The organism is Billgrantia kenyensis (assembly GCF_013697085.1).
GTDB classification, from domain to species: domain Bacteria; phylum Pseudomonadota; class Gammaproteobacteria; order Pseudomonadales; family Halomonadaceae; genus Halomonas; species Halomonas kenyensis.
In genome coordinates this window covers 1-55873 of the sequence record NZ_JACEFT010000023.1, presented here as the reverse complement: position 1 = coordinate 55873, position 55873 = coordinate 1, and the positions used below count along the sequence as shown (strand labels likewise).

Here is a 55873-nt window from a genome sequence, read left to right as displayed (position 1 = left end):
GCCGGTCGGGTTCGAAGGCGTGGCCAGCATGGCCAGGCGGGTGGCATCGCCCCAGTGCCGTTCGACCAGCTCGGCATCGAGCTGCCAGCCGCTCTCCGGGCCGACGGCAACGTTATCCACCTCGGCGCCGGCCAACGCCATGAAGTGGCGATTGCACGGGTAATTGGGATCGGCCATCAATACCCGGTCACCGGACCCGACCAGCAGCTGGCTTGCCAGCAGCAGTGCCCCGGAGGCGCCGGGGGTGACCAGAATGCGCCGGGGGTCCACCTCGGCACCGAAGTGCTCGGCGTAGTGCCCGGCGATCGCCTCGCGCAGCGCCGGCAACCCCGCCGCCGGGCTGTAGCGCGTGAGCCCTGCTGCCAGTGCCGCCTGCCCGGCCGTCACCACCGGCTCGGGGGTCGCAAAATCGGGCTCGCCGACCTCGAGGTGAATGACATCGTGGCCGGCCGCCTCGCGCGCCTGAGCGGCCTCGAGCAGACTCATCACCCGAAAGGGAGCGACGCGATCAACGCGCGAATTCCACGACATGCCGGACTCCTGAAAAGCAGTGATATGACCGATGGTGAGCACTTTTTCCACTCCAGCGGTCAAAAAACCATACCACCGATTTTGGTCCATGGCAGGTTTCGGCCTTAGTCGCGGGGTATTGCAAAAGTCTCGGAATTCCGATAAACAAGCATGCCTTTGGCGTGAGATACCTTGCACAGGTTGCATCGGGTATTGATCAGCAGTCACTCAAGTAATGAGGCAGTCCCATGCCAGTAGCAGACAAGAAAGCGGAAGCGCCCAAAAAATTCACCCCGTATGAGTCGGCAGCGGGTGAAGAGTACATGAACGAGCAGCAGCTTGAGCACTTCCGACAGATCCTGCTGGGCTGGAAACAGGAGCTCATGGAAGAAGTCGATCGCACGGTGCGTCACCTGCAGGAAGAGGCGAACAACTATGCCGACCCTGCGGACCGTGCCACCCAGGAAGAAGGGTTCAGCCTGGAGCTGCGCACCCGCGACCGGGAGCGGAAGCTGCTCAAGAAGATCAACGAGACGCTGGAGAAGATCGACGAAGAGGACTATGGCTTCTGCGAGGCCTGTGGCGTCGAGATCGGCATTCGCCGCCTGGAGGCTCGCCCCACCGCGACCCTGTGCGTCGACTGCAAGACCCTGGCCGAACTGAAGGAAAAGCAGCTCGGCGGCTGATGCCCACTGCGGTGAGCCTCACGCACCTTCGCAACGGGCACCCTGGGGTGCCCGTTTGCATGTCGGAACCCGCTGCCAGGAGCCACTCATGACCGGCTACCGAGGCCGCTTCGCCCCCACCCCTTCGGGCCCCCTGCACTTCGGCTCGCTGATCGCCGCCCTGGCCAGCTATCTCGATGCGCGCCGGGCCGAGGGCGTATGGCTGCTGCGCATCGAGGACATCGATCCACCGCGCTGCCCTCCAGGCGCAGCCGACACCATCCTGCGCCAGCTCGAGGCCTTCGGCCTGCACTGGGACGGGCCGGTATACTGGCAACATGATCGCGACTCTGCCTACGCTGCAGCGCTGGAGCGACTGACGGCGCTGGGCCTGGCCTATCCCTGCAGCTGCTCGCGCAAGCAGTGGCGCACCCACACCGTCTATCCTGGCTGGTGTCGCGAAGGGGTTCGCGAACCCGACAAGCCGCTAGCCTGGCGGCTGCGCAGCGACCTGGGCCTGCGCCCGGTGATTTGGCAAGACCGGCTGTTCGGCGAACAGCGCTTCGACCCGACCGAGCTCGGCGACGTGGTGCTCAAGCGCAAGGATGGCCTGTGGGCCTATCAGCTCGCAGTGGTCGTGGATGACGCCGAACAGGATATCAGCGACGTAGTCAGGGGCTTCGACCTGCTCGACAATACCCCCTGGCAACGTCAGCTGCAGTCTGCGCTGGGGCTGCCCGAGCCGCGCTACCTCCACCTGCCCTTGATCGTCAACCGCGAAGGCCAGAAGCTATCCAAGCAGAACCTGGCGCCGGCACTGCCACTGGAGGAGGGCGCGGCTCGCCCGCTGCTGCATCGTGCCCTGATGTTCCTCGACCAGCACCCACCCAGGGAGCTGAGCATGGCACCCGTGCAAGAGCAGCTGGCCTGGGCCAAATGCCACTGGGAGCCGGGCCACATTCGCCGTGATGTCCACCGCCAGGAGTGAGGAGCGTCCATGTACGTCTATCGCATCATGCTGTTCCTGGTCTTCGGCGGCTATCTGCTGTCGCCTCTACTGATGAGCGGCTGGTCGAGCCCCGGCGTCGCCTGGTATCGCCCCTTCGCCATCTGGGGCATCCTGATCGCCCTGACGCTGTGGCTCGAGCAGAAGAGGAAGCTCGATGAACGCTAGCCTCACCAGCGTGTTTGCGCTGGGCAGCAGCTTCCTGCTACTGATGTTTCTCTGCGCCGTGGCGGTCGAGCGAGGCTGGCTCAGTCGCAAGGTGACGCGCCACCCAGCTGTCTACACCCTGGCACTTGGCGTCTATGCCAGCGCCTGGGCCATTTATGGCAGCCTTGAGCTGGCTGCCACGTCCGGCTATGGCTACCTAGCCTACTATCTTGGCGTGGCGGGTGCCTTCCTGCTGGCGCCTGTGCTGCTGGTACCGATCCAGCGCATGACCCGCACCCATCAACTTGCCTCACTGGCCGACCTGTTCGCCTTCCGCTTCCGTTCACGCTGGGTCGGCACACTGGTTACCGTGATCAGCCTGTTGGCGGTGATGCCTCTGCTCGCCCTGCAGGTACAGACGATGGGTGACGCCATCTATCTCATGTCGGGCACCACCTCGCCGTCCCTGCTCGCCCTGTCCCTGTGTGCGCTGATCGCGCTGTTCGCCATGATCTTCGGCACCCGACACGACCAGAGCGCCACCCGGCACGACACCCTGCTGGCAGTAATTGCCCTGAGCTCGGTGGTCAAGCTCTTCGCCATGCTGGCACTGGGCGCCTTCGCCCTGTTCGTCATCTTCGACGGCCCCGCCGACCTCCAGGCCTGGCTGGACGGCCCCGGACAGGCTTACCAGGCCAGCGTGGTGCAGCCGGACGCCGCCCACTGGCGCACCCTGCTGCTGCTCTTCTTCGCCGCCGCCCTGCTGATGCCGCACATTTTCCACATCACCTTTGCCGAGACCCTGTCACGCCATACCCTGCTGCAGGCGAGCTGGTCGCTGCCGCTGTTCCTGCTGTTGATGGCGATACCGGTGCCGCTGATTCTCTGGGCGGGACAGCGCCTGGAGAGCCATGAAGCCATCGGAGCCGCCTACCTGGCGTTCGGCCTGTCCGACTCGTTGTGGATCCAGGGACTCGCTTTCATCGCCGGGCTGGCTGCCGCCAGCGGCACCATGGTGATCATTGCCATGGCACTCTCTGGAATGATCCTCAATCACGTGCTGCTGGTGGCCCACCCACCCGAAGCCCAGCCCAACCTCTACCGCTGGCTGCGCTGGCTGCGCCGGGGGTTGATGGCCGCCGTGATCCTCAGCGGCTGGCTGTTCTACCGTACCGTGGGAGTGCACCATGACCTGACCACGCTGGGACTGGCAGCCTTCGTCGGCATGACCCAGTGCCTGCCGGGGCTGCTGGCGCTGCTTTACTGGCCGGGCGCAAACCGCAAGGGCATGGTCTCGGGCCTGGTCGTCGGCGTCCTCATCTGGTTTGTCGGCCTATGGCTGCCGCTGCTCACCGGCCTGCCCAACCTGATCCTGATTCCGCCCGGCATGGAACTGCTTGCCGGCGAGCCCGACTGGTACGTGGTTACCCTGGTATCTCTGGCGTGCAATGCGCTTGTTTTCATCATCGTCTCGCTGGCCACACCCACCTCCGAGGGCGAGCGCGCCGCTGCCGAGGCCTGCTCGGTAGATGCCGTGATCCGTCCCAAGCGGCTACCACTGCTCGCCGCCACGGGGGAAGAGTTCAAGCAGCCGCTGGCCCAGGCGCTGGGCGAAACCGTGGCCCAGCGTGAAGTCGAGCGAGCGCTGACCGACCTCGGCATGTCACCCCTTGATGGCCGCCCCTACGCCCTGCGCCGGCTGCGCGACCGTATCCAGGCCAATCTCTCCGGCCTCATGGGCCCCTCGGTGGCCCAGGACATCGTCGACCGCTACCTGCCCTACCGCCGCGGGGGACAGGAGCCTACCGACGACATCCACTTCGTCGAGAGCCGGCTCGAGGCCTACCGGTCAAGGCTGACGGGACTGGCACGAGAGCTCGACGGCCTGCGTCGCTACCATCGGCGCATTCTGACTCGACTGCCGGTGGGCCTGTGCGCCTTCGGCGTCGACGACGAGCTGCTGATGTGGAACGACGCCCTGGCCGAGCTATCGGGCATCGACGGGGGGAGCGTGGTGGGGGCTCGCCGCGACGGCCTGCCAGCCCCTTGGGCCGAGCTCCTGGGCCGGGCCCTGGTCGAGCCCCAGGACCATCTCTACAAGCAGCCGGTCGAACTCAAGGGCGGTGTACGCTTCCTGACCTTCCATCGCGCCGAGCTGCAGGCCGACGACGACGTGCGCGGCGGAACCGTGATCCTGATCGAGGATCACAGCGAGATGAAGTGGCTCGAGGACGAACTGGTGCATGCGGCTCGACTGGCCTCCATCGGCCAGTTGGCCGCCGGCGTGGCTCACGAGATCGGCAATCCGGTGACCGGCATCTCGTCGCTGGCGCAGAACCTGCGCTACGACACCGATGACCCCGAGGTGCTGGAGACCGCTCAGCAGATCCAGCAGCTCACGGACCGCATTTCGCGTATCGTCAGCTCGCTGGTGGGCTTTGCCCACGGTGGCCGTCACCTCAACGGCAATCATATGGCACCGGTTCCCATCGCCGCCCTGGTCGATGAGGCGCTGCACTTGATCCAGCTGGCGCGCTCGGGCGAGGATGTCCGCTACCGTAACCAGTGTCTCGCCGAACTCAGGGTGCGCGGCGACGCCCAGCGACTGCAACAGGTCATGATCAACCTGCTGAGCAATGCACGCGACGCAAGCGCCCCCGGCGGCGAGGTGGTGATCGACGCCGTAGCGGACGGCGACATGCTCAAGGTTACCGTTACCGACGAAGGGCACGGACTCGACGACCGGGTTCGCGAACACCTTTTTGAACCCTTCACCACCACCAAGCCGCCAGGCGAAGGGACCGGGCTCGGCCTACCACTGGTCTACAGCATCATAGCCGAGCATCATGGCAGGATAGAGATCGAATCACCGCCCCAGGGGCTGGAGCGGGGCACTCGCATCTGCCTGTGGCTGCCCACCGAACGAGAGGATGGTGAACATACCGATGAGCCGGATTCTGATCGTTGAAGACGAAGCCATCATCCGCACTGCGCTGCGGCGACTGCTGGAGCGCCACGACTACCAGGTCAGCGAGGCCGGCTCGGTAGACGAAGCGCTGAGCCTGGAGCCTCGCAGCTTCGACCTGGTGATCAGCGACCTGCGACTGCCCGGCGAGCCGGGCACCGACCTGATCGAACAGGCCGCCCCGGCTCCCGTACTGATCATGACCAGCTACGCCAGCATGCGATCGGCCGTGGAATCGCTGAAGCAGGGTGCCGTCGACTACGTGGCCAAGCCCTTCGATCATGATGAGCTGCTGGAAACCGTGGCTCGCGTTCTTCACCAGCACACCTCGCATCGCTCCCCGCCGCCCGATATCACCGACGCCGGCGGCTCCCGACAGCCAATGATCGGCGAGTGCTCTGCGATGCAGGTTGTCTATACCCGCATCCGCAAGACAGCCCCGGCCGATGTCACCGTGCTGATCCAGGGGGAATCGGGCACCGGAAAGGAGTTGGTGGCACGTGCCATTCATCAGCAGAGCCAACGGCGCCATGCGCCACTCATCTGCGTCAACTGCGCCGCCATCCCCGAAACCCTGATCGAGTCGGAGCTGTTCGGCCACGAAAAGGGCGCCTTCACCGGTGCCAGCGCTGCCCGCACCGGCCTGGTGGAAGCTGCCGATGGTGGCACCCTGTTCCTCGACGAAATCGGCGAACTGCCCCTGGATGCCCAGGCTCGCCTGCTGCGGGTGCTGCAAGAGGGCGAGATTCGCCGCATCGGCTCGGTTGAGACGCGCCATGTCGACGTGCGCTTGATCGCTGCGACCCACCGCGACCTGCGCGCCCTGTCTAAGACCGGCGAATTCCGTCTCGACCTCTACTACCGGCTCAACGTGATGCAGATCGACCTGCCGCCGCTGCGCGAACGGGAAGATGACATCCTGTTGATTGCCGACGTTCTGCTGGACAAAGCCTGCCGACGTCATCATCGCGAGGGGCTGCGCCTGTCACGCGCGGCACGCCGCGAGATCCGCGACTATCCCTGGCCCGGCAACGTGCGCGAGCTGGAAAACGCACTCGAGCGCGGTGTGATCCTCGCCGAGGGCCACTTGATCCACCCCGACGACCTTGGCCTGCGCCCTACACTTCCGCCTGCATCACGTGCCGTGGCCGAACCAAAGGTCGCCGTGCCAAGCCAGGTCGACGAGGAGGCAGAGAGCAGCGAGGAGGATCTCTCGCTGGAGGACTATTTCCAGCACTTCGTACTGGAGCACCAAGACCATATGAGTGAAACCGAGCTGGCCCAGAAGCTTGGTATCAGCCGTAAGTGCCTGTGGGAGAGGCGCCAGCGCCTGGGCATCCCGCGCAAGAAGCAGGCCCGCCGCAGCAGCGCCTGACGCCCGATTAGACTAATGTCCAAGCGCCTCGACCAACTCGTCATAGGCGCTTTTTTTGTGCCCGACCCGGCTCGTCTGCACCAGGTGTTACCTTCCCACCCAGAACCTGCCCCGTCATGGCGCATCTGGGGTAACACATCAAAGGCGCCACTCGGACCCGCACGCAACGACAAATCACAAGTATTTGATTTAAAAAGCAGAAAAGCCAGCCTGGCACGTGCCGTGCAACATCCAGTGCAAGAAAAACAACATCCGGCTGCCACCGAGCCAACAACAAGAACAAGGTGACGGTAATGGCAGGGCCTGCGCCAACAACAACAAGGCAGGCTGTGAAGAGGATGCGGCCAGGGGCAACAAAAACAAGATGCCCCGGAAAGAGCCGCCCTTCGCTTCGAGTCAACAACAACAAGACAGAGCGAAGCACCGGATCCATCAGGACGCGATGCGCCAACCCCGGCCAACAACAAATACAACGGCCGCAAGCGCGCACCTTCGGCAACAACATCAACAAGCCGAAGGCAGGCATATCTCATGATGCCGTCGTGGTTGGATTATTGTTTTGAATACGAGGCGGTCGCAACCAGGAACGTCAACAATCACAACAATACTGTTGCCTGTGACTCTTGGTGACTGTGGTGCGTATTCAAGGCGATGCGCCATCACGAAGAAGAAACAGCCGCAAGGACGCAGCACCATTTAGCTTGTCAGAGGAGGCCTGGTGGCCTCCTCTTTTGCTATCGCGGCGCCGTGATCTCCTTGCAGTGAAATCGCACGCCGCTTTGCAAGGTGTCGGCGGTCCGCTACACTCTGTACTTTCGCACACTGCGAGTCGAAATCGCCGCATGTTCAAAGGATTTACCCGCTTTCTGCAAAGCCCAGGCACGCACTTCAGGACACTCTTCGGCCCTCAAGAGGCTTCCGGTGGCCGGATAGGCCCCCGTATCATCCCCCGTGACCAGCATCCCGTTTCGCGCCAGCATTTCAGCGAAGCAGCGCTGAAGGTGCTCTATCGCCTGCATAATGCCGGCTTTGAAGCCTATCTGGTCGGCGGCTGCATTCGCGACTCCCTGCTCGGCAAGATGCCCAAGGATTTCGACGTCGCCACCGATGCCACTCCGGAGCAGGTACGGGAGCTGTTTCGCAACTCACGCATCATCGGCCGGCGCTTTCGCATCGTGCATGTGCGCTTCGGTCGCGAGGTGATCGAAGTCACCACCTTCCGCGGCACCCACGGCGACGACCATGGCGATCACATTGCGCAGCAGTCGGAACACGGCCTGCTGCTGCGCGACAATGTCTGGGGCAACATTCAGGAAGACGCGATTCGGCGCGATTTCACCATCAATGCCATCTACTACAGCATCGCCGACTTCTCGATCCATGATTTCGCCGACGGCATGCACGACATCGAGACACGCACCCTTCGCCTGATCGGCGACCCGGCCGTGCGCTACCGCGAAGATCCCGTACGCATGCTGCGGGCGGTGCGCTTCGCGGTGAAGCTCGACTTTCATATTGCCCCCGAATCCGAGGAGCCGATCGCGGAGCTGGCATCGCTGCTGCTGCAGATTCCTCCGGCGCGGCTGTTCGACGAAGTCCTCAAGCTGTTCATGGCAGGCCACGGTGTCGAGACATTCCGCCTGCTGCGCCACTACGGCCTGTTCGCCATGCTCTTCCCCGAAACCGACGAGGCCATGGCAGAGCTGACCTGGGCCGAGCCGCTCATCGAGCATGCCCTGGCCAGTACCGACAAGCGAATCCATGAGGAGCGTCCGGTCACGCCGGCGTTCCTGTTCGCCGCCCTGCTGTGGGGGCCCGTCCAGCGCCGCCAGGCCGCGCTGGAGGACGAAGGCATGCCGCCCATCCCGGCACTGCAGCTCGCCTCGCAGCAGGTGCTGTCGCGCCAGCTGCAGCATATCTCGATTCCCAAGCGCTTCAGCATGCCGATGCGCGACATCTGGGATCTGCAGCAGCGCCTGCCACAACGCCGAGGCAAGCGCGCCCTTCAGACCCGTGATCACCCTCGCTTCCGTGCCGCCTATGACTTCCTGCTGCTGCGCGAAGCGGCTGGCGAGATCGAGCCCGGCCTGGGCGACTGGTGGACCGCCTACCAGGAGGGCGACGAGCATGAGCAGCGCCGTCTCCTGGATAAGGCAGGCGCCGATACCGGCCCTGGCAATTCCCGCCGTCGGCGCCCACGCAAGCGACGCCGCCGCAGCTCTTCCGGCCCTTCATGACGCCTCTTGTCGACGCTTTTGTCGGGCTGGGCAGCAACCTCGACAACCCTGTCGCCCAGGTACGTCGGGCACTCGAAGAACTGGGCAAGCTGCCGCTGACGCAGCGCATCGCCGCCTCGAGGCTGTACGCCAGCCGACCGGTGGGCCCCCAGGACCAACCAAGCTTCGTCAATGCCGTTGCCCTGCTGCGTACCCGCCTGTCTCCTCTTGCCCTGCTCGACCAGCTGCAGGCGCTGGAACAGCGACACCGCCGCGTCCGCCAGCGCCACTGGGGGCCCCGCACCCTTGATCTCGACCTGCTACTGTACGGGAATGACGTCCTGAGCCTGCCGCGACTCAAGGTGCCGCACCCCGAGATGACAAACCGCGCCTTCGTCATGATACCGCTGGCCGAGCTGTCGCCGGCAGCATGGCTTCCCGATGGACGCTCCGCCACCGCTCTGGCGGAAACCCTTGCGGCCGCTGGTGACGTCAAAGTGTTACCCGACACCCCTGACTGAGGCGCCAGGTGTTACCAGTCGACACGACTGTCGTATTCTGGTAACAATCACGCCCAGCACCGGTGACAGCGGCCTCAAGCCGCTCGCCCGAGACAAGATGAGAGCACGCCATGAAAACCGTCACGCTAAGCACACTGCAAGCCTACAAGCGCGCGGGCGAAACCTTCAGTTGCCTGACCGCCTATGACGCCTCCTTCGCTCGCACCGCCGCCGATGCGGGTATCGAGGTGCTGCTCGTCGGCGATTCCCTCGGCATGGTGTTGCAGGGGCACGACAGCACGTTGCCGGTGACCCTCGAGGACATCTGCTACCACACCCGCTGCGTGGCACGCGCCAAGGGCCGAAGCCTACTGATGGTCGACCTGCCGTTCATGAGCAATGCCACTACCGAGCGCATGCTCGATGACGCCGCCGAGCTGATGCGCGCCGGCGCCGAGCTGGTCAAGGTGGAAGGCGAAGCCTGGATGGCCGACGGCATTCGTGAGCTGACCCGTCGCGGCGTGCCGGTCTGCGCGCACCTGGGATTGACACCGCAGACCGTCTATCAGCTCGGCGGCTACAAGGTGCAAGGACGCGATGCCGAACGCGCCGCGCAGATCCTCGAGGACGCGCGCACTCTGGTCGAGGCCGGCGCCTCGGTGATCCTGCTGGAGTGCGTGCCGGCAAGCCTCGGCCGGGCCATCACCGAGGCCCTGGACGTGCCGGTGATAGGAATCGGCGCCGGTCCCGACACCGACGGCCAGATTCTGGTCATGCACGATGTGCTGGGCGTCACCCATGGGCGTACGCCGCGCTTCGTCAAGAACTACATGGCCGAGGCCGACGATATAGCCGGTGCATTCCGCCGCTACCATGAGGACGTCAAGGCGCGCCGCTTCCCGACCGAGGAGCATAGTTTCTAGTTCCGCCAGGAGGTCCGCTGATGCGTACTCTGCGAGATATCCCCGCGCTGCGTGAGACCCTGGGCGAACACCGTCGCCAGGGGCTGCGCATCGGGCTGGTGCCGACCATGGGCAACCTCCACGATGGCCACCTAGCGCTGGTGGAGACCGCCCGCCGACACGCCGACGTGGTCGTGGCGACCGTCTTCGTCAACCCGCTGCAGTTCGGGCCCAGCGAAGACCTCGATGCCTACCCCCGCACCCTGGAAGAGGACCAGGCCAAGCTCGAGGCCGCCGGCTGCGACCTGCTGTTCGCGCCAACCGTGGCCACCCTCTACCCGCGTGGGCTTGGCGAGCAGACCCGGGTATGCGTTCCCGCTGTCAGCGAGGGGCTGTGCGGCGGCTCCCGCCCCGGACACTTCGATGGTGTCTCCACCGTGGTGAGCATTCTGTTCAATCTGGTACAGCCCGACATCGCCTGCTTCGGCGAGAAGGATTACCAGCAGCTGGCCGTGATCCGCAAGATGGTGATAGATCTTCACCTCCCCATCGAGATCGTCGGCGTGCCGATCGTGCGCGCCGAGGATGGCCTGGCCCTGTCGTCACGCAATGGCTACCTCACCCCGGAGGAGCGCTCGGCAGCACCGGAACTGCAGCGCACACTCGCCTCACTGCGATACTCCCTCGAGGCCGGCGACCCGGTGGAGGCGACCCTCGAGTCGGGCCTGACCCGACTGCGTCAGGCCGGTTTCGAACCCGACTATCTGGAATTGCGTGCAGCGGACCTGGGGGCGGTGACCGACCTTACCCGAGAGGCCGTATTGCTCGCCGCCGCTCGGCTGGGCAATACGCGACTCATCGACAACCTGACCCTGACCCTGCCGCGCTGAGGCGGCGCTCATCGTAACCCGGAGGAAACACCCGCATGTTCACCGTCATGCTCAAGGCCAAGCTGCACATGGCCCGTGTCACTCATGCCGTGCTCAATTACGAAGGCTCTTGTGCCATCGACGGAGAACTGCTGGATATGTCCGGCATTCGAGAGAATGAACAGATCCAGATCTACAACGTCGAGAACGGCCAGCGCTTCACCACCTATGCCATTCGTGCCGAAGAAGGATCGCGCGTGATCTCGATCAACGGCGCTGCCGCTCACCTGGCCGGTCCCGGCGACCGGGTGATCATTTGCAGCTATGCTCATTACAGCGAGGCCGAACTGGAGAGTCATCAGCCAAGCCTCGTCTATCTGCAGGAAGGCAACGTCGTCAGCCATACCAGCAACGCCATTCCCGTCCAGCTCGCCTGATCGGCCACATGGCGACGAAACGCCGGCCTGCTGTTACCTCATGGGAGCATTGCCGCAGCGCACAATCGTCGCCTATGCTGACCCAGTTACCGTCAGTGAACGAATCAGGAGAGTTCCTATGCAAGACGTGGTGATCGTTGCCGCTCGCAGAACCGCCATCGGCGCCTTTGGTGGATCGCTGGCCGGCATTCCCGCCAGCGACCTCGGTGCGCTGGTGATCAAGGACATTCTGGCCTCTACCGGCGTCTCCGCCGATCAGGTCGATGAAGTGCTGCTCGGCCAGGTACTGACGGCCGGCGTAGGCCAGAACCCCGCGCGTCAGGCCTCTATCAAGGCCGGCCTGCCCGCCGTCGTGCCTGCCATGACCATCAACAAGGTGTGCGGCTCGGGCCTCAAGGCCCTGCACCTGGCTACCCAGGCGATTCGCTGCGGCGACGCCGAGCTGATCCTGGCCGGCGGCCAGGAAAACATGTCGGCCTCGCCTCACGTGCTGCCCAACTCACGCAACGGCCAGCGCATGGGTGACTGGAAGGCCGTCGACACCATGGTCCACGACGGCCTGTGGGACGCCTTCAACAACTATCACATGGGCATCACCGCCGAGAATCTGGCCGAGAAGTACAGCATTACTCGTGAGGCCATGGACGAGTTCGCCGCTGCCTCCCAGCAGAAAGCGGCTGCCGCCATCCGCGACGGCAAGTTCAAGGGACAGATCGTTCCGGTCGAAATTCCCCAGCGCAAGGGCGACCCGGTAGTCTTCGACACCGACGAGAACCCCCGCGAAGTGAGCGCCGACAAGCTCGCCGGCATGCGTCCTGCCTTCAAGAAGGACGGCACCATCACCGCCGGCAACGCCTCCTCGATCAACGACGGCGCCGCCGTGGTGATGATCTGCTCCGCCGACAAGGCCAAGCAGCTCGGCCTCGAGCCGCTGGCGCGTATCGCCGCCTACAGCAACGCTGGCGTCGATCCGGCGATCATGGGCATCGGCCCGGCTCCGGCTACCCGCCGCTGCCTGGAAAAGGCCGGCTGGAGCCTGGACGACCTCGACCTGATCGAGGCCAACGAGGCCTTCGCCGCCCAGGCGCTGTCGGTCAACAAGGAGCTCGGCTGGGACGTTTCCAAGGTCAACGTCAATGGCGGCGCCATCGCGCTTGGACACCCCATCGGTGCCTCCGGCTGTCGCGTACTGATCACCCTGCTGCACGAGATGATCGCCCGCGACGCCAAGAAAGGCCTGGCCACGCTGTGTATTGGCGGTGGCCAAGGCGTTGCCCTGGCAATCGAAAGGTAAAGCCGCGGCGCCAACAAAACCGCCCCCATGGCCAGCAGGCCATGGGGGCGGTTCGCGTTGCGGCGTCGAGTGAGGCTTACAGCGCGGTCTCGGCCTCGGCGGCCTCGAAGGCGGCCTTCTCCTCCGGCGTGATCTCCTTGATGGTGAGCTTCACGCGGTTGCGGTTGTCGATGTCGAGCACCTTGACCACCACCTCGTCACCCTCGTTGAGGAAGTCACGCACGTCGTTGACGCGCTCGGGCACGATCTGCGAGATGTGCACCAGACCGTCGGTGCCGGGCATGATGTTGACGAAGGCGCCGAAGTCGGCGATGCGCACCACCTTGCCACGATAGAGCTTGCCGATCTCGGCTTCGGCGGTGATCGCCAGCACGGTATCGATGGCCTTCTTGGCCGCCACCTTGTCCTCGGCATAGATGCGCACGGTGCCGTCGTCGTCGAGGTCGATGGAGGCGCCAGTGTCTTCGCAGATCTTGCGAATGGTGGCGCCACCCTTGCCGATGACGTCGCGGATCTTCTCCGGATCGATCTTGATGGTAGCCATGGAGGGGGCATTCTCGGAGATTTCCGCGCGGCTCTGGCTGATGACCGCATTCATCTGCTCGAGGATGTGCAGGCGGGCCTCGTTGGCCTGCTGCAGGGCGATCTCCATGATCTCCTCGTTGATGCCCTCGATCTTGATGTCCATCTGCAGGGCGGTAACGCCGGCAGCGCTGCCCGCCACCTTGAAGTCCATGTCGCCCAGGTGGTCCTCGTCGCCCAGGATATCGGTGAGCACGGCGAAGCCGTTTTCATCCTTGACCAGGCCCATGGCGATACCGGCCACCGGCGCCTTCATCGGCACACCGGCGTCCATCAGTGCCAGCGAGGCACCGCAGACGGAAGCCATGGAGCTCGAACCGTTGGACTCGGTGATCTCGGAGACCACGCGAATGGTGTAGGGGAAGTCCGCCTCGTCGGGCAGCATCGCCTCCACACCGCGGCGCGCCAGGCGACCGTGGCCGATTTCGCGGCGCTTGGGGCCGCCCATGAAGCCAGCCTCGCCCACGCTGTAGGGGGGAAAGTTGTAGTGCAGCAGGAAGCGGTCCTTGCGCTCGCCTTCCAGCGACTCGATCAGCTGAGCGTCGCGCAGGGTACCCAGGGTGGCGATGACGATGGACTGGGTCTCGCCGCGGGTGAAGATCGCCGAGCCGTGGGTCTTGGGCAGACCGCCAACCTCGATGGCCAGCGGGCGCACGGTCTTCTGGTCACGGCCGTCGATACGCGGCTCGCCCTTGACCACGCGGCCACGCACCACTCGCTTCTCGAGGCTGGCGAAGGCGCCCTTGACCTCGTCGGCGTCGAACTGGCCTTCCTCCTCGCCGGCCAGCTGCTCAACGGCCTGAGCCTTGAGGTCAGCCAGCGCATCCTGGCGGGCCATCTTGTCGGTGATGCGGTAGGCCTCGCCCACCTTGGCCTCGAAGGCGGCGGCAATCGCCTGCTTGAGCGCGGTATTCTCGGCCGGAGGCTGCCAGTCCCAGCGAGGCTTGCCGGCTTCGGCGACCAGCTCGTTGATCGCGCCGATAGCGGTCTGCATCTCCTGGTGACCGTAGAGCACGGCACCCAGCATCTCGTCCTCGAGCAGCTCCTGGGCCTCGGACTCCACCATCAGCACGGCTTTCTCGGTGCCGGCGACGACCATGTCCAGCTCGGAGCCGTTGAGCTCTTCCACGGTGGGGTTGAGGAAGTAGCCCTTCTCCTCGTTGAAGCCAACGCGGGCAGCGCCGATCGGCCCGTTGAACGGCACGCCGGAGATCGCCAGCGCCGCGGAGGTGCCGAGCATGGCGGCAATGTCCGGGTCATGGTTGCGATCGGTGGAGAGCACCGTACAGATGACCTGCACCTCGTTCATGAAGCCCTTGGGGAACAGCGGGCGGATGGGGCGATCGATCAGACGCGAGGTGAGGGTCTCCTTCTCGGTAGGACGCCCCTCACGCTTGAAGAAGCCACCGGGAATCTTACCGACCGCGTAGGTCTTCTCCTGATAATGCACGGAAAGCGGGAAGAACGGCTGGTTGGGGTTGGCCTCCTTCCGCGCCACCACGGTGCACAGCACCACGGTGTCGTCCATGGTGACCAAGACGGCACCGGTGGCCTGGCGGGCAATGCGCCCGGTTTCCAGGGTGACGGTGCTGCGACCGTACTGAAACGTTTTCTTTACCGGATTCACGGCGACTTCCTTCAACTTTTCTCTACATGTATGGGTCGTTTTGACTCGGCGACCATTTTAGGGGTTGACGCGCGCGAGAGCCACCTATACCACCGCTTTCGTTCTGAAAACGCAAAACGGGCAGCCCCTGAGGGGACTGCCCGTTGTCACGCCGTGAGCATAAGGAAAGGAGGAATTCGCGTTACGAATTACCCTTTTCTTAGCGACGCAGGCCGAGGCGCTGGATCAATGCCTGATAGCGCGACAGATCCTTGCGCTTCAGGTAGTCCAGCAGCTTGCGGCGCTGGTTGACCATGCGGATCAGGCCACGGCGGGAGTGGTGATCCTGCTTGTTGCTCTTGAAGTGATCCTGCAGGCCATCGATGTTGGCGCTCAGCAGGGCCACCTGAACTTCGGGGGAACCGGTGTCGTTGTCGCCACGGCCGAATTCCTTGACGATCTCGGCCTTCTGTTCAGCGGTAAGTGCCATCTGTTTCTCCAGTAAGCAATATGCCTGAAACGTGAATGTGTGAGACCACGCATATTTGCAGTCTCGGGCGTCTCTCCTTGCGGAAGCCGCGATGCATCGCGCTTCCTCAATCGGCTGCCGTATTGAGCAGCCGCTTGGGAGCCACTTCCTGTGGCCCCGTCACCGTGCCGAGACCGATGAAGATCTCTTTACAGTAGAGTCTTGTCAGCTCGCCGAGGTTCGCCTCGAGCCGCTCGACGCTAGCCGCCTGGCCATGCACCAGGCGCTGCCTTGCCGCCTCGCTGACGTCGAGTCGCGGCAGATGCGCCACCAGCACGTCGACCGGCAGCAGCGCCGCCTCTCGCTCATCCTGGCCCGACAACGCTTCCAGCGCCTCGATGGGCAGCATGCCCTCGCTGTCGAAGGGGCCGGTGGCGAGCCGCCTCAGGGCGGTGATATGTGCCCCGCAGCCCAGTGCTTTGCCGATATCCTCGGCCAGGGTGCGGATGTAGGTGCCCTTGCTGACGCGTACCTCGAGCTCGAAGGCGTCGCCTTCGAAGGCGAGCAGCCGCGCATCATACACCGTCACGCGGCGCACTGCACGCTCGACGCTCTTGCCCTCGCGGGCCAGTTCGTAGAGCTTGCGCCCCTGATGCTTGAGCGCCGAATACATCGGTGGCGTCTGCTCGATCTCGCCACGGAAGCCTTCCAGCACCCGCTCGACATCCTCGGCCGAAAGCGACGGCACTTCGCAGCGCTCGATCACCTCGCCTTCGGCGTCGCCGGTGGCAGTCACCGCGCCGAGCTGCACTCGGGTGCGATAGACCTTGTCGGCCTCGAGCAGGTGCGCCGAGAACTTGGTCGCCTCGCCCAGGCACACCGGCAGCAGCCCGGTTGCCATGGGATCCAGGGTGCCGGTATGGCCCGCCTTCTGCGCCTGCAGCAGGCGACGAGCCCGCTGCAGGGCGTGATTGCTCGAGGCACCCTTGGGCTTGTCGAGCAGCAGCACGCCATCGACCGGCAACCCCCGGCGGCGACGCGCCATCAGCCGCGCTCTCCCTCGCCGTCGTCATCCGCCCCTTCCTCGCCGTGACGTGCACGGTCGCTGGACACGGCCTCGTCGATCAGCGAAGAGAGGCGCTGGCCGCGCACCACGCTTTCATCGTAGTGGAAGCGCAGTTCCGGCACGTGGCGCAGCTTGATGCGTCGGGCGATCTGGCTGCGCAAGAAGCCCGCCGCCTGCTTGAGGACCTTGAGGTTCTCCTTGATGCGCTCGGGGCTGTCCTCGCCGAGCAGGGTCACGTAGACGTCGGCATAGCCGAGGTCACGGCTGACCGTGACCCCGCTGACGGTGACCATGCCCAGGCGCGGGTCCTTGACCTCGCGCTGGATCAACACGGCCAGCTCCTTCTGCAGCTGGTCGCCGACCCGGTCGGTTCGCTTGAACTCGCGCATGTACCACTCCCGCTGCGATTACAGCGTCCGCTCGACCTTGACCTGGTCGAAGACCTCGATCTTGTCGCCGACCTGGACGTCGTTGTAGTTCTTCACGCCGATGCCGCACTCCATGCCGCTGCGTACTTCCTGAACGTCGTCCTTGAAGCGGCGCAGCGATTCGAGCTCGCCCTCGTAGATGACCACGTTGTCGCGCAGCACGCGGATCTTCTTGTTACGGAAGACGGTACCCTCGACCACCATACAGCCGGCCACGGCGCCGATCTTGGGCGCGCGGAAGACGTCACGGACCTCGGCCACGCCGACGATCTCTTCCTTCCACTCCGGTGCCAGCATGCCGCTCATGGCCTGCTTGACCTCGTCGATCAGCTGGTAGATGACGCTGTAGTAGCGCAGGTCCAGCCCTTCACGCTCGATGATCTCACGGGCGGCGGCGTCGGCACGCACGTTGAAGCCGACCACGATGGCCTCGGAGGCCAGCGCCAGGTTGGCATCGGTCCCGGTGATGCCGCCCACGCCGGAGGAAACCACGGCCACCTGCACTTCGTCGGTGGAGAGTTCCTCGAGGGCGCCCTTGATCGCTTCCAGAGAACCCTGCACGTCGGCCTTGAGCACGATGTTGACCTTGGCCACCTCGTCCTGGCCCATCTGGCTGAACATGTTCTCCAACTTGGCCTTCTGCTGGCGGGCCAGGCGTACCTCGCGGTACTTGCCCTGACGGAAGTTGGCGACCTCGCGGGCCTTCTTCTCGTCAGCCACGACCATGAAGTCGTCACCGGCATCCGGAGTGCCGTCGAGGCCCTGGATCTCCACCGGCATGGCGGGACCAACCGATTCGACCTGCTGGCCGAGCTCATTGGTCAGCGCGCGCACACGGCCGTAGTGCAGGCCGGCAAGCACGATGTCACCACGCTTCAGCGTGCCGTTCTGCACCAGTACGGTAGCCACCGGGCCGCGACCCTTGTCGAGACGCGACTCGACCACCACGCCCTTGCCGGGCGCTTCCGGCACCGCCTTGAGCTCGAGCACCTCGGAGACCAGCTGGATCGCTTCCAGCAGATCCTCGATGCCTTCGCCGCTCTTGGCCGAGACGTGAACGAACTGAGTGTCGCCGCCCCACTCCTCGGAGATGACGCCGTGCTGGGACAGCTCGTTCTTGACCCGGTCCGGATCGGCCGCCGGCTTGTCGATCTTGTTGACCGCAACCACGATGGGCACTTCAGCCGCCTTGGAATGCTCGATCGCCTCGATGGTCTGGGGCATCACGCCGTCGTCGGCCGCCACGACCAGGATCACCACGTCGGTGGCCTTGGCACCGCGGGCACGCATGGCGGTAAACGCCGCGTGACCCGGGGTATCGAGGAAGGTCACGCCGCCGTGCTCATCCTCGACGTGGTAGGCGCCGATGTGCTGGGTGATACCGCCGGCTTCCCCGGTGGCCACCTTGGCCTTGCGGATGTAGTCGAGCAGCGAGGTCTTGCCGTGGTCGACGTGGCCCATCACGGTGACCACCGGCGAACGGGTGATCTCGTCGCCCTCGTAGGAGATACCCTCGAGCATTTCGGTCTCGAGCGCATCATCCTTGATCAGCTTGGGCTTGTGGCCCATCTCCTCGACCACGATGGCCGCGGTGTCCTGATCGATGGTCTGGTTGATGGTCACCGCCGCGCCCATGGTGAACATGGTCTTGATGACCTCGTTCGCCTTGATCGACATCTTGTCGGCCAGTTCGGCGACGCTGATCGATTCGGGAATCGACACCTCGCGCACGATCGGCTGGGTCGGTTTCTGGAAGCCGTGCTTGCCGCCACCGCTCTGGCCGGTACTGCGACGTCCGCCGCGACGCTCGGCGCGCTTGACCTTCTTGCCGCTGCCACGGCGGCGCTCTTCACGGTCGCCGCGATCGTCGTCGCGATCGTGCCGGCCCTTCTTGGCCGAGGCCTTCTTGGGCGGCGCGGTACGGCGGTCGGTGCGGCCTTCCTTGGGCGGCGCGGGTGGCTCGGGCTGGGCGACCGGTTCTTCCACCGGCACCTCCAGCTCGGGCACCGGAACTTCCGGCTCTGCGGCCTTGGCCGCTTCCGCCTTGGCTGCCTCTTCGCTGGCTGCCTGCTCGGCGGCGCGGCGCTCGGCTTGCTCTGCCTGCTCGGCCTCACGCTTGGCCTGGGAATCGGCCATGTCGCCAACCAGCTGACGCGGGCCGGCCTCTTCCGCCGGCTCCGGCTTGGGCGCCTCTTCCTCCTCGGCGCGCTTGACGTAGGTACGCTTCTTGCGTACCTGCACCTCGATGGTCTTGCCACGCTCGCCGGTCTTGATCTTGCTGCGGGTCTTGCGCGTCAGCGTGATGCGGTTGCGCGCACCGGCCCCGGTGCCGCCATGGCTCTTGGTCAGGTAGTCGAGCAGCTTGCGCTTGTCCTCCTCGGACACGGCGTCGCTCTCCGACTTGTGCTCGAGCCCGGCTTCTTTCATCTGTTCCAGCAGGCGGGGCACGTCGCGGCCCACCTTCGCTGCAAAATCTTTAACGGTCATTTCCGACATCTCGACCCTCCTCAGCCCGTGACCCGTTTACTGTTCGTTCTCGAACCAGGGCGCACGGGCAGTCATGATCAGTGCTGCAGCGCGCTCCTCGTCCATGTCCTCGATGTCCATCAGATCGTCGACGGACTGCTCGGCGAGGTCCTCCATGGTGACGATGCCCCGGCTGGCCAGGATGAAGGCCAGATGACGCTCCATGCCGTCCATTTCCAGCAAGTCGTCGGCCGGCTGAGCGCCATCCAGCTCCTCTTCGGAAGCAATGGCCAACGTCAACAGCTCATCCTTGGCCCTGGCTCGCAGCTCTTCCACGAGCTCTTCATCAAGCTCCTCGATCTCGAGCATCTCCTCGAGGGGCACGTAGGCGATTTCCTCCAGCGTGGTGAAACCTTCCTCCACCAGCAGCCGGGCGAGGTCATCCTCGATCTCCAGATGCTGGATGAAATTCTCGACCAGGCTGTCGATCTCCTGCTCGCGCTTGTCTTCGGCCTCGCCCTCGGTCATGACGTTGATGCGCCAGCCGGTTAGCTCGGACGCCAGGCGTACGTTCTGGCCGCTGCGGCCGATGGCCTGAGCCAGGTTGTCCTCGGCGACGGCTACGTCCATTGCGTGGGCATCCTCGTCGACCAGAATCGAGGCGACGTCCGCCGGTGCCATGGCGTTGATCACGAGCTGGGCGGGATTGTCGTCCCACAGGATGATATCGACACGCTCATTCTGCAGTTCGCCCGAGACGGCCTGGACACGGGAACCGCGCATGCCGACGCAGGCGCCGACCGGATCGATGCGGCGGTCGTTGGTCTTGACCGCGATCTTGGCCCGGGAGCCCGGGTCACGCGCCGCACCCTTGATCTCGATGAGCTGCTCGGCGATCTCCGGCACCTCGATCTTGAACAGCTCGATGATCAGCTCCGGGCAGGTGCGCGACAGGATCAGCTGAGCACCGCGCGCCTCCGGATCGACCTTGACCAGCAGCGCGCGAACCCGGTCGTTCATGCGGTAGCGCTCGCCGGGAATCATTTCGCTGCGCGGCAGGAATGCCTCGGCGTTGTCGCCCAGGTCGATGATCAGGCCGTCACGGGTGGTTTTCTTGACGATGCCGGCGACCAGATCGCCTTCGCGCTCGGCATACTGACGCACCACTTCGGCGCGCTCGGCCTCACGCACCTTCTGCACGATCACCTGCTTGGCGGTCTGGGCAGCGATGCGGCCAAAGGTAGCGTTCTCGATCTGCTCCTCGACGACGTCGCCCAGCTTGAGCGGCGTTTCGCGTCGAGCGGCGAAGGACTCCTTGATCTCGGCGTCGGGGTTCTCGAACTCGTCATCCTCAACCACTTCCCAGCGGCGGAAGGTCTCGTAGTCGCCCGTTTGACGATCGATGTGTACCCGCACGCTGACCTCGCGACCCTCGAAACGCTTGCGCGACGCACTGGCCAGCGCTGCCTCGACGGCCTCGAAGATCACTTCGCGGGGCACGCCCTTCTCGTTGGAGATCGCGTCGACGACCGTCAGAATTTCTTTACTCATGCCTTTGCCTCGCCAGAAAACCTGTTCTTGTGCACCGAACCTGGTTCTGCGCTCAGTCCTCGAACCGCGGGACTACCCGCGCCTGATCGATGCTTTCGATGGGAAAGCAGTATTCCTCGCCGTCGAGCCGCAACAGCACTTCGTCCGCCTCGATGCCAGCCAGCAGCCCCTGGAACTTGCGCCGCCCATCGAAGGGAACGCGCAGCTTCAGCGCCACATCATGACCCGCGTAGCGGGCGAACTGGTCGAGGGTGAACAGCGGACGGTCCATGCCCGGCGACGACACCTCCAGGCGATACTCGCCCGGAATGGGGTCCTCGACGTCGAGCACGGCGCTGACCTGACGGCTTACGTCGGCGCAGTGATCCACGCTCACGCCATCGGCATGATCAATGTAGATCACCAGCCGGGAGTGCTTGCCCTGGGGACGATAATCGATGCCCCAGAGCTCGAATCCCATGGCGGTGACCACCGGCTCGATCAGCGCATGCAGCGCAGCGTCCTTGATTGCCACAGAGTAGCTCCTACAGCCGTTGCATCAGGCACCTGGCCGGGAGAGAACAGGAAAGCTAGGTGGCTGATTGGCGTTGCCCGGATAAGCACTGCCGGCCAACCCGACAGTAATCTGCTAACAAAAAGCCCCTTCGCAGGAAGGGGCCTTTCACAAGAAACCTGTAGTACCACTTCGGCATCCTGCATCCCGTTCGGATGCCTGCCGGAAGATGGTAGCGGGGACCGGATTTGAACCGATGACCTTCGGGTTATGAGCCCGACGAGCTACCAGACTGCTCCACCCCGCAACATTCCAGGTCGGCGATTGTAGGCGTGAACCGCGCCCTGCGTCAAGGAGACTTGGGCCAAGCCTGTGCCTGCAATCATCCTGGTGCCAATCCTGCTTCTGACGACTCACGATCCCGACGGGATCGCAGCGTTTCAGATGGTGCCGAAGGCGGGACTTGAACCCGCACGACCTTACGGTCACTACCCCCTCAAGATAGCGTGTCTACCAATTCCACCACTTCGGCTAGCTTGACTGCTGGAGCCGCGACTCAGTCGTCGGTTTCCTCCAGCACTGGCGCGGTATTATCCACATCCCCGGCCTCGTCGTCAAGCGTCGGCAGGCCTCGCTGCTGCTCGATCAGTCGCGAATCGGGAATGCCCGCTTCCGGCGCCTGCCCGGCCTGGGTAGCGAAATAGGCCAGGGTCAGCGAAGTGGCGAAGAAGGCCGCCGCCAACACAGCGGTGGTACGCGACATGAAGCCGCCGGTACCGCGCGAGCCGAACACGGTCTGCGAGGCACCACCACCGAAGGCGGCACCAGCTTCGGCGCCCTTGCCCTGCTGAAGCAGGATAAGAACGACCAGGGCGATAGCGATCGCCACGTGGATCATGAGAATGGCAACTTGCATGAGTTCAACCTGCTGACTGACAAATGGCTAGGAAATCGTCGACCTTGAGCGATGCTCCGCCCACCAGGCCGCCGTCGATGTCGGGCTGAGCCAGCAGCTCAGCCGCGTTGTCGGCATTCATGCTGCCGCCGTAGAGGAGACGCAGGCTCGCCGCGAGCTCGCGATCATAACCGGCCTGATACTGGCGAATCCCGGCCATGACCTCCTGTGCCTGCTCCGGAGTGGCCGTGCGTCCGGTACCGATCGCCCACACCGGCTCGTAGGCGATGACGACTCGCTCGCGCTGATCCGGCTCCAGGCGCGCCATCACGTAGCCCACCTGGCGCAGCACCACCTCCATGGTGCGGCCGGCATCGCGCTCTTCCAGCGTCTCGCCCACGCACAGGATCGGCGTGATGTCGACGTTCAGCGCCGCCAGCAGCCGATCGAGCACGGCCTCGTCGTCCTCACGGTAGAGCTGTCGACGCTCCGAGTGGCCCGCCAGGGCATACTCGACGCCGAACTCCTTGAGCATGCGCCCGCTGACCTCGCCAGTGCGTGCACCGGAGTGCAGCGGGTTCAGCGTCTGCGCCCCCAGGCGCAGCGGAGCCCCTTCGAAGGCACGCCGCGCCGCGTCCAGATAGGGGAAGGGTGGCAGTATGACCACGTCCATTGACGTCGGGAGCGGCTCGTCGGCAAAGCGACGCCCGAACTCTTCGACCAGCGAGGCCGAACCGTTCATCTTCCAGTTCCCGGCGATCAGCGGCGTTCGCATGCAGCCTCCTCTTTCAAAGTGGAGCGAAATGGTATAGGAGGCGCCAGGCCAAGACAACCTCCACGGCGCTTGTCAACCCAACTCTCTCTCTACCTGGGCGGCGAGCTGACTGGTCAGCGCCTCGACATCGAGGTGCGCTCGCCCCTCGATCATCACGCGGATCAGCGGTTCGGTCCCCGAGGGGCGCAGCAGCACGCGCCCCTCTTCGCCGAGTTCCGCCTCCATTGCCGCCACGGCATCCTTGACCCCCGGGCTGTCCAGCAGGGCCTTGGCATCGCTGCCCGGCTTGAGGCGGACGTTGACCAGCGCCTGGGGCACCTTCTCCAACCCGGACAGCAGCGTGTGGAGCGGCTTGCCCTCACTGACCATGATCGCCAGCACCTGCAGCGCCGAGACGATCCCGTCTCCGGTACTCTGCACGTCGGCACATACGATATGACCGGAGGATTCCCCTCCGAGTTGCCAGCCTTTGGCCGCCAGCCGTTCGACCACGTAGCGGTCCCCCACCTTGACACGCTCGAAGGGAATGCCCATGCGCTCAAGCGCCATCGCCAACCCCAGGTTGGTCATCAGGGTGCCGACCACGCCGCCGACCAGTTGACCGCGCTGATGCCGGTCGCGGGCGATCAGGTAGAGGATGTCGTCGCCATCGATCTCGCGCCCGTCGGCATCGACCATGAGCACCCGGTCGCCGTCACCATCGAAGGCGATACCCAGGTCGGCGCCCTGTTGAATCACCGCGGCACGCAGCGTGGCCGGCGAGGTGGAGCCGACGTCGCGATTGATGTTGAGGCCGTCGGGGCTGGCCCCGACCAGACTGACCTCCGCGCCCAGCTCGCGGAATACGCTGGGAGCGATGTGGTAGGTGGCGCCGTGAGCACAGTCGAGCACCACGCTCAATCCATGCAGACTGACGCGATTGGGGATGGTCGACTTGCAGAATTCGATGTAGCGGCCGGCGGCATCGTCGATGCGCATGGCCTTGCCGAGCCTGTCCGCCGCCACCGTGGTCAGCGGTTCTTCGAGCGCCGCCTCGATGCGCTCCTCGAGCTCATCGGCAAGCTTGGTGCCCGCGGTGGAGAAAAACTTGATGCCGTTGTCGGCAAAGGGATTGTGCGACGCGGAAATGACGATACCGGCATCGGCGCGGAACGTGCGCGTGAGGTAGGCAATGCCCGGCGTCGGCATCGGGCCGAGCAGAGCCACGTCAACGCCGGCGGCGGAGAGCCCTGCCTCGAGCGCCGACTCGAACATGTAGCCCGAGATACGCGTATCCTTGCCGATCAGCACCCGTGCACGGCCCGACTCGCGAGTCAGCACCCGCCCCATGGCCCAGCCCAGCTTCAACATGAAGTCAGGGGTAATGGGATACTCACCTACCGTCCCACGAATGCCATCCGTACCGAAGTATTTTCTAGTCATGCTCGCAGCCTTCCCTTAGCACGGCCCAACTCATGTTCACCGCATCCATGACTGGGCCAACGTCATGGACACGCAGGATACGGGCCCCACGCCCGACGGCGTGCGCCGCCAGCGCCAGACCTCCGGCCAGGCGCTCCTCAACCGGCCGCCCCAGCACCTTGCCGATCATGCTCTTGCGCGACATGCCCACCAGCAGCGGCAAGCCGAGGGCAGTCAGGCGATCCATACGATTGAGCAGGCGCAGATTATGCTCGACGGTCTTGCCGAAGCCGAACCCCGGGTCGAGCAGCAGCCGCTCGCGGCGCAGCCCCGCCGCCTCGCAGGCAGCCACCCGCGCCGCCAGGAAACCGGCCACGGCATCTTCGATGGGTTCATCATAGCGAGGCGCCTGCTGCATGTCCTGCGGCTCGCCCTGCATGTGCATCAGGCACACCGGCAGCCCTGCTCCGATCGCTGCCTCCAGCGCTCCGTCCCGCTGCAGGGCGCGCACGTCATTGATCATGCCGGCACCCAGCTGGGCGGCCTGCTCGATCACTCGCGGGTTGCTGGTATCCACCGAAACCAGCGCATCGAGCTCACACACCAGCCGCTCGATGACCGGCGCCACCCGGTCCAGCTCCTGCTGGGTGGAGACCGGCGGCGCTCCCGGACGGGTCGACTCTCCTCCCACGTCGATGATCGCCGCACCTTCCGCCAGCATGCGCTCGGCATGGCGCAGGGCATCGTCGAGGGCCACATGACGGCCACCGTCGGAAAAGGAGTCGGGGGTGACGTTGAGGATCCCCATGACCCGGGGATAGGAGATATCGAGGCGATGCCGCCCACATGGCAGCCAGGTCGCTGAAGAAGAGTCCGTCATGTCATGCATCCTGGGACGTGGGCGGCTGTGTCATGGAGCGGGGTGGGCGCCCACGGCAAAGGCGCCCCGCAGGGCGCCTGTATCGACATTGCTGCTCACGAGCCGGCAGGGCCGCCCAGCGGATCGGAGGGGCGACGGCGGGGCTCGTCATCCTCATCCTCGTCGCCCTGGTCACCCGCATCGCCGCCACTGCCACTGTCGGACGGCTGCGGCGCCGGCTCCTCCTCGGGCTTGGCCTCGGCGTCGCCGGAAACCGGAGCACCGCCGCCGGAGTCGCCGTCTTCCCAGTCCTTCGGCGGACGCGGCGTACGACCTTCCATGATGTCCTTGAGCTGATCGGCGTCGATGGTCTCGTACTGCATCAGCGCCTCGGCCATGGCGTCGAGCTTGTCGCGATTCTCCTCGAGAATCCGCTTGGCCTCGTTGTAACAGTCGTCGATGATCTTGCGCACTTCCTTGTCGAGCCGGGTAGTGGTCTCGCCGGACTTCAGCTTGCCGCCGCCCTGGCCGGGGCCGCCGAGAAACTGGTGCGACTCGTCCTCGTCGTACATGATCGGCCCCATCTCTTCGGAGAGCCCCCACTTGGCCACCATGTTATGAGCCAGCTCGGTGGCGCGCTTGATGTCGTTCGAGGCCCCGGTGGTGACGCCATTCGGCCCCAGGGTCATCTCCTCGGCGATGCGGCCGCCGAACAGCGAGCAGATCTGGCTGATGATCTGCTGCCGCGACAGGCTGTAGCGGTCCTGCTCGGGCAGGAACATGGTCACGCCCAGGGCGCGACCGCGCGGGATGATGGTGACCTTGTAGACCGGGTCGTGCTCCGGCATCACCAGACCGATGATGGCGTGGCCCGACTCGTGGTAAGCGGTGTTGAGCTTCTCCTTGTCGGTCATGACCATGGAGCGGCGCTCGGCGCCCATCATGATCTTGTCCTTGGCCAGCTCCAGCTCTTCCATACCCACCAGGCGCTTGTTGCGCCGCGCGGCGAACAGCGCCGCCTCGTTGACCAGGTTGGCCAGGTCGGCGCCGGAGAAGCCGGGGGTGCCGCGAGCGATCAGCGACGGCTTGACGTCGTCGGCCAGCGGCACCTTGCGCAGGTGCACGTTGAGGATGTGCTCGCGGCCGCGGATGTCGGGCAGCGGCACCACCACCTGACGGTCGAAGCGGCCCGGGCGCAGCAGTGCCGGGTCGAGCACGTCGGGGCGGTTGGTGGCGGCGATCACGATGATGCCTTCGTTGGCCTCGAAGCCGTCCATCTCCACCAGCAGCTGGTTGAGGGTCTGCTCACGCTCGTCGTTGCCGCCGCCCATGCCGGCACCGCGCGAGCGGCCCACGGCGTCGATCTCGTCGATGAAGATGATGCAAGGCGCCTGCTTCTTGGCCTGCTCGAACATGTCGCGCACGCGGGACGCGCCCACGCCGACGAACATCTCGACGAAGTCGGAGCCGGAGATCGAGAAGAACGGCACCTTGGCCTCGCCGGCGATGGACTTGGCCAGCAGCGTCTTACCGGTACCCGGCGGGCCCACCATCAGCACGCCGCGGGGAATGGTGCCGCCCAGGCGCTGGAACTTGGAAGGATCGCGCAGGAAGTCGACCAGCTCCTCGACCTCCTCCTTGGCCTCGTCGCAGCCGGCGACGTCGGAGAAGGTAGTCTTGATCTGATCCTGTGAAAGCAGCTTGGCCTTGGACTTGCCGAAGCTCATCGGCCCGCCCTTGCCGCCGGCGCCCCCCTGCATCTGGCGCATGAAGAACATGAAGATGGCGAGGATCAGCAGGATCGGGAAGCTGGCAATCAGCAGCCGGGTCCACAGGCTCTGCTCCTGCGGCTCGCGACCGATCACGGTGACGTTGTGGGAGAGCAGATCGTCGATCAGCTTGGGATCCTCCGCCGCCGGCCGGATGGTCTGGAACTCAGAGCCATCGGCACGCTCGCCGGTGATGCGATAGCCATCGATGGTCACGCTGCGGACCTGCTGGTTCTGCACCTGCTGGACGAACTGGGAATAGTTCATCGTCTGCGGCGTCGTATCGACGGTGAAATTGTTGAACACCGTCAGCAGTACCGCCGCAATGACCAACCAGAGGATCAAATTCTTCGCCATATCATTCAAGGGACTACCCTCATTGCAAGCTACTCTCGGGCAACGATGCCTGACCCATAAGACCACGCATGAAGAAGCCATGTTCCGCCCCGCGGAGCGAACCACGCCATCCCCCACTGTGGCACAGTTGAGCGGCCATGTCTGGCCATCGCGCTATTAGTCTAAAACTATCATCGATCGCCCAGGGCGGGTGCGGCCGCGCCTGGCTCATGTCACCGGGCCGAGCCTTGGCTCAGCCTCGAAATCCTTCCGCCAGCAGGTAGACCTCGCGTGAACGTGCACGAGACGCCTCGGGCTTGCGCGTCACTACCTTGGCGAAGCTCTCGCGCAACTCCTTCAGGTAGGCATCGAACCCTTCGCCCTGGAACACCTTGGCCAGGAAGCGGCCACCGGGCCGCAGGGTCTGGCGTGCCAGATCGAGCGCCAGCTCCACCAGGTACATGGCCTGGGGCTGGTCGATGGCACTCATCCCACTCATATTGGGGGCCATGTCGGACATTACAAGGTCCACCGGGCGCCCATTCAGGGCCGCGAGAATGGCCTCGAGCACGGCCTCCTCGGTAAAGTCGCCCTGGATGAACTCGACGCCGGCCAGGGCATCCATCTCGAGAATGTCCGAGGCGATCACCAAGCCCTCGTGGCCCACGCGATCGGCCGCCACCTGACTCCAGCCGCCCGGAGCGGCGCCCAGGTCGATCACGCTCATGCCGGGCTTGAACAGCCGGTCCTTGTCGTCGAGCGCCAGCAGCTTGTAGCTGGCGCGGGAGCGATAGCCGTCCTGCCAGCTCTGCTGGACGAAGCGGTCGTCGAAGTGCTCCTTGAGCCAGCCAGCGCTGCTCTTGCTGGCACTGCTCTTGCCGGCACCAGGCTGGCGACGCGGGCTGTCGGGCGCGCCATTGCGGGACGAGGAGGAGGATCGAGCCACACGATCACCTTGACTGAAGACGCCGAGCGGAGCGCAGACATGCCGGCCCGGTTCGGTGTGATGCAGAGCTGGACGAGGGCCCGGCGGGCCTTGCCATGCTTTCGCCGGCGCGCATTTCACCGTACCATGACAGGTTACGCGCAACCGGGAAGACGCAAGATACCATGAGCTTGTCACAGGCACAAAAGAAAGCATTTCGCAGCATCGGCCACCATCTCAACCCGGTGGTGACGGTGTCGGAGAACGGTGTCTCCGAGGGCGTGCTGGCGGAACTCGACCGGGCGCTGTCCGATCACGAGCTGATCAAGGTCAAGCTGGCCCTGCCGGAGCGCGACGACCGCGCCGCCATGCTCGAGGAGCTGCTCGCGGCCAGCGGCGCCGAGTGCGTGCAGACCATCGGCAAGATGGCGCTGCTCTACCGCAAGAGCCCCCAGGCCAACCCGAAGCTCTCCAACGTCAAGCGCTTCGAGAACCACCACGGCCGGCACTGAAGCAAGCCGCAGAGGAAAGGCCCAAAAAGAGCCAAGGCCTAAAAAACAAGCCCGCGACATGATGTCGCGGGCTTTTTCGTACCGGCCCGGGCTGGGCTGAGCTCGGCCGGGCTCAGCGGTGCTCGACGCTGGAAATCTCGTACTCGACCTCGCCGCCCGGCGTGGCCACCACCACCACATCTCCCTCTTCCTTGCCGATCAAGGCCCGGGCAATGGGTGAGGTCACCGAGATCTTGCCGCCCTTGATGTCGGCCTCGTCCTCGCCGACGATCTGGTAGCTGACCTCCTCGTCGTTACCGAGGTTGATCAGCTCGACGGTGACGCCGAAGATCACCTTGCCGGTCTGCGGCAGCTTCTGCACGTCGATCACCTGGGCATTGGAGAGCTTGCTCTCGATCTCCTGGATGCGCCCCTCGATGAAGCCTTGCTGCTCACGCGCCGCATGGTACTCGGCGTTCTCCTTGAGGTCGCCGTGCTCACGGGCCTCGGCGATCGCCGCGATCACCTTGGGGCGCGCCTCGCTCTTGAGCTCCTCGAGCTCCTTGCGCAGACGTGCCTCGCCGGCGACGGTCATCGGGACCTTGTTCATTGCGTTGCTCCTGCATGCAGTTCCTGTAGACGCCGCACCGTGATCTCGTTGCCATATTCCAGCGCCATGCAAACGGCGCTCGCCCCTGCCAGGGTGGTGGCATAAGGCACCTTGCGAGCCAGTGCGGTACGGCGGATCACCGAAGAGTCATTGATCGCCTGGCGACCCTCGGTGGTATTGACGATATAGGCGATGTCGTCGTTCTTGAGCAGATCGACGATATGCGGACGGCCTTCGTAGACCTTGTTGACGACCTCGACCTCGAGGCCGGCGGCTTCGAGGGCGGCGGCAGTGCCGCGGGTCGCGCACAGGGTGAACCCCAATCCTAGCAGAGAACGGGCGATCTCGATAACGCCCGCCTTGTCCGGCTCACGCACCGAAAGGAACGCCTTGCGCTCGCCTTCGAGTTTGGGAATCGCCTCACCGGCACCCAGCTGCGCCTTGTAGAAGGCCTCGGCAAAGGTTTCGCCGGAGCCCATCACCTCGCCGGTAGACTTCATTTCCGGCGACAGGATCGGGTCGACCCCGGGGAACTTGTTGAACGGGAACACCGCTTCCTTGACGCTGAAGAAGTGCGGCACGATCTCGCGCTGGAAACCCTGCTCGGCCAGGCTCTTGCCGGCCATGCAGCGGGCGGCGATTTGCGCCAGCGAGGTGCCGATGCACTTGGAAACGAAGGGCGCGGTGCGCGAGGCACGCGGGTTGACCTCGATGACGTAGATCTCGCCGTCCTGCCACGCCAGCTGCACGTTCATCAGACCCACCACGCCGAGCTCGACGGCCATGCGCTTGACCTGATCGCGCATCTCATCCTGCACCTCGGCGGGCAGCGAGTAGGGCGGCAGCGCACAGGCGGAATCGCCGGAGTGCACGCCGGCCTGCTCGATGTGCTGCATGATGCCGCCGATCACCACCTCGTGGCCGTCGGAGACGGCGTCGATGTCGATCTCAATGGCGGCGTTGAGGAAGTGGTCGAGCAGCACCGGCGAGTCGTTGGAAACCTTGACCGCGTGGGTCATGTAGTTCTCCAGCTCGTCGGCGGAGTAGACGATCTCCATGGCGCGACCGCCGAGTACGTAGCTCGGACGCACCACCAGCGGGTAGCCGATCGCCTCGGCCTTGGCGAAGGCCTCGTCGAAGCTGCGTGCGGTGGCGTTGGGCGGCTGCTTGAGCCCCAGCTTGTCGATCATCTGCTGGAAGCGCTCGCGGTCCTCGGCGCGGTCGATGGCGTCAGGGGTGGTGCCGATGATCGGCACGCCGGCGGCTTCGAGCTCCCGGGCCAGCTTCAGCGGGGTCTGGCCGCCGAACTGCACGATCACCCCGACCGGCTGCTCCTTGTCGGCGATCTCCAGCACGTCCTCCAGGGTCACCGGCTCGAAGTAGAGGCGGTCGGAGGTGTCGTAGTCGGTGGAGACGGTCTCCGGGTTGCAGTTGACCATGATGGTCTCGTAGCCGTCGTCGCGCATGGCGAAGGCGGCGTGGACGCAGCAGTAGTCGAACTCGATACCCTGGCCGATGCGGTTGGGCCCGCCACCCAGCACCATGATCTTCTGACGGTCGCTGACCTCGGCCTCGCACTCCTCCTCGTAGGTGGAGTACATGTAGGCGGTGTCGGAGGCGAACTCGGCGGCACAGGTGTCGACCCGCTTGTAGACCGGGCGGATACCGGCCTTCTGGCGGGTCTTGCGGAACTCTTTCTCGGAAACGCCGAGCAGGCCGGCCAGGCGCGCGTCGGAGAAGCCCTTGCGCTTGAGCTGGAAGAGCTCCCGCGGGTCGAGCTCGGAAAGCGAGCGCTTGGCCACGTCCTGTTCGATGCGGATCAGCTCTTCAAGCTGGACCAGGAACCAGGGATCGATCCTGGTCAGGGCGAACACCTCTTCTACGCTCATGCCGGAGCGCATGGCGTCGGCCACGTAGAAGATACGCTCGGCGCCGGCGGCCTGCAGCTCACCCTTGATATGGGCCATGGCGTCGCTGCTGAAGTCGGCGACCTTGGGATCGAGGCCGTCGTTGCCGGTCTCGAGCCCGCGCAACGCCTTCTGCAGCGACTCCTGGAAGGTGCGCCCGATGGCCATCACCTCGCCCACCGACTTCATTTGGGTGGTCAGTCGGTCGTTGGCCTGAGGAAACTTCTCGAAGGTGAAGCGCGGGATCTTGGTGACCACGTAATCGATGGAGGGCTCGAACGAGGCCGGGGTGCGCCCGCCGGTGATGTCGTTCGAAAGCTCGTCCAGGGTGTAGCCCACCGCCAGCTTGGCGGCGATCTTGGCGATCGGAAAGCCGGTGGCCTTGGAGGCCAGTGCCGAGGAGCGCGACACCCGCGGGTTCATCTCGATCACCACCATGCGCCCGGTATCCGGGTCGACGCCGAACTGCACGTTGGAGCCGCCGGTCTCGACGCCGATCTCGCGCAGCACCGCCAGCGATGCATCGCGCATGATCTGGTACTCCTTGTCGGTCAGCGTCTGCGCCGGGGCCACGGTGATGGAGTCGCCGGTATGCACGCCCATGGGATCGAAGTTCTCGATCGAGCAGACAATGATGCAGTTGTCGTTCTTGTCACGAACGACCTCCATCTCGTACTCCTTCCAGCCCAGCAGCGACTCGTCGATCAGCAGCTCGTGGTTGTTGGAGAGCTCGAAGCCGCGGGTGCAGATCTCCTCGAACTCCTCCTTGTTGTAGGCCACGCCGCCACCGGAGCCGCCCATGGTGTAGGAGGGGCGAATGATCACCGGGAAGCCCAGCGACTCCTGGATGCGCCAGGCCTCCTCCATGCTGTGAGCCACCTCGGCCTTGGGGCACTCCAGGCCGATGCGCTTCATGGCCTGGTCGAACAGGTCGCGATCCTCGGCCTTGTTGATGGCGTCGGCGTTGGCACCGATCATCTCCACGCCGAACTTCTCGAGCACGCCGTGCTTGTCCAGGTCGAGCGCGCAGTTGAGTGCGGTCTGGCCGCCCATGGTGGGCAGGATGGCATCGGGGCGCTCGGCCTCGATGATCTTCTCCACCGCCTGCCAGGTGATCGGCTCGATGTAGGTGGCATCAGCCATGGCCGGGTCGGTCATGATGGTGGCCGGGTTGGAGTTGACCAGGATGACCCGGAAGCCCTCCTCGCGCAGCGCCTTGCAGGCCTGGGCGCCGGAGTAGTCGAATTCGCACGCCTGCCCGATGACGATGGGGCCGGCGCCAATGATCAGGATGCTATTTATGTCGGTACGCTTGGGCATGTCGGTTCCCGCGGCTGGATTCGTTGAAATCAGGTGATGAGACGAAGGCGGCGCCGCTCAGCGGCGCTCACGCATCATCGTCACGAAGCGGTCGAACAGCGGCGACACGTCGCGCGGCCCGGGACTCGCCTCCGGGTGCCCCTGAAAGCTGAAGGCCGGTCGGTCGGTCAGCTCGATGCCCTGCAGGGTGCGGTCGAACAGCGAGCGGTGCGTGGCGCGCACGTTGCCTGGCAGGCTCGCCTCGTCGACGGCGAAGCCGTGGTTCTGACTGGTGATCATCACGTGGCCACTGTCGAGGTCCTGCACCGGGTGGTTGGCGCCGTGGTGGCCGTGGTTCATCTTCACCGTCCTGGCGCCGGCGGCCAGGGCCAGCAGCTGGTGGCCGAGGCAGATACCGAACACCGGCACCTGCGTCTCGAGGATCTCGCGAATGGCCGCAATGGCATAGTCGCAGGGCGCCGGGTCGCCGGGGCCGTTGGCCAGCAGGATGCCGTCGGGGCTGTGTGCCAGCGCTTCACTGGCCGGGGTCTGGGCCGGCACCACGGTGAGCCGGCAGCCGCGGGAGGCGAGCATGCGCAAGATGTTGTACTTCACCCCGAAGTCGTAGACCACCACGTGGAAGGGCCGCTCGGCTTTTCCATCAGGGCCGCCGGCATCGACGTTACCCTGGCCCAGCGCCCACTCGCCCTCGCTCCACTCGTAGGCCTGCTGGCAGGTGACTTCCTTGGCCAGGTCCATACCCTTGAGCCCGGGAAAGTCGCGGGCTGCCGCCAGGGCGCGCTCGACGGCATCGTCGCCCTCGGCCTCCCGCCCCGCCAGGATGGCACCGTTCTGGGCGCCCTTGTCGCGCAGGATGCGGGTCAGGCGGCGGGTGTCGATATCGGCGATGCCGAGCACGTTCTGGCTCTTGAGGTAGTCGGAGAGCGACTGTTCGGAGCGGAAGTTGCTGGCGATCAGCGGCAGGTCGCGGATCACCAGGCCGGCAGCAGCGATGCTGCCGGACTCGACGTCCTCGGCATTGATGCCGGTGTTGCCGATATGCGGGTAGGTCAGGGTCACGATCTGCCGGGTATAGGAGAGGTCGGTAAGAATCTCCTGATAGCCGGTCATGGCCGTATTGAACACCACCTCGCCGCTGGTTTGCCCATCGGCGCCGATGGCGGTGCCGTGAAACACGCTGCCGTCTTCCAGGGCCAGTATCGCGGGTCTGTTCAATGCGGGGCTGTTCAAGACAAGGTCCTCCCATGCTGGTGCGAGCCTGAGGGGCGCAGGCTCGTCGGCTATCGTCGCGGCGACAGATTCGGCTCGTAAAAAAGCGGGACGAAGCCGATAAGAAACCGGTTTCATCCCGCTTGTTGTCTCTGTTTGCTCGGGGCTGGCCACGCAACAAGCGCGCAGTAGGTCTGCTGTTTTCAGGCGCCCGGCCAAAATTTTGGAGATGTTACAGGATTCTCTCCTTCTCGACCACCCCTTTAGCCCAAGCCCAGCACATCCTGCATGCCATACCGGCCGTTACTCTGGTCGGCCACCCAGCGCGCCGCCCGCACCGCGCCCTTGGCGAAGGTCATGCGGCTCGAGGCCTTGTGGGTGATCTCGATGCGCTCGCCCTCGGTGGCGAACATCACCGTATGCTCGCCGACGATGTCGCCGGCGCGCACCGTGGCAAAGCCGATCTCCTTGGGATCCCGCGGCCCGCACTGGCCGACCCGCTCGAACACGCCGTGCTCCTTGAGCGTGCGATCCAGGGCCGCGGCCACCACCTCACCCATCTTCAGCGCGGTGCCGGAGGGCGAGTCGACCTTGTGGCGGTGGTGCGCCTCGATCACCTCGATATCGTAGCCCTCGTCACCCAGCGCCCTGGCCGCCGTCTCGAGCAGCTTGAGGGTCAGGTTGACGCCCACGCTCATGTTGGGCGCGAAGACGAAGGGCAACTGGCCGTGATAGCCATCGAGCTCGGCCAGCTCGTCGCCGGAGAGCCCGGTGGTGCCGATCACCATGCGCTTTCCATGCGCGGCGCAGAAGGCCAGGTTGGCCAGCGTTACCTGGGGCGCGGTGAAGTCGATCAGCACATCGAAGTCGTCGGCAATGGCATCGAGGGAGTCCACCGCAGCGACTCCCAGCTTGCCGAGGCCGGCCAGCTCGCCAATATCGGCGCCAGCCAGTGAGCTGCCCGGCTCGACGATACCGCCGGCCAGGGTGGCGCCGGCATCCTCCTGCACGGCGTTGACCAGGGTGCGGCCCATGCGGCCGGCGACACCGACGATGGCGATACGGGTCATGCGGACTCCTGCGAAATCTGGCGAGTGGGGGTCGAGGGAGTATATCAGAGCCTCAGGCGGCATCTCGCGGCGATACGCTGCGCTCGATCTCCTCGCCATGGTCGAGCTCGACCCGCTTGAGATCATAGGCAGCCTGAAGGTTCAGCCACGATTGGGCATCGCCGCCGAAGTAGCGCGTCAGGCGCAAGGCCGTATCCGCCGAAATCGCGCGGCGCTCCTTGAGGATCTCATGCACCCGGGTCGCGGGCACGCGAAGCTCTCGCGCCAGTGCATTGGCACTCATTCCCAGCGGCTCGAGATATTCCTCCCGCAGCACCTCCCCTGGATGGACGGGCCGCATGCCATTCTTGATCATGCTGAGGGCTCCTTTTAGAACGTCATTCAGTGGTAATCCACGATCTCCACATCGAAAGCGGCACCGTTTTCGAAGCGAAAGCACAGGCGCCATTGGCTATTGATGCGGATGCTGTATTAACCCTGCCTGTCCCCGCGTAGTGCCTCAAGACGATTGCCGGGTGGTGAGCGCAGGAAGTCCAACGTGGTGGCGGAATCCAGCAATTGCAGCTTACGCTCGGCCTGTCGCCGGAAAGCACGAAATGCTTTGGTGCACCCAGTCCCTTCATAGAGTTGCTGAGTACGCTTACAGGCAAAGGATTCAATCATGCCTCATGCTATTACGCGCCGCGTAATACGTCAAACAGAATACCCGAGCGCTTGGGCAGCGGTGGCAGAATCGCCCACACTGCTGATGACGCTACCGCAATGAAGGAACGCCATGCCGCCCCACGACGCGACGGATGCCATCGCAGCCCCCCTGCTCGAGCTACTGCAACGCCACCCGCGCGTGCTGCTCAGCGGCCCGCCCGGCAGTGGCAAGAGCACCCTGGCGCGACGGGTGGCGGCATGGCTGGCCGAACGGGGTCAGGCGTGCCGCTGCGTGGCCGCCGACCCCGGCCTGCCCGGCTTCGGCCCGCCCGGCGCCGTGTGCCTGGGCCGTTGGGATGCACAGCAGGGCGACTGGCAGCTGGAGGCCATCGAGGCACTGGCCACCCTCGACAGCGCCCGCTTTCGCCTGCCGCTGGTCGAGGCGGTACGCCGTCTGGCCGAGCGTGCCGAGACCGGGGCACTGCTCATCGACAGCCCCGGCGTGGAGCGCGGTATCGGCGGCGCCGAGCTACTGTCGGCGCTGGCCAGCGTCGGCCGAGCGAGCGCCGTGGTGCGCCTGGTGCCGGCGCTGGAGCGCGACCCGTACGCGCATGAGCGCGCCGCCCTGGGCCTGGAGACGCTGAATCTGCCTGCCCATCCCCGCGCACGCCACCCCGGCAAGCAGCAGCGCCGCCAGTGGCGCACCGCCGCCTGGGACGCCTATCTCGACCTCGCCGAGACACGGGAGCTCGACCTGTCGACGCTGTTCCTCATCGGCACTCCGCCGCCCTCCGACGCTCCCCATGCCTGGCCCGGACGTCAGGTCGGCCTGCTCGATGCCAGCGGGACGACCCTGGCCCTGGGTGAAGTGCTTGCTCTGGAGGGGGAGCGGCTAACGCTGCGGCTGCCCTCACTCGCCGCTGCGCCCCATACCCTGCTGGTGCGTGAGGCCTTGCGCCACCCGGACACGGGCCTGGGCACGGCTCGCCCGTACCGGCCGGCGCCTGCCGCGACGACGGAGGAGGCGACCCTGCTCGCCCTGCCAACGCAGGAGAGCGCCAGCGGCCCGCGCCCGTCGGTGCGCCTCAACGGCGTGCGTGCCACCTTGGTCAACGGCGTGTTCGGCGACCCGCTGCTGCATCTGCGCCTGCGCCACCGCAAGCGCAGCCTGCTGTTCGACCTGGGCGACCCCGGCCGGCTGCCGGCGCGGCTGGCCCATCAGGTCAGCGATGTGTTCATCAGTCACGCCCACGCCGACCACATCGGCGGCTTCCTGTGGCTGCTGCGCTCGCGCATCGGCGACTACGACCCCTGCCGGGTCTACGGCCCGCCCGGGCTTGCCGCTCACCTTGACGGCTTCCTGCGCGGCATTTTGTGGGATCGGGTCGAGGCCAATGCACCGCGCTTCGAGGTCTTCGAGCTGCATGGAGAGAGGCTAGCCCACTATCGCCTGGTGGCAGGCCAGCCGATGAAAGCCCTGTCGCCGCGGGAGATCGACGCTGGCGAGATCCACGCCGAGACAGACTTTCGTGTGCGAGCGGTCACCCTGGACCACGGCACCCCGGTGCTGGCCTTCTCCTTCGAGCCTGACACCCAGCTCAAGGTGCGCAAGGAGCAGCTGGAGGCTCACCGCTGGACGCCCGGCCCCTGGCTAGGCGAGCTCAAGCAGCGCGTACTGGAAGGCGACGATGCCGCCGAGATCACGCTACCCGGCGGCAGCCGGCAAACTGCCGCGGAGCTGGCAGGCGAACTGCTGTTCTCGCAGCCCGGCCGGCGTCTGGTCTACGCCACCGACTTTGGCGACACCCCGGAGAACCGCGAGCGCCTGCTGTCACTAGCCCACGGCGCCGAGGTGCTGTTCTGCGAGGCCTCGTTTCGTGAAGACCAGACCGAGCAGGCCCGGCGCACCGGCCACCTGACCGCCCGCGCCTGCGGCGAGATCGCCGCCGCGGCCGGGGTCGGCCAGCTGGTGCCGTTCCACTTCTCGCGCCGCCACGTGGAGGACGTGGGCGAGCTCTACGCCGAGATACGCCGTCGCTTTCCGCGCCTGGCCGCCACGCCGGGCAGCGAACCCGCCGACGAGCCGCACGACGCGGACTAGCCTGTCTCGCATCTGCCGTTCTGGCGCAGCAGCAGGCCGATGGCGACCAGCACCAACGCGCTGCCCGGCAACCACTGCCAGCCGATCTGTTCGGGCGCAGTGGCAAACAGCAGCAGCATGGAGACGAAGGGCACCATGTAGCCGTAGGCAGTGACGGCCCCTGGGGTGAGCACCGAGGTGGCCCGCTGCATCAGCCAGAAGGTGAGCGCGCTGGAGAAAAGCCCCAGGTAGGCCACCAGGGCAACATCCTGCCAGCGCATGGAAAGGAGCTGGGTAGCCGGCTCGATGGCGAGCCCCAGCAGGCCGATGGCGATCCAGCCCAGCCCCAGGCTCCAGAAGGTGCGCACCGCCGCCGACTCCGGCAGCCACTCCCGCGCCAGCCCCCACTTGCTCAGCACCGGGTAGAGCGCCGACGACACGCAGCCGAGGAAGAACACTGCCTCGCCGAGACCCAACCGCATGCCTTCACCATGGCTCTGCGCCTCGGCAAAGGCGAGCGCCAGCGCCCCGCCGGCCCCCAGCGCGAGGATGGCTGGCAGCTGCCAGTTAAGCCGCTCGACGCGCAGCCCCAGCCCCATCAGATAGGCCAGCAGCGGCACGGTGACGTAAAGCGTGGCCATGGAGAGCGCGGTGGCGTGGTGGGCGGCCCAGAACATGGCACCGAAGAAGCCGGCCAGGCACAGCCCCATCAAGGCATAGAGCGGCAACACTTGCCAAGGGGGAAGAAAGTCGGACGAGCGTCGCGCCAACCACCACAGCCCGGCACAGGCAATGGCAAAGCGCAGCGCAGTGAGCGACAGCGGCGGCAGCTCGCTCATCAGCCCCACCGCGGGAAACGACAGCCCCACCAGCAGCGCCCACAGCAGCATGCCCAGGTGGGCCAGGTGCGGCGAAATCGGCGCGCTCAATTTTCCCAGACGATGGTCAGCTCCTCGTCGCCCGCCATGCGCTCCAGGTGGGCATCGACCACCCCCTCGAGGCGGTCGAGCACCTCTTCGTCCAGCGCCTCGACGGCGACCAGCAGCTTGCCCGGCTCGACGCGCATCACGCAGGAGCCATCCTCAAACGCCACCCGGCTCTCCTCCTCACCCTGCTCCACTTCCAGCTTGTGCGCCCAGTGCTTGCACAGCCGGTTCATCAGCCTCGCCCCGGACTCCGTGGCGATCTCGGCACGCGACATCGGCATCGTAACGATCTCCCTTCGTGGTGAGCTATCAGACTAAAACGCCGCAGCGGGTTGGCGCCAGTCCCGGAGCGCAGCGCAACACGGAACGATAGGTTCGCCCTGCAACCTACTCGCAGCCTATGCGTCGTGGGAGCTTGGCTGCAGAAAAAGAAATTGGAAGCGGGGAAGATGAGATCAGCGCGGCGGCATGGCATCCCCGGGCTCATCGAACCAGGGCAGGCGGCGCTTCAGTGCACGCACCGCCCTGGGCACCGCCACCAGGCGAACCAGGTAGGCGAGCACCAGGCCGATGATGATAGAGAAGAGCATGCCCTGTCCCAAGCGAAACATCAGTGCGGTGAAGAAGGCGGTGAGGATCGCGGTAAAAACCTCTTCAAGATGATCCTGGATCCAGGCCTTGTAGCTCGGCTTCATCGGTTGGCTCCTGTAGGGAATGTCGCTGAGTGAAATCGGTTGCCTACCATAGCAGAAACCCGCCAACCGGCGGGCTTCATCAAATGCGGATGCAAAGAGGCCCCAGGCTCGGAGAGACTGGGGCCATGTAGCGTGCCGCCGCGACAGGCGCTAAGGCTTCATGTCCTCGAAGAACTTCTTCACGCCGTCAAAGAAGCCGCTCTTCTTGGGCGAGTGGTGGGCGCTGTTGCTGCCTCCCAGGCTCTCCTGGAGCTGGCGCAGCAGCGCCTTCTGGTCTTCGCTGAGGTTGACCGGGGTCTCCACCACCACCTTGCACAGCAGGTCGCCCGGCGGACCGCCGCGCACCGGCTTGACGCCCTTGCCGCGCAGGCGGAAGAGCTTGCCGGTCTGGGTCTCGGGCGGGATCTTGAGCTTGACCCGGCCGTCGAGCGTCGGCACCTCCAGCTCGCCGCCCAGCGCGGCATCGACGAAGTTGATCGGCACCTCGCACTGCAGGTGCTTGCCGTCGCGCTGGAAGATCCGGTGCGGCTTGATCGCCACCTGTACGTAGAGATCGCCGGGCGGGCCACCGTTGATACCGGACTCGCCCTCGCCGTTGAGGCGAATGCGATCGCCGGTATCGACCCCGGCGGGAATCTTCACCGACAGGGTGCGGGTCTCGCGCACACGGCCCTCGCCGTGGCACTTGTGGCACGGCACCTTGATGTGCACGCCGCTGCCGTGACAGGTGGGGCAGGTCTGCTGCACGGCAAAGAAGCCCTGCTGCATGCGTACCTGGCCGTGGCCGTTACAGGTGGGACAGGTCTCCTTGGTGGATCCCGGCTCGGCACCCTGGCCGTCGCAGCGATCGCACTCCACGTGGCGCGGCACGCGGATGTCCACGGTGGTGCCGGCAACGGCGCTCTCCAGGTCGAGCTCGAGGTTGTAGCGCAGGTCGCTGCCGCGCTGGGGCGCGTGCGGGCTGCGCCGACCGCCGCCTCCGCCGAAGATGTCGCCGAAGACATCGCCGAAGATATCGCTGAAGCCGCCGGCGCCAGCACCGCCGAAACCACCGCCGCCAAAGCCGCCGGCCTGGCCGTCGACGCCGGCATGGCCGAACTGATCATAGGCGGCACGCTTCTCGCCGTCGGAGAGGATTTCGTAGGCCTCGGACACCTCGCGAAACTTCTCCGCGGCAGTGTCGTCATCCGGGTTGCGGTCCGGATGGTACTTCTGCGCCAGCCGTCGGTAGGCCTTCTTTATGTCTTTGGTGTCGGCCCCGCGCTCGACGCCGAGCACCTCGTAATAATCGCGTTTGGACATGGGTCCATGCGCCTCCTGGTCTAGGCAGATCTGCCCGATCCGCGGAAACGGCAACGCGGGAGTCGTCCCCCCGCGCTACCGTCGTCCGTGGTATCGCCTTGGCGATTACTGCTTCTTCTGGTCGTCGTTGACTTCTTCGTACTCCGCGTCGACCACGTCGTCTTCGGGCTTGGCGCCGGGCTCCTGGCCTGCTTCGCCACCGCCCTGCTGGGCGGCCTCGGCCTGGGCAGCGTACATCTTCTGCGCCAGGTTGCCGGAGGCCTCGGTCAGCTTGTCCAGCTTGGCCTGGATGTCATCCTTGTCGTCACCCTTGAGCGCTTCCTCGAGCTCGGAGGCGGCCGTCTCGATGGCCTGCTTCTCCTCGTCGGTGGCATGCTCGCCGGCTTCCTGCACCGTCTTGCGCGCGGCGTGGACCATGCCGTCGGCCTGGTTGCGCAGGGCCACCAGCTCCTCGAACTTCTTGTCCTCGTCGGCATGGGCCTCGGCGTCGCGGACCATCTGCTCGATCTCGTCGTCGGAGAGGCCGCTGGAGGCCTTGATGACGATGGACTGCTCCTTGCCGGTGGCCTTGTCCTTGGCGGACACGTTGAGGATGCCGTTGGCGTCCAGGTCGAAGGCGACCTCGATCTGCGGCACGCCACGCGGCGCCGGCGGAATGTCGGCCAGGTCGAAGCGACCCAGCGACTTGTTGCCGCCCGCCTGCTTGCGCTCGCCCTGCAGCACGTGAATGGTCACGGCGGTCTGGTTGTCATCCGCGGTCGAGAAGGTCTGGGTCTTCTTGGTCGGGATGGTGGTGTTCTTCTCGATCAGCGGGGTCATCACGCCGCCCAGGGTCTCGATGCCCAGCGTCAGCGGTGTGACGTCGAGCAGCAGCACGTCCTTGACGTCACCGCCCAGCACGCCGCCCTGGATCGCCGCGCCCACGGCCACGGCCTCGTCCGGGTTGACGTCCTTGCGCGCTTCCTTGCCGAAGAAATCGGCCACCTTCTTCTGCACCATGGGCATGCGGGTCTGGCCGCCGACCAGGATGACGTCGTCGATCTCGGAGGCGGACAGGCCGGCGTCGGCCAGCGCGGTCTTGCACGGCCCCAGCGAGCGCTGCACCAGCTCCTCCACCAGCGACTCAAGCTTGGCCCGGGTCACCTTGACGTTGAGGTGCTTCGGCCCGGTGTTGTCGGCAGTGATGTAGGGCAGATTGACGTCGGTCTGCTGGGCGCTGGAGAGCTCGATCTTGGCCTTTTCGGCGGCTTCCTTGAGGCGCTGCATGGCCAGGTTGTCGCCGGACAGGTCGATGCCGCTGTCGGCCTTGAACTGATCGACCAGGTAGTTGATCAGCGCCATGTCGAAGTCTTCACCACCCAGGAAGGTGTCGCCGTTGGTGGCCAGCACCTCGAACTGGGTCTCGCCGTCGACATCGGCCACCTCGATGATGGAGATGTCGAAGGTACCGCCACCCAGGTCATAGACGGCGATGGTCTTGTCGCCGCGGGACTTGTCCATGCCATAGGCCAGCGCCGCCGCGGTGGGCTCGTTGATGATCCGCTTGACCTCGAGGCCGGCGATGCGGCCAGCATCCTTGGTGGCCTGGCGCTGGGAGTCGTTGAAGTAGGCCGGCACGGTGATCACCGCCTCGGTCACGGTCTCGCCCAGGTAGTCCTCGGCGGTCTTCTTCATCTTCTTCAGCACTTCGGCGCTGACCTGCGGCGGTGCCAGCTTCTTGTCCTTCACCTCGACCCAGGCATCGCCGTTGTCGGCCTCGGTGATGCCATAGGGCACCATCTTGATGTCCTTCTGGACGACGTCGTCCTTGAAGCGACGACCGATCAGGCGCTTGATGGCGTACAGGGTGTTCTTCGGGTTGGTGACCGCCTGGCGCTTGGCCGACTGCCCCACCAGGATCTCGCCATCATCGGTATAGGCGATGATGGAAGGCGTGGTGCGGGCGCCTTCGGCGTTCTCGATCACCTTGGCGCTGTCGCCGTCGAGCACGGCCACACAGGAGTTGGTGGTCCCCAGGTCAATACCGATGATGCGTCCCATAGGAAATCCTCGAAAATTCGTTTGCCTTGAATTCATCTCTGCGGCATCTACCGCGGTTGACGTCTATCTGGGGGGCGCCTGCTGCGTTTTCAAGCCCTGCCCCCGCTTTCGCGACTCGATCGCCCTGCGACCTCAGCCCGCGGCCTGGCTGACCACCACCATCGCTGGGCGCACCAGGCGGCCATTCAGGGTGTAACCCTTCTGGATCACTTCCATCACGCTGTTGGGGTCCAGCTCAGGGTTGGGCACCATGGCCATGGCCTCGTGATACTGCGGATCGAACGGTTCGCCGGCCGGATCGAGCATCTCGACGCCGAACTTGGCCAGCACGTCCTGCTGCATCTTCAGCGTCATGGAGACGCCCTCGCGGTGGGCGTCGCTGGCGCCTTCGGCCATCGCCTCGAGGGCCTTTTCCAGGCTGTCGACCACCGGCAGCAGCTCCTTGACGAAGCGCTCCAGGGCGAACTTGCGTGCCTTCTCGGCCTCCTGCTCGGCGCGACGGCGCACGTTCTGCGCTTCGGCGGCGGCGCGCAGCGCCTGATCCTTGGCCTCGACCAGGCTCTGTTCCAGCTCCTCGACCTGGGCAGCCAGCATGTCGGCTTCGGGATTGTCGCTCACGGCCGTGGGCTCCTCGGCTGGCACGGCCTCGTCACTCCCGGCGCCGACCGCCTCGTCCAGCTCGCCTTCCATCGGCTCCGGGCGGGCCTCTTCCTCGCGCCGAGCCAGCTCATCGTCTAGCGGGGTCTGGGGTTCTTTAGCCATGCGCATCTCCTGAAGCAACGCCGGCCCAGCGGGCCGGAACGATTTCATTCGGGCAATAAAGCCTCTAGGTCTGCCGCCTATATGGGGTGCATCGGCAGCAAACTCAAGTGATCCGGCGCTTATCGGTCCGGTGTGTGTTGAGCGCCGGCTTCGACTACTGTATAAAAATGCAATACCGTGTATGGATATCCAGCCCTGTTCGGTTGCCGGGAGGCCTCATGCTGACGCAGCTTGCCATTCGCGATTACGCCATCGTCGACACCCTCGACCTGGAGCTTGCCGGCGGCATGACCGCCATTACCGGAGAAACCGGGGCCGGCAAGTCGATCCTGCTCGGTGCCCTGGGGCTGTGCCTGGGCGAACGCGCCGATGCCGGCAGCGTCCGCCACGGCTGCGAGCGCGCCGACCTCTCGGCACGCTTCGATATCACCTCCCTCCCCGCAGCCCGGCGCTGGCTCCAGGAGCGCGAGCTACCCACCGACGACTGCCTGCTGCGCCGCGCGGTGACGGCCAACGGCCGCTCCAGGGCATGGATCAATGGCCAACCGGCCACCGTGGCCGACCTCAAGGCGCTAGGTGAGCATCTGGTCGAGATCCATGGCCAGCATGCCCACCAGCTACTGCTGCGCGAAGAAACCCACCTGCGCCTGCTCGATGACTTCGCCGGCAACCGCTGCGCGGTGAGCGAACTCACGGAAACATTCCGCCGCTGGCAATCGAGCCGGCGCCGTCTGAAGAAATTGACCGAGAGCGGTGACGAGGTGCAGGCGCGTCGCCAGCTGCTGCGCTATCAGGTCGAGGAGCTCGATGCCCTGGCCCTGGGTGACGAGGAGCTTGCCACCCTGGAGCACGAACAGGAACAGTTGGCTCACGCCGAGGAGACGCTGCGCGAGGCGCAGGTGGCCGCCGAGTGCTGCGACAGCGATGAAGGCGGCGTGCTGGCCCTGCTGAGCCAGGCCGGGCAGCGGCTCGAACCGCTGCCCGGCAGCGACCGGGGCGCTCTGGCGGAGGTGCTGGCCATGCTCGGCGAGGCGCGTATTCAGGTGGAGGAGGCGATACGCGAGCTGCGCCGCTTTGCCGATACCACCGAGCTGGATCCGGAGCGCCTGGCCTGGGTGGAAGCCCGACTGGGCGAAGTACACCGGATTGCGCGCAAGCATCACGTAATGCCCGAAGAGCTGCCTGGCCTTCACCGCCGGCTGCAGGCCGAGCTGGAAGGGCTCGAGGGCAGCGACCACGACCTCGAGACGCTGCGCGCCGAGGTCGAGGCGCTGCGCGACGACTGGCGCGAGCAGGCACGCCGCATTGGCGAGGCCCGCCGCCAGGCGGCGGCAAGGTTCGGCAAGGCAGTGCAGGAGCAACTCGCCTTCCTGGCCATGGGCAAGGCGCGCTTCGAAGTGGAGGTGGCCGGCCGCGAGTCGCCGCAGCCCGACGGCATGGAAGACGTGCGCTTTCTGATCAGCGCCAACCCCGGCCAGCCGCCGCGCCCGCTGACCAAGGTCGCTTCCGGCGGCGAACTGTCCCGCATCAGCCTGGCAATCCAGGTGGTAGCGGCACGGCACTCGACCATTCCCAGCCTGGTATTCGACGAGGTGGACGTCGGCATCTCCGGGGCCACGGCGGAGATCGTCGGCCAACTGCTGCGACGGCTGGGCGAAAGCGGCCAGGTGATGACCGTGACCCACCTGCCTCAGGTGGCGGCACAGGCCCACCATCACCTGCATATCGAAAAGCAGGCCAAGCGCAACACTACCCTGACCCGCATGGCGCTACTCGACGAAGCCGGCCGGGTCAGCGAACTGGCACGCATGCTGGGCGGTGTCAGCCTTTCCGACCGCACCCTGGCCCACGCCCGGGAAATGCTCGATGCCAGCCAGCAGGGGGCTCCCCACTGAGCGAGCCCCAGCTTGCCACGCGGCAACAAGAAAGCGGCACCGATCCTGGACCGGTGCCGCTTTCTCAGTCGCTACAGCGGGATAAGTAGCCGGGATTACTTGCGCGGCTGCCCTTCCTGGCGCGTGGTATTGGAGCCGCGCGGGCGCACGTAGAGCACCAGCGCATGATCGACCAGCTCGAAGCCGTGCTCTTCGGCGATTTCCTGCTGGCGGCGCTCGATGGTTTCGTCGAAGAACTCGATGATCTCGCCACTATCGAGGCACACCATGTGGTCGTGGTGCTCCTCCTGGGAGATCTCGAAGACGGCATGGCCGCCATCGAAATTGTGGCGTATCACCAGTCCCGCCGACTCGAATTGGGTCAGCACACGGTAGACGGTCGCCAAGCCGACGTCCTCCCCGGCTTCGAGCAGGGTCTTGTAGACGTCCTCGGCACTCAGATGGTGCTGCCCCGTGGCATTCTCGAGGATCTGCAGGATCTTTACACGCGGCAAGGTGACCTTCAGGCCTGCCTTGCGCAATTCATGGTTCTGGTCGGCCATGTTCGCTCTTCGCAGTATCGGGTAGGGTCGGGTATGATCGACCGAATCCACGATAGTGAAGAACGGACACAAATGCAAAAGCTGATCAAAACCATCCCCCTCGTCATCGCCCTGACCGTGGTCAGCGGCTGCGTTTACAAGCGGGATCTGCCCCAGGGCAACTACATTACCGAGGGCATGGTCCAGCAGCTCCAGCCAGGCATGAACCGCTCCCAGGTGGTCAATGTCATGGGGCGCCCGCTGCTGGAGGCCCCGTTCAATGCCAACCAGTGGGACTATGTGTTCCGTCTCGACGAGGCGTACGGCGATGTGCAGCAGCGTCGGGTCACGCTGACTTTCGACGGCGAGCAGCTGGTCAACGTGCAGCGTGAAGGCGACTTCTCCGAGGACATCGAACTCCGGCCGCAGGACGACATCGGCCCGGCGGTAGAGGGTGCAAGCCCGATGGGGGAGCTGCCGGCCAGCCAGCCGGAGGCAGCCCCTGAAACCGCCCCGGATGCCGGCGGCACCCTGCCCCAGGGCGGTGAGCCGGCTTCCACCGAACCGCTTGAGCTCTAGGCTACACGCCGAAAGCAGCGCTAGGCCTACTTCCTGGCGCGCTCGGCGCGCCGGGCTCGTGCCTGCTTGGGGTCGATCTCGAGCGGGCGATAGACTTCGACCCGATCCCCATCCCGCAGGCGGTACTCGCCAGGATCGCGCAGCGGTTGGCCGAAGATGCCCAGGTCCGCCTCGGCAAAGGTGGCCGGCGGAACCTCCGGAAACCGCTGTTCGAGCCCGGCCAGGACAACGGCCTGGCGAGCAGTGGTACCGCGCGGCACTTCGAGCGCCACGATACGCTGTCGCTCGGGCAAGGCGAAGGCCACCTCCACCCTGATCATCGATTCAGCGCCCGTAGAGTTCATCGGCGCGGCGGGTAAAGGCATCGACCAGCTGACTGGCCACCTGCTGGAACAGCTTGCCGAAGGCCATGCCCAGCAGCCGGTTGGCAAACTCGAACTCCAGCTCCAGGCACACCTTGCAGGTGCCCTCGCCCATCGGCAGGAACAGCCAGCGTCCACGCAGACGCTTGAACGGCCCACTGACCAGCGACATCTCGATACGCTCCGGTTCGATGAGGTCGTTACGCGTGGTGAAGCTCTGCTCGATTCCCGCGCGCCCCAGGGTCATCTCGCCGATCAAGTGCGAATCGTCGCGCTCGAGCAGCCGCGCCCGCCGACAGCCTGGCAGAAACTCCGGGTAGCGCTCGAAGTCGTTGACCAGTTCGAACATGTCCCGAGGGGTGTGCCGCACCAGGGCGGACCGATTGACCATTGGCATTGAGCTCTCCGCTGACTTCACAGTGCCCAGGGCGTATCATGAGCGGTTATTTCACGCCTTGAATGGTAACACGCTTCCCCCCATATCGAAGGGAACGTAGCCTCAGGCAGAACATGACAAGAGGTTCCATGGCCAACAAGAAAGGCAAGGGCAAGGGCCCTGGCAGCAACGTCATCGCCCAGAACAAGAAGGCTCGCTTCGAATACCACGTCGACGAGACCTTCGAGGCCGGCCTGGTGCTGGCCGGCTGGGAAGTGAAGAGCCTGCGCGCCGGGAAGGCCCAGCTCACCGATACCTACATCCTGGTAAAGGATGGCGAGGCCTGGCTGCTGGGCAGCCATATCACTCCGCTCAACACCGCCAGCACGCACGAAATTGCCGATCCCTCGCGTACACGCAAGCTGCTGCTGCATCGCAAGGAGATCGCCAAGATCTTCTCCCGCTCCCAGGAGAAGGGGCACACCTGCGTGCCGCTCAAGCTCTATTGGAAGGGCAACAAGGTGAAGTGCGAGCTGGCCCTGGTCACGGGCAAGAAGCTGCACGACAAGCGCGCCACCGAGAAGGATCGCGACTGGCAGCGCCAGAAAGGGCGGATCATGCGGGAACACACCAAGGCCTGAACCGCCAGAAGGGCCGACACTTCGCGCCGCTCCCCGGAATCGGCCAGAAACGGGAACAAGAAACGGAAAAGCGTGCAACCAACTCGTCCGACAGGTGTCATAGACGTACCCAGGCTGTTAAGATGGGTCTGCTACGGGGGCGACATGGCTTCGACGCCGGTGACAACCTCCTAGGTGCATGCCGAGAGCGTGATGTATCTCGTAAATCCAACATCACGACTAAATAGTCGCAAACGACGACAACTACGCTCAGGGCGCGCTGGCAGCTTAATAGCTGTTAGCTTCTAGTCCGGCCCCAAAGCGATGTGCCCATTCATCGCGGAGGGGATACGAGCTAAAGATGATGGGATCGCGGTTGGCGACGTCCTCTCGTCAATCGCTAAACCTTCGAGGAATCGCGTAGCTGGATCCTGCCCGTTGGAGCCAGATGCGTTAAACCAAAAAACGGACCTAAGCATGTAGAGCCGAAGAGTGAGTGCCGGCGGACGCGGGTTCGATCCCCGCCGCCTCCACCAATCAAGCAAGCGAATCAAGCACCTACGGGTGCTTTTTTCGTTTTATCCCGTCGAGTGGCGCATTTCGTGCAAGCCAGAAGCCGGAATCAAGAATCTCGCCAGGGCGAATGACGGATACCACACGCCCACGCCCTAGCGAAACCATTCTCCCCATGAATGTAATTTTTTGTTTAGATGAAAGGGCACTCCAGTCGTCAGCTCGGCCGCTGAAGTGCCTGATGGAGCACTGCTCCACAGCATGGCCATGGATGGCCACTCACCAGCCGTCAAGCAGGCGTAAAGGCTCACCCGCACTGGGTCAGCCCTCTTCATTCTCTCTATTTCCACCGGATATGCCGGAAGGCTCAGGCAGGGCCAACCACGCGTTTCACACGTGGCTATCGCTCCAGCTTTTGAAAAGCCTGGAATGCAGGGGGTAACGATTCATCGATATACGTGTCGTTGAACTCGACCAGCCGCGCCAGGGCGTCGGGGTCGGGCAGCGCCACGTGCTGGCGGTCACGTTGCACCAGGCCCTCGTCGCGCAGCATGGAAAAGGTGCGGCTCACGTGCACCGCACTCAGCCCCAGAGCATCACCGATCTGCTCCTGTGACAGAGGCATCGCAAAGCCGTTGTCTTCTATGGCACCGATTCGCTGCAAACGGAGATAGAGCTCGTAGAGAAAGTGCGCCAGCCGCTCGTGGGCGGCATACCGGCCAAGGTAGACAAGTCGCTCGGTCAGCATGGCCTGCTGGCGAACCGTCGTGGCAATGAGGCAGGATGCCAGGGCCGGTGAATGGCCAAAGAGATCGAAGAGTTGCTGGTATGTGAAGGGGCTCACCACACCGTCATTGATCATCGCCACGCCGGCTAGTCGTCGCGAGAAGCCGAAGTCCCGCATGCCGATGATGTCACCTGGCAGGTAGACCTTGAGGATCTGCATCGAGCCGTTGCCGAGATTACGATATGAGTAGGCCCATCCCTCCTTGACCACGCAGAACAGGTCCACGTCCGCAGCCTCCTGCCACAATACCTCACCGGCCGACACGCGCTTGGGATTGAGCTCCAGGCCCAGCAATAGCGCCTTGTCTTCAGGCGAGAGGGCTCCATGCAGGCCAAGACCTCGCATCACTACCGTATCGAGTAGGGTCACTCTGCTGCCTCTCAGGCCAAATTTTGATTAACGCCATAATAAACACATGCTTATATAGTTATTCATAACTTATGTTATAGACACCCAATTTAGCCTCCCTTGGCTTTCGCAACGACGACAGGAGGCCGGGAATGCCCAGCGTGCCCTTCAGTGCAGCCAGGCTCGCCTGCTCGCTCTTGCACACGCGGCTGCCGCCCCCCTGCTTTGGTCTAACTGAACACACGAAAATCACTTGCCCCCGGCTTGATGGGGGGCCATTATCAGCGCGCAAGCGATGCAAGACCGGGGTGGCATCGGGACGGGCATGACGAGATGGCCGAAAATCCGATAAGACCCTACCCTTTCATAGACATTCCCGATCTGGATTAGAGAGGCCCATGAGCAAAGTCCTGATTATCGGCGCCGGCGGCGTCGGAGGCGTCGTCACCCACAAGTGTGCACAGCATCCCGAAGTGTTCAGCGAGATCTGCCTGGCCAGTCGCAACGAAGACAAGTGCAAGGCCATCGCCGCTCAGCTGGACCGCCCTATCCAGACGGCCCAGGTAGACGCCGATAGCGTTGAAGCGCTGGTGGCGCTGATCGAGTCGTTCAAGCCGGACGTGCTGATCCACGTGGCCCTGCCCTATCAGGACCTGACCATCATGGAGGCATGCCTGCAGACCGGCGTGCCCTATCTCGATACTGCCAACTACGAGCACCCGGACGAGGCCAAGTTCGAGTACAAGGAGCAGTGGGCCTTCCAAGACCGTTACGTCGAGGCCGGCAACATGGCCACCCTGGGCTGCGGCTTCGACCCGGGCATGACCAACATCTACTGCGCCTACGCCCAGAAGAACCTGTTCGACGAGATCCACCGCATCGACATCCTCGATGCCAATGGCGGCGACCACGGCTACCCCTTCGCCACCAACTTCAACCCGGAGATCAACATTCGCGAGATCACCGCGAAAGGTCGCTACTGGGAGAAGGGCGAGTGGAAGGAGACCGATCCGCTGGCGGTGAAGCGCAAGTTCGATTTCGACGGCATCGGTGAGAAGGACATCTACCTGCTCTACCACGAAGAGCTGGAGTCGCTCAGCCAGAACATCAAGGGCCTGGAGCGCATTCGCTTCTGGATGACTTTCTCCGAGAAGTACATCACCCATCTCAAGGTGCTCGAGAACGTCGGCATGACCTCCATCGAGCCGATCGAGGTGGGCGGAGCCAGGATCGCCCCACTGGAGTTCCTCAAGGCGGTGCTTCCCGACCCGGCCTCGCTGGGCCCGCGCACCAAGGGCAAGACCAACATCGGCATCATTGCCGACGGCATCAAGGACGGCAAACGGCGCAAGGTGTACATCTACAACATCTGCGACCACGAGGCATGCTACCGCGAGGTTCAGTCCCAGGCGATCTCCTACACCACCGGGGTGCCGGCGGTGACCGGTGCCATGCTGATGCTGGAGGGCACCTGGAAGGGCGCGGGCGTATTCAACGTCGAGCAGCTCGATCCCGATCCCTTCATGGCACGCATCGGTGACATGGGCCTGCCCTGGCAGGTGGTAGAGCTCGATCCCGACCACGACCCGCTGGCCTGAGGGCGAGATGAGCCGGATCGCCTATCCGTTCGACATTCACGCCTGTCCGTCGCCGGCCTACGTGGTCGACGACGCCCTGCTGCGCAAGAACCTGGAGCTGCTCAGGCAGGTCCAGGAAGACAGCGGCGCTCGTATCCTGCTGGCGTTGAAGGGTTTCGCCATGTGGGACACCTTCCCGTTGGTGAGCCAGTACCTGGTAGGCACCACCGCCAGCGGGCAGGACGAGGCGCGCCTGGGTGCCGAGAAGTTCGGCGGCGAGGTGCACGTCTACTCGCCGGCCTTCACCGAGGCGGAGATGCAGGTGGTCCTGCAGTACGCGGACCACATCAGCTTCAACTCCCCGGGGCAGTGGCAGCGCTTCCGCGCCGCCGTCGCGGAAGCGCCGCGCCAGGTCTCCTGCGGGCTGCGGGTGAACCCGGAGTACTCCGAGGGCAAGGTGGCCATCTACGACCCCTGCGCACCCGGCTCCCGGCTGGGCACGCGCGCGGTAGACTTCGAAGGCGCCGACCTGGCCGGGCTCGAGGGGCTGCACTTCCATACCCTGTGCGAGCAGAACAGCGACGCCCTGGAGCACACACTGGAGGCCTTCGAGGCCAAGTTCGGCGGCTACCTGGCCGACAAGCAGTGGGTCAATTTCGGCGGCGGGCACCATATCACCCGCGCCGACTACGACATCGAGCGGCTGGTGCGGGTGATTCGCGGCTTCCGCGAGCGTCATCCGCATCTCACCGTCTACCTCGAGCCCGGCGAGGCGATCGCGCTGAATACCGGCTTCCTGGTCTGCACGGTGCTGGATATCGTCGACAATGACGGCCCCAACGCCATCCTCGACACCTCGGCCACCGCGCACATGCCCGACGTGCTGGAGATGCCCTACCGGCCGCACATCATCGGTAGCGGCGAACCGGGCGACAAACCCTTCACCTACCGCCTGGGTGGCACCACCTGCCTCGCCGGGGACGTGATCGGCAGCTACTCGTTCGACTCTCCGCTCGCCATCGGCGACCGCCTGGTGTTCACCGACATGGCCCACTACACCATGGTCAAGACCACCACCTTCAACGGCATACGCCTGCCGTCGATCTGTCGGGTCGACGAGCGCAGCCGCGAGGTACGCACGGTAAAACGCTTCGGTTACGAGGCCTACATGGAGCGCCTCAGTTGAGATGGCCGCTTTACGGATAAAGCCCCTGCGGGGGCTTTTTTCGTATCTGCACCGTCGCTTGCACGGCGTGCCGAGCTGCCCTTTCCCTGCACGCCAATTTGCACCAAGGTATAGAGCATGAATGTACCTGCCAGGGAGAGTCAGGAATGACCACCGTGTTCAAGTTCGGCGGCGCCTCGATCAAGGATGCCGATGCCATTCGCCAGCTGACCCCGCTGATCGAGTCCCATCGAGACCGCCCGCTGGTGGTGGTGGTCTCGGCCATGGGCAAGACCACCAACAAGCTGGAGGCGCTGCTCGCCGCCGCCCGCGACGAGAGCCGGCGCGACAGCTATCGCGAACGCTTCGAAGCGCTCAAGACCGAGCATCACGAGGCGATCGAATCACTTTTCGGCGACTCAGCGGATTCACCGCTCGAACGCATCGACGCTCTCTTCGACGAGCTCGACGCGCAGCATCGCAAGCACCGTGGCAGCGCCTATGCCAGACACTATGACCAGACCGTCTGCTATGGCGAGCTGCTCTCCACCACCATCGTCGCCGCCTGGCTCAACCATTGCGACATCGCCACCGACTGGCAGGACGCCCGCGAACTGGTGCGCACCGACAATCACTATCAAGCCGCCAACCTGGACTGGGAGGCAACGGCCGAGACCGTGCGGAAACGCCTGGCAAACAGCGAGCGGGTGACTCTCACCCAGGGCTTCATCGGTGGCACCACGGAGGGCGAGGCCACCACACTGGGACGCGAAGGCTCCGACTTCAGTGCGGCAATCTTCGCCCACTGCCTCGACGCTCGGGAAGTGGTGATCTGGAAAGACGTCACCGGACTTTTCAATGCCGACCCCCGGCGCTTCGACAACGCCGTGCAGCTTGAGCACATTTCCTACGCCGAGGCCACCGAGCTGGCCTGGCATGGTGCCAAGGTGATCCACCCCAAGACCCTGGGGCCGCTGCAGGAGAAATCGATTCCACTCACGGTACGCTCCTTCGAGACGCCGGAAGCCGCCCCGACTACCATCGACGCCGAGCGCCGCTTCGACAGCGATGTGGCGAGCTGCATCCTGCGCGAGGATCAGGTCTGGCTCGAAGTGCAGCCGCGGGATTTCTCCTTCATGGACGAGCCGCGCCAGCACGACATCCTCGGCCGGCTGGTGGAGGCCGGGCTGCATGCCAACCTGGTCGACAGCAGCGCCATGCGCTTCGTGCTGTGCCTCGACGACAAGCCCGAGCGCCTCGAGCCGCTGATCGAGTCACTGCAGGGCGACTATGAGGTGGCCCGGGAGAACGACCTGACGCTGCTCACCGTACGCCATCCCGGGCCGGGCATGATGGATGCACTGAGCGAAGGGCGCGAGACGCTGGCCGAGCGGCGCAATGCGACCACCGCACAGCGCCTGTTCTACAGCCAGGAATGCCCGGAAACCTGGCATATCCCCGACTAGCCGGCAGCACAGGCTGTAGATAACTCAAACCGCGCATGCCGAAGGACATGCGCGGCTCGATGCTCTACTTGCCTGTGCTCGGATCCTGCCTGCGGCCGAGCAAATCAGTTGCTCAGGTCGATATCGTCCTCGTCGGTCGCGGCCCCGGTCGCGGCACCCGCGCCGGCGCCGATCGCCGCCCCGGTCACGGGGCTTCCGCCCGTGGCAGCACCAGCCGCCGCCCCGGTTGCGGCGCCTACACCGGCACCGCTGGCGGCACGCTCACCGGTGCCTGTGCCGCAGCCTGCCAGGCCCAGCATCAGGGCAGCGGCAAAGATCACAGCGGCACTACGCATTCCCACTCCAAAGCGCTTCATGACTTACCTCCTGATCCATGGATGTACACCTTCAACGTAGTCAATGGATCCGGCAGGAAGCCAAGCGAAGCGGCTTGCCTCACGCTGCCTTGCGCTTGGCATCGCCCGCTGCATGCATGGCCAGCGCCGTGTCGAGCATGCGGTTGGAGAAGCCCCACTCGTTGTCGTACCAGGCCATCACCTTGACCAGGCGACCGTTTACCCGGGTGTGATTGCTATCGAAGGTGGAAGAGTTGGCATCATGGTTGAAGTCGATGGAGACCAGCGGCTGGGCATTGACCGCCAGCACCGGGGACGCCTCGGCAGCCTTGGCCAGGATAGCGTTGATCTCCTCCTTGGTGGTATCGCGCCCGGCAGTGAACACCAGGTCCACCAGCGAGACGTTGATCACCGGCACCCGAACCGCCAGCCCATCGAACTTGCCGGCCAGCTCCGGCAGCACCAGGCCTACCGCAGCAGCGGCGCCGGTCTTGGTCGGGATCATCGAGTGCGTGGCGCTGCGCGCCCGGTAGGGATCGCTGTGATAGACGTCGGAGAGATTCTGGTCATTGGTGTAGGCATGCACCGTGGTCATCAGGCCACTCTCGATACCCACAGCATCGCTCAGCGCCTTGGCCACCGGCGCCAGGCAGTTGGTGGTGCAGGAGGCGTTCGACACCACCTTGTGCTCGGCACCCAGCACATGTTCGTTGACCCCATACACCACGGTGGCGTCGGCGTCAGGGCTGGGCGCGGAGATCAGCACGCGTTTGGCACCCGCCTCGAGGTGCTTGGCGGCGGCGTCCCGCTTGGTGAATAGCCCTGTGCACTCCATCACCAGATCGACGCTCAGCGCCTTCCACGGCAGCGCGGTCGGGTCGCGCTGGGAGAGAATGGCGATACGGTCACCGTCCACGCTCAGGCTCTCCTCGTCGTGCTCGACAGTAAACGGAAAGTGGCCGTGCACGGTATCGTGACGCAGCAGATGGGCATTGAGGGCGGGATCGCCCAGATCGTTGATCGCGACGACCTGTACCTGGTTGCGGTAGCCGTTCTCGTAGAGGGCACGCAGCACGTTGCGACCGATGCGGCCAAAGCCGTTGATGGCGATCTTGAGCGTCATGTCTGATCTCCTCCGTAGCGTTATTTTATCGGTATAGGAAAATCGAGCCGAGTGGCGGAGGTCATGCTTGGCGCAGGCCCACGACTCTTGAAGATAGCTTTAATGTGGCGCAGTACAGTGACAGGCACAAGATTTTTTTAGTAACTTTACAACATATTCTAATCTCACCTCTCCCGGAAGGAGTTATATCGATCGCCCCTTTTTCGCCTTACCACCAACCAAAAGCACCACAAAATAGCTTGAATCAACGAAACAGCGCGGCATGATCACATGCTTACGGTTCTGGCCAGCCTGTAGTAATATTACCTTGATGGCATGACCGTCACCTTACAACAAGCCACCTCGGAGGACCGCCATGTCGCCCCACGCCCCCATCCGCCGCACCAAGATCGTCGCCACCCTGGGCCCGGCCAGCGACCGCGAGGGCGTGCTGGAGGCCATGATCCGCACCGGCGTCGACGTGGTACGCCTCAACTTCTCCCACGGCAGCGCCGCCGACCATCGCCGCCGCCTGATCGCCGTGCGCCAGATCGCCGACCGCCTGGGGCGCAGCGTCGCCGCCCTCGGCGACCTGCAGGGGCCCAAGATCCGCATCGCCCGCTTTCGCGACGGCGCCGTGACCCTCGAGGCGGGCCAGCCCTT

At 64.9% G+C, this 55873-nt stretch carries 52 protein-coding genes, 2 tRNA genes and 1 other RNA gene (1 of these 55 cut by a window edge); 21 read left to right on the top strand and 34 right to left on the bottom strand.

Annotated elements, in window-relative coordinates:
* On the bottom strand, window positions 1-531 hold the start of the coding sequence (locus H1D44_RS15900) for a pyridoxal phosphate-dependent aminotransferase (protein WP_181515838.1). Its footprint begins 630 nt before the window's first position; only the first 531 of its 1161 coding nucleotides appear in the window; its start codon is at window positions 529-531; its stop codon lies off the left edge, out of view.
* Between the two features lie 227 nt (window positions 532-758).
* Here H1D44_RS15900 and dksA point away from each other — a divergent pair, with 227 nt between their 5' ends.
* The 11 genes from dksA (at window position 759) to H1D44_RS15845 (ending at window position 12886) form a co-directional block, all read left to right on the top strand.
* Window positions 759-1196 (top strand): RNA polymerase-binding protein DksA, encoded by a 438-nt coding sequence (dksA, locus tag H1D44_RS15895; RefSeq protein ID WP_181515837.1) that lies wholly within the window; start codon window positions 759-761, stop codon window positions 1194-1196.
* Between the two features lie 88 nt (window positions 1197-1284).
* On the top strand, window positions 1285-2163 hold the full coding sequence (gene gluQRS, locus H1D44_RS15890; protein WP_181515836.1) for a tRNA glutamyl-Q(34) synthetase GluQRS: 879 nt from the start codon (window positions 1285-1287) through the stop codon (window positions 2161-2163).
* 9 nt (window positions 2164-2172) lie between these two features.
* Complete coding sequence (locus tag H1D44_RS15885; protein ID WP_181515835.1) at window positions 2173-2349, top strand: hypothetical protein; 177 nt, start codon at window positions 2173-2175, stop codon at window positions 2347-2349.
* Window positions 2339-5296 carry an ATP-binding protein gene (locus H1D44_RS15880; protein WP_181515834.1) on the top strand — a complete coding sequence of 986 codons (2958 nt, stop codon included), beginning with the start codon at window positions 2339-2341 and terminating at the stop codon, window positions 5294-5296. The genes H1D44_RS15885 and H1D44_RS15880 overlap by 11 nt, the downstream gene beginning before the upstream one ends.
* Entirely contained in the window at window positions 5274-6668 is a 1395-nt protein-coding gene (locus H1D44_RS15875; RefSeq protein ID WP_181515833.1) for a sigma-54-dependent transcriptional regulator, read from the top strand. Before H1D44_RS15880 ends, H1D44_RS15875 begins: the two co-directional genes overlap by 23 nt.
* A gap of 842 nt (window positions 6669-7510) precedes the next feature.
* A complete protein-coding gene (gene pcnB / locus H1D44_RS15870) occupies window positions 7511-8905 on the top strand; it encodes a polynucleotide adenylyltransferase PcnB (RefSeq protein ID WP_181515832.1) in 1395 nt (464 codons plus the stop codon).
* A complete protein-coding gene (folK, locus tag H1D44_RS15865) occupies window positions 8902-9405 on the top strand; it encodes a 2-amino-4-hydroxy-6-hydroxymethyldihydropteridine diphosphokinase (protein WP_181515831.1) in 504 nt (167 codons plus the stop codon). The genes pcnB and folK overlap by 4 nt, the downstream gene beginning before the upstream one ends.
* Window positions 9406-9515: 110 nt before the next feature.
* Window positions 9516-10307, top strand: coding sequence for a 3-methyl-2-oxobutanoate hydroxymethyltransferase (gene panB, locus H1D44_RS15860; protein WP_181515830.1), 792 nt, complete (start codon window positions 9516-9518; stop codon window positions 10305-10307).
* 20 nt (window positions 10308-10327) lie between these two features.
* Entirely contained in the window at window positions 10328-11176 is an 849-nt protein-coding gene (gene panC, locus H1D44_RS15855) for a pantoate--beta-alanine ligase (protein ID WP_181515829.1), read from the top strand.
* 35 nt (window positions 11177-11211) lie between these two features.
* A complete protein-coding gene (gene panD, locus H1D44_RS15850; RefSeq protein ID WP_181515828.1) occupies window positions 11212-11592 on the top strand; it encodes an aspartate 1-decarboxylase in 381 nt (126 codons plus the stop codon).
* Between the two features lie 118 nt (window positions 11593-11710).
* Window positions 11711-12886: an acetyl-CoA C-acetyltransferase gene (locus H1D44_RS15845; protein ID WP_181515827.1), complete on the top strand. Its 1176-nt coding sequence runs from the start codon at window positions 11711-11713 to the stop codon at window positions 12884-12886.
* A gap of 76 nt (window positions 12887-12962) precedes the next feature.
* On the opposite strand, the gene pnp is transcribed toward H1D44_RS15845, so the two are convergent.
* From pnp to rlmE, 15 genes are all read right to left on the bottom strand, one after another.
* Window positions 12963-15095 carry a polyribonucleotide nucleotidyltransferase gene (pnp, locus tag H1D44_RS15840; RefSeq protein ID WP_181515852.1) on the bottom strand — a complete coding sequence of 711 codons (2133 nt, stop codon included), beginning with the start codon at window positions 15093-15095 and terminating at the stop codon, window positions 12963-12965.
* Between the two features lie 199 nt (window positions 15096-15294).
* Entirely contained in the window at window positions 15295-15564 is a 270-nt protein-coding gene (gene rpsO / locus H1D44_RS15835) for a 30S ribosomal protein S15 (protein ID WP_181515826.1), read from the bottom strand.
* A 106-nt stretch (window positions 15565-15670) separates the two neighbouring features.
* Complete coding sequence (gene truB / locus H1D44_RS15830) at window positions 15671-16588, bottom strand: tRNA pseudouridine(55) synthase TruB (protein ID WP_181515825.1); 918 nt, start codon at window positions 16586-16588, stop codon at window positions 15671-15673.
* Window positions 16588-16998 carry a 30S ribosome-binding factor RbfA gene (gene rbfA, locus H1D44_RS15825; protein ID WP_181515824.1) on the bottom strand — a complete coding sequence of 137 codons (411 nt, stop codon included), beginning with the start codon at window positions 16996-16998 and terminating at the stop codon, window positions 16588-16590. Before rbfA ends, truB begins: the two co-directional genes overlap by 1 nt.
* Before the next feature lie 18 nt (window positions 16999-17016).
* On the bottom strand, window positions 17017-19533 hold the full coding sequence (gene infB, locus H1D44_RS15820; RefSeq protein ID WP_181515823.1) for a translation initiation factor IF-2: 2517 nt from the start codon (window positions 19531-19533) through the stop codon (window positions 17017-17019).
* A gap of 27 nt (window positions 19534-19560) precedes the next feature.
* A complete protein-coding gene (gene nusA / locus H1D44_RS15815; protein ID WP_181515822.1) occupies window positions 19561-21054 on the bottom strand; it encodes a transcription termination factor NusA in 1494 nt (497 codons plus the stop codon).
* A 52-nt stretch (window positions 21055-21106) separates the two neighbouring features.
* The gene (gene rimP, locus H1D44_RS15810; RefSeq protein ID WP_181515821.1) at window positions 21107-21568 is read right to left on the bottom strand and encodes a ribosome maturation factor RimP; all 462 of its coding nucleotides are present in this window, start codon (window positions 21566-21568) and stop codon (window positions 21107-21109) included.
* A 209-nt stretch (window positions 21569-21777) separates the two neighbouring features.
* Window positions 21778-21854 (bottom strand) — tRNA-Met (locus tag H1D44_RS15805).
* 138 nt (window positions 21855-21992) lie between these two features.
* Window positions 21993-22079, bottom strand: a tRNA-Leu gene (locus tag H1D44_RS15800).
* Between the two features lie 24 nt (window positions 22080-22103).
* Entirely contained in the window at window positions 22104-22463 is a 360-nt protein-coding gene (gene secG, locus H1D44_RS15795) for a preprotein translocase subunit SecG (protein WP_181515820.1), read from the bottom strand.
* Window positions 22464-22467: 4 nt separating this feature from the next.
* Window positions 22468-23217 (bottom strand): triose-phosphate isomerase, encoded by a 750-nt coding sequence (tpiA, locus tag H1D44_RS15790; protein WP_181515819.1) that lies wholly within the window; start codon window positions 23215-23217, stop codon window positions 22468-22470.
* 72 nt (window positions 23218-23289) lie between these two features.
* Window positions 23290-24639 carry a phosphoglucosamine mutase gene (glmM, locus tag H1D44_RS15785; protein ID WP_181515818.1) on the bottom strand — a complete coding sequence of 450 codons (1350 nt, stop codon included), beginning with the start codon at window positions 24637-24639 and terminating at the stop codon, window positions 23290-23292.
* Window positions 24632-25498, bottom strand: coding sequence for a dihydropteroate synthase (folP, locus tag H1D44_RS15780; protein ID WP_181515817.1), 867 nt, complete (start codon window positions 25496-25498; stop codon window positions 24632-24634). Before folP ends, glmM begins: the two co-directional genes overlap by 8 nt.
* A gap of 95 nt (window positions 25499-25593) precedes the next feature.
* Entirely contained in the window at window positions 25594-27612 is a 2019-nt protein-coding gene (ftsH, locus tag H1D44_RS15775; protein ID WP_181515816.1) for an ATP-dependent zinc metalloprotease FtsH, read from the bottom strand.
* A 223-nt stretch (window positions 27613-27835) separates the two neighbouring features.
* Window positions 27836-28528, bottom strand: coding sequence for a 23S rRNA (uridine(2552)-2'-O)-methyltransferase RlmE (rlmE, locus tag H1D44_RS15770; RefSeq protein ID WP_181515815.1), 693 nt, complete (start codon window positions 28526-28528; stop codon window positions 27836-27838).
* A 164-nt stretch (window positions 28529-28692) separates the two neighbouring features.
* Here rlmE and yhbY point away from each other — a divergent pair, with 164 nt between their 5' ends.
* Window positions 28693-29019 (top strand): ribosome assembly RNA-binding protein YhbY, encoded by a 327-nt coding sequence (yhbY, locus tag H1D44_RS15765; RefSeq protein ID WP_181515814.1) that lies wholly within the window; start codon window positions 28693-28695, stop codon window positions 29017-29019.
* Between the two features lie 112 nt (window positions 29020-29131).
* Here yhbY and greA read toward each other — a convergent pair whose 3' ends face one another.
* From greA to H1D44_RS21265, 6 genes are all read right to left on the bottom strand, one after another.
* Complete coding sequence (gene greA, locus H1D44_RS15760; RefSeq protein ID WP_181515813.1) at window positions 29132-29608, bottom strand: transcription elongation factor GreA; 477 nt, start codon at window positions 29606-29608, stop codon at window positions 29132-29134.
* Window positions 29605-32835 (bottom strand): carbamoyl-phosphate synthase large subunit, encoded by a 3231-nt coding sequence (gene carB / locus H1D44_RS15755; protein WP_181515812.1) that lies wholly within the window; start codon window positions 32833-32835, stop codon window positions 29605-29607. The genes greA and carB overlap by 4 nt, the downstream gene beginning before the upstream one ends.
* 57 nt (window positions 32836-32892) lie before the next feature.
* Window positions 32893-34050 carry a glutamine-hydrolyzing carbamoyl-phosphate synthase small subunit gene (gene carA, locus H1D44_RS15750; protein WP_181515851.1) on the bottom strand — a complete coding sequence of 386 codons (1158 nt, stop codon included), beginning with the start codon at window positions 34048-34050 and terminating at the stop codon, window positions 32893-32895.
* 257 nt (window positions 34051-34307) lie between these two features.
* A complete protein-coding gene (gene dapB, locus H1D44_RS15745; protein ID WP_181515811.1) occupies window positions 34308-35114 on the bottom strand; it encodes a 4-hydroxy-tetrahydrodipicolinate reductase in 807 nt (268 codons plus the stop codon).
* A gap of 52 nt (window positions 35115-35166) precedes the next feature.
* Complete coding sequence (locus H1D44_RS15740; RefSeq protein WP_181515810.1) at window positions 35167-35469, bottom strand: HigA family addiction module antitoxin; 303 nt, start codon at window positions 35467-35469, stop codon at window positions 35167-35169.
* Window positions 35470-35495: 26 nt separating this feature from the next.
* Complete coding sequence (locus H1D44_RS21265) at window positions 35496-35573, bottom strand: hypothetical protein (protein ID WP_340162534.1); 78 nt, start codon at window positions 35571-35573, stop codon at window positions 35496-35498.
* Between the two features lie 316 nt (window positions 35574-35889).
* Between H1D44_RS21265 and H1D44_RS15730 the strand changes: the two genes are divergently transcribed.
* A complete protein-coding gene (locus H1D44_RS15730) occupies window positions 35890-37860 on the top strand; it encodes an MBL fold metallo-hydrolase (protein WP_181515809.1) in 1971 nt (656 codons plus the stop codon).
* On the opposite strand, the gene H1D44_RS15725 is transcribed toward H1D44_RS15730, so the two are convergent.
* The 6 genes from H1D44_RS15725 to grpE all read right to left on the bottom strand — a co-directional run bounded on the left by H1D44_RS15725 (window position 37857) and on the right by grpE (window position 43564).
* Window positions 37857-38768: a DMT family transporter gene (locus tag H1D44_RS15725; RefSeq protein ID WP_238984463.1), complete on the bottom strand. Its 912-nt coding sequence runs from the start codon at window positions 38766-38768 to the stop codon at window positions 37857-37859. The genes H1D44_RS15730 and H1D44_RS15725 overlap by 4 nt on opposite strands.
* Entirely contained in the window at window positions 38765-39046 is a 282-nt protein-coding gene (locus H1D44_RS15720) for a DUF2218 domain-containing protein (RefSeq protein WP_181515808.1), read from the bottom strand. Before H1D44_RS15720 ends, H1D44_RS15725 begins: the two co-directional genes overlap by 4 nt.
* Before the next feature lie 174 nt (window positions 39047-39220).
* Complete coding sequence (locus tag H1D44_RS15715) at window positions 39221-39460, bottom strand: hypothetical protein (protein WP_181515807.1); 240 nt, start codon at window positions 39458-39460, stop codon at window positions 39221-39223.
* A 150-nt stretch (window positions 39461-39610) separates the two neighbouring features.
* Window positions 39611-40762 (bottom strand): molecular chaperone DnaJ, encoded by a 1152-nt coding sequence (gene dnaJ, locus H1D44_RS15710; RefSeq protein ID WP_181515806.1) that lies wholly within the window; start codon window positions 40760-40762, stop codon window positions 39611-39613.
* 105 nt (window positions 40763-40867) lie between these two features.
* Window positions 40868-42802: a molecular chaperone DnaK gene (dnaK, locus tag H1D44_RS15705; RefSeq protein WP_181515805.1), complete on the bottom strand. Its 1935-nt coding sequence runs from the start codon at window positions 42800-42802 to the stop codon at window positions 40868-40870.
* A gap of 132 nt (window positions 42803-42934) precedes the next feature.
* Entirely contained in the window at window positions 42935-43564 is a 630-nt protein-coding gene (gene grpE / locus H1D44_RS15700; RefSeq protein ID WP_181515804.1) for a nucleotide exchange factor GrpE, read from the bottom strand.
* A 218-nt stretch (window positions 43565-43782) separates the two neighbouring features.
* On the opposite strand from grpE, the gene recN reads away from it, so the two are divergent.
* A complete protein-coding gene (gene recN, locus H1D44_RS15695) occupies window positions 43783-45459 on the top strand; it encodes a DNA repair protein RecN (RefSeq protein ID WP_181515803.1) in 1677 nt (558 codons plus the stop codon).
* A gap of 95 nt (window positions 45460-45554) precedes the next feature.
* Here the strand turns inward: recN and fur are convergent, their stop codons facing one another.
* The gene (gene fur, locus H1D44_RS15690) at window positions 45555-46001 is read right to left on the bottom strand and encodes a ferric iron uptake transcriptional regulator (protein WP_181515802.1); all 447 of its coding nucleotides are present in this window, start codon (window positions 45999-46001) and stop codon (window positions 45555-45557) included.
* Between the two features lie 72 nt (window positions 46002-46073).
* Between fur and H1D44_RS15685 the strand changes: the two genes are divergently transcribed.
* The gene (locus H1D44_RS15685; RefSeq protein WP_181515801.1) at window positions 46074-46559 is read left to right on the top strand and encodes an outer membrane protein assembly factor BamE; all 486 of its coding nucleotides are present in this window, start codon (window positions 46074-46076) and stop codon (window positions 46557-46559) included.
* Between the two features lie 26 nt (window positions 46560-46585).
* Here the strand turns inward: H1D44_RS15685 and H1D44_RS15680 are convergent, their stop codons facing one another.
* Window positions 46586-46879, bottom strand: a complete 294-nt coding sequence (locus H1D44_RS15680) for an RnfH family protein (RefSeq protein WP_181515800.1) — start codon at window positions 46877-46879, stop codon at window positions 46586-46588.
* A gap of 4 nt (window positions 46880-46883) precedes the next feature.
* On the bottom strand, window positions 46884-47318 hold the full coding sequence (locus H1D44_RS15675; RefSeq protein WP_181515799.1) for a type II toxin-antitoxin system RatA family toxin: 435 nt from the start codon (window positions 47316-47318) through the stop codon (window positions 46884-46886).
* A 128-nt stretch (window positions 47319-47446) separates the two neighbouring features.
* On the opposite strand from H1D44_RS15675, the gene smpB reads away from it, so the two are divergent.
* The gene (smpB, locus tag H1D44_RS15670; protein ID WP_181515798.1) at window positions 47447-47938 is read left to right on the top strand and encodes an SsrA-binding protein SmpB; all 492 of its coding nucleotides are present in this window, start codon (window positions 47447-47449) and stop codon (window positions 47936-47938) included.
* Window positions 47939-48073: 135 nt separating this feature from the next.
* Window positions 48074-48453: a transfer-messenger RNA gene (gene ssrA, locus H1D44_RS15665) on the top strand.
* Window positions 48454-48830: 377 nt separating this feature from the next.
* Here the strand turns inward: ssrA and H1D44_RS15660 are convergent.
* On the bottom strand, window positions 48831-49586 hold the full coding sequence (locus H1D44_RS15660; protein ID WP_238984464.1) for a Crp/Fnr family transcriptional regulator: 756 nt from the start codon (window positions 49584-49586) through the stop codon (window positions 48831-48833).
* Between the two features lie 377 nt (window positions 49587-49963).
* Between H1D44_RS15660 and H1D44_RS15655 the strand changes: the two genes are divergently transcribed.
* From H1D44_RS15655 to H1D44_RS15645, 3 genes are all read left to right on the top strand, one after another.
* Window positions 49964-51163: a saccharopine dehydrogenase family protein gene (locus H1D44_RS15655; RefSeq protein WP_181515797.1), complete on the top strand. Its 1200-nt coding sequence runs from the start codon at window positions 49964-49966 to the stop codon at window positions 51161-51163.
* A gap of 7 nt (window positions 51164-51170) precedes the next feature.
* A complete protein-coding gene (nspC, locus tag H1D44_RS15650) occupies window positions 51171-52328 on the top strand; it encodes a carboxynorspermidine decarboxylase (protein WP_181515796.1) in 1158 nt (385 codons plus the stop codon).
* A 146-nt stretch (window positions 52329-52474) separates the two neighbouring features.
* Window positions 52475-53773 (top strand): aspartate kinase, encoded by a 1299-nt coding sequence (locus H1D44_RS15645; RefSeq protein WP_181515795.1) that lies wholly within the window; start codon window positions 52475-52477, stop codon window positions 53771-53773.
* Window positions 53774-53877: 104 nt separating this feature from the next.
* On the opposite strand, the gene H1D44_RS15640 is transcribed toward H1D44_RS15645, so the two are convergent.
* A complete protein-coding gene (locus H1D44_RS15640; RefSeq protein WP_181515794.1) occupies window positions 53878-54129 on the bottom strand; it encodes a hypothetical protein in 252 nt (83 codons plus the stop codon).
* 79 nt (window positions 54130-54208) lie between these two features.
* On the bottom strand, window positions 54209-55231 hold the full coding sequence (gene gap, locus H1D44_RS15635) for a type I glyceraldehyde-3-phosphate dehydrogenase (RefSeq protein WP_181515793.1): 1023 nt from the start codon (window positions 55229-55231) through the stop codon (window positions 54209-54211).
* A 355-nt stretch (window positions 55232-55586) separates the two neighbouring features.
* Here gap and H1D44_RS15630 point away from each other — a divergent pair.
* Window positions 55587-55873 (top strand): pyruvate kinase (locus H1D44_RS15630; RefSeq protein WP_244964826.1); only part of this gene is annotated, 287 nt, incomplete at its 3' end.

What these genes read in the sequence shown, in the direction of transcription:
- H1D44_RS15645 (WP_181515795.1), top strand. Translation starts at nt 52,475, where the DNA reads ATGACCACCGTGTTCAAGTTCGGCGGCGCCTCGATCAAGGATGCCGAT.
- grpE (WP_181515804.1), bottom strand. Translation starts at nt 43,564, where the DNA reads ATGGCTAAAGAACCCCAGACCCCGCTAGACGATGAGCTGGCTCGGCGC.
- H1D44_RS15875 (WP_181515833.1), top strand. Translation starts at nt 5,274, where the DNA reads ATGAGCCGGATTCTGATCGTTGAAGACGAAGCCATCATCCGCACTGCG.
- rbfA (WP_181515824.1), bottom strand. Translation starts at nt 16,998, where the DNA reads ATGCGCGAGTTCAAGCGAACCGACCGGGTCGGCGACCAGCTGCAGAAG.
- H1D44_RS15740 (WP_181515810.1), bottom strand. Translation starts at nt 35,469, where the DNA reads ATGATCAAGAATGGCATGCGGCCCGTCCATCCAGGGGAGGTGCTGCGG.
- yhbY (WP_181515814.1), top strand. Translation starts at nt 28,693, where the DNA reads ATGAGCTTGTCACAGGCACAAAAGAAAGCATTTCGCAGCATCGGCCAC.
- greA (WP_181515813.1), bottom strand. Translation starts at nt 29,608, where the DNA reads ATGAACAAGGTCCCGATGACCGTCGCCGGCGAGGCACGTCTGCGCAAG.
- rpsO (WP_181515826.1), bottom strand. Translation starts at nt 15,564, where the DNA reads ATGGCACTTACCGCTGAACAGAAGGCCGAGATCGTCAAGGAATTCGGC.
- nusA (WP_181515822.1), bottom strand. Translation starts at nt 21,054, where the DNA reads ATGAGTAAAGAAATTCTGACGGTCGTCGACGCGATCTCCAACGAGAAG.
- H1D44_RS15640 (WP_181515794.1), bottom strand. Translation starts at nt 54,129, where the DNA reads ATGAAGCGCTTTGGAGTGGGAATGCGTAGTGCCGCTGTGATCTTTGCC.
- nspC (WP_181515796.1), top strand. Translation starts at nt 51,171, where the DNA reads ATGAGCCGGATCGCCTATCCGTTCGACATTCACGCCTGTCCGTCGCCG.
- carB (WP_181515812.1), bottom strand. Translation starts at nt 32,835, where the DNA reads ATGCCCAAGCGTACCGACATAAATAGCATCCTGATCATTGGCGCCGGC.
- recN (WP_181515803.1), top strand. Translation starts at nt 43,783, where the DNA reads ATGCTGACGCAGCTTGCCATTCGCGATTACGCCATCGTCGACACCCTC.
- gap (WP_181515793.1), bottom strand. Translation starts at nt 55,231, where the DNA reads ATGACGCTCAAGATCGCCATCAACGGCTTTGGCCGCATCGGTCGCAAC.
- secG (WP_181515820.1), bottom strand. Translation starts at nt 22,463, where the DNA reads ATGCAAGTTGCCATTCTCATGATCCACGTGGCGATCGCTATCGCCCTG.
- truB (WP_181515825.1), bottom strand. Translation starts at nt 16,588, where the DNA reads ATGGCGCGTCGCCGCCGGGGGTTGCCGGTCGATGGCGTGCTGCTGCTC.
- pcnB (WP_181515832.1), top strand. Translation starts at nt 7,511, where the DNA reads ATGTTCAAAGGATTTACCCGCTTTCTGCAAAGCCCAGGCACGCACTTC.
- panD (WP_181515828.1), top strand. Translation starts at nt 11,212, where the DNA reads ATGTTCACCGTCATGCTCAAGGCCAAGCTGCACATGGCCCGTGTCACT.
- tpiA (WP_181515819.1), bottom strand. Translation starts at nt 23,217, where the DNA reads ATGCGAACGCCGCTGATCGCCGGGAACTGGAAGATGAACGGTTCGGCC.
- panB (WP_181515830.1), top strand. Translation starts at nt 9,516, where the DNA reads ATGAAAACCGTCACGCTAAGCACACTGCAAGCCTACAAGCGCGCGGGC.
- H1D44_RS15675 (WP_181515799.1), bottom strand. Translation starts at nt 47,318, where the DNA reads ATGCCAATGGTCAATCGGTCCGCCCTGGTGCGGCACACCCCTCGGGAC.
- dapB (WP_181515811.1), bottom strand. Translation starts at nt 35,114, where the DNA reads ATGACCCGTATCGCCATCGTCGGTGTCGCCGGCCGCATGGGCCGCACC.
- H1D44_RS15845 (WP_181515827.1), top strand. Translation starts at nt 11,711, where the DNA reads ATGCAAGACGTGGTGATCGTTGCCGCTCGCAGAACCGCCATCGGCGCC.
- glmM (WP_181515818.1), bottom strand. Translation starts at nt 24,639, where the DNA reads ATGACTAGAAAATACTTCGGTACGGATGGCATTCGTGGGACGGTAGGT.
- folP (WP_181515817.1), bottom strand. Translation starts at nt 25,498, where the DNA reads ATGACGGACTCTTCTTCAGCGACCTGGCTGCCATGTGGGCGGCATCGC.
- H1D44_RS15655 (WP_181515797.1), top strand. Translation starts at nt 49,964, where the DNA reads ATGAGCAAAGTCCTGATTATCGGCGCCGGCGGCGTCGGAGGCGTCGTC.
- gluQRS (WP_181515836.1), top strand. Translation starts at nt 1,285, where the DNA reads ATGACCGGCTACCGAGGCCGCTTCGCCCCCACCCCTTCGGGCCCCCTG.
- H1D44_RS15685 (WP_181515801.1), top strand. Translation starts at nt 46,074, where the DNA reads ATGCAAAAGCTGATCAAAACCATCCCCCTCGTCATCGCCCTGACCGTG.
- fur (WP_181515802.1), bottom strand. Translation starts at nt 46,001, where the DNA reads ATGGCCGACCAGAACCATGAATTGCGCAAGGCAGGCCTGAAGGTCACC.
- dnaJ (WP_181515806.1), bottom strand. Translation starts at nt 40,762, where the DNA reads ATGTCCAAACGCGATTATTACGAGGTGCTCGGCGTCGAGCGCGGGGCC.
- H1D44_RS15885 (WP_181515835.1), top strand. Translation starts at nt 2,173, where the DNA reads ATGTACGTCTATCGCATCATGCTGTTCCTGGTCTTCGGCGGCTATCTG.
- dksA (WP_181515837.1), top strand. Translation starts at nt 759, where the DNA reads ATGCCAGTAGCAGACAAGAAAGCGGAAGCGCCCAAAAAATTCACCCCG.
- H1D44_RS15720 (WP_181515808.1), bottom strand. Translation starts at nt 39,046, where the DNA reads ATGCCGATGTCGCGTGCCGAGATCGCCACGGAGTCCGGGGCGAGGCTG.
- panC (WP_181515829.1), top strand. Translation starts at nt 10,328, where the DNA reads ATGCGTACTCTGCGAGATATCCCCGCGCTGCGTGAGACCCTGGGCGAA.
- dnaK (WP_181515805.1), bottom strand. Translation starts at nt 42,802, where the DNA reads ATGGGACGCATCATCGGTATTGACCTGGGGACCACCAACTCCTGTGTG.
- folK (WP_181515831.1), top strand. Translation starts at nt 8,902, where the DNA reads ATGACGCCTCTTGTCGACGCTTTTGTCGGGCTGGGCAGCAACCTCGAC.
- H1D44_RS15680 (WP_181515800.1), bottom strand. Translation starts at nt 46,879, where the DNA reads ATGATCAGGGTGGAGGTGGCCTTCGCCTTGCCCGAGCGACAGCGTATC.
- smpB (WP_181515798.1), top strand. Translation starts at nt 47,447, where the DNA reads ATGGCCAACAAGAAAGGCAAGGGCAAGGGCCCTGGCAGCAACGTCATC.
- H1D44_RS15730 (WP_181515809.1), top strand. Translation starts at nt 35,890, where the DNA reads ATGCCGCCCCACGACGCGACGGATGCCATCGCAGCCCCCCTGCTCGAG.
- H1D44_RS15880 (WP_181515834.1), top strand. Translation starts at nt 2,339, where the DNA reads ATGAACGCTAGCCTCACCAGCGTGTTTGCGCTGGGCAGCAGCTTCCTG.
- infB (WP_181515823.1), bottom strand. Translation starts at nt 19,533, where the DNA reads ATGTCGGAAATGACCGTTAAAGATTTTGCAGCGAAGGTGGGCCGCGAC.
- H1D44_RS15715 (WP_181515807.1), bottom strand. Translation starts at nt 39,460, where the DNA reads ATGAAGCCGAGCTACAAGGCCTGGATCCAGGATCATCTTGAAGAGGTT.